Annotated in this window: 62 protein-coding genes and 1 tRNA gene (1 of these 63 running past the window's edge); 15 read left to right on the top strand and 48 right to left on the bottom strand. The window is 34.9% G+C overall.

What is annotated here, in order from left to right; genetic code table 11:
• A protein-coding gene (locus tag AB6B24_RS00315) for a DUF1831 domain-containing protein (protein ID WP_015427022.1) crosses the window boundary here: on the top strand, nt 1-136 show its 3' portion. The gene continues 209 nt to the left of window position 1, outside the view; 136 of the gene's 345 nt are visible here — the last part of the coding sequence; its start codon lies off the left edge, out of view; it ends in the stop codon at nt 134-136.
• An 89-nt stretch (nt 137-225) separates the two neighbouring features.
• Here the strand turns inward: AB6B24_RS00315 and tuf are convergent, their stop codons facing one another.
• Complete coding sequence (gene tuf / locus AB6B24_RS00310; RefSeq protein WP_003132374.1) at nt 226-1413, bottom strand: elongation factor Tu; 1188 nt, start codon at nt 1411-1413, stop codon at nt 226-228.
• Between the two features lie 242 nt (nt 1414-1655).
• Here tuf and AB6B24_RS00305 point away from each other — a divergent pair, with 242 nt between their 5' ends.
• Together AB6B24_RS00305 and AB6B24_RS00300 are read left to right on the top strand one after the other, a co-directional pair.
• Complete coding sequence (locus AB6B24_RS00305; RefSeq protein ID WP_058205229.1) at nt 1656-1838, top strand: SPJ_0845 family protein; 183 nt, start codon at nt 1656-1658, stop codon at nt 1836-1838.
• 58 nt (nt 1839-1896) lie between these two features.
• The gene (locus AB6B24_RS00300; protein ID WP_014570713.1) at nt 1897-2013 is read left to right on the top strand and encodes a DUF4044 domain-containing protein; all 117 of its coding nucleotides are present in this window, start codon (nt 1897-1899) and stop codon (nt 2011-2013) included.
• Nucleotides 2014-2070: 57 nt separating this feature from the next.
• On the opposite strand, the gene ileS is transcribed toward AB6B24_RS00300, so the two are convergent.
• The 21 genes from ileS to glmU all read right to left on the bottom strand — a co-directional run bounded on the left by ileS (nt 2071) and on the right by glmU (nt 23329).
• The gene (ileS, locus tag AB6B24_RS00295; RefSeq protein WP_311804377.1) at nt 2071-4869 is read right to left on the bottom strand and encodes an isoleucine--tRNA ligase; all 2799 of its coding nucleotides are present in this window, start codon (nt 4867-4869) and stop codon (nt 2071-2073) included.
• Between the two features lie 314 nt (nt 4870-5183).
• Complete coding sequence (locus AB6B24_RS00290; protein WP_311804376.1) at nt 5184-6116, bottom strand: DivIVA domain-containing protein; 933 nt, start codon at nt 6114-6116, stop codon at nt 5184-5186.
• A gap of 56 nt (nt 6117-6172) precedes the next feature.
• Entirely contained in the window at nt 6173-6964 is a 792-nt protein-coding gene (locus tag AB6B24_RS00285) for an RNA-binding protein (RefSeq protein ID WP_311804375.1), read from the bottom strand.
• The gene (locus tag AB6B24_RS00280; protein WP_010906174.1) at nt 6961-7236 is read right to left on the bottom strand and encodes a YggT family protein; all 276 of its coding nucleotides are present in this window, start codon (nt 7234-7236) and stop codon (nt 6961-6963) included. The genes AB6B24_RS00285 and AB6B24_RS00280 overlap by 4 nt, the downstream gene beginning before the upstream one ends.
• Nucleotides 7236-7826 carry a cell division protein SepF gene (locus AB6B24_RS00275; protein ID WP_311804374.1) on the bottom strand — a complete coding sequence of 197 codons (591 nt, stop codon included), beginning with the start codon at nt 7824-7826 and terminating at the stop codon, nt 7236-7238. Before AB6B24_RS00275 ends, AB6B24_RS00280 begins: the two co-directional genes overlap by 1 nt.
• 33 nt (nt 7827-7859) lie before the next feature.
• Entirely contained in the window at nt 7860-8537 is a 678-nt protein-coding gene (locus AB6B24_RS00270) for a YggS family pyridoxal phosphate-dependent enzyme (RefSeq protein ID WP_311804373.1), read from the bottom strand.
• A gap of 3 nt (nt 8538-8540) precedes the next feature.
• Complete coding sequence (ftsZ, locus tag AB6B24_RS00265; protein WP_003132392.1) at nt 8541-9794, bottom strand: cell division protein FtsZ; 1254 nt, start codon at nt 9792-9794, stop codon at nt 8541-8543.
• A 30-nt stretch (nt 9795-9824) separates the two neighbouring features.
• On the bottom strand, nt 9825-11195 hold the full coding sequence (ftsA, locus tag AB6B24_RS00260) for a cell division protein FtsA (protein WP_003132393.1): 1371 nt from the start codon (nt 11193-11195) through the stop codon (nt 9825-9827).
• Nucleotides 11196-11355: 160 nt separating this feature from the next.
• Nucleotides 11356-12225, bottom strand: a complete 870-nt coding sequence (locus AB6B24_RS00255) for a DegV family protein (protein WP_311804393.1) — start codon at nt 12223-12225, stop codon at nt 11356-11358.
• A 112-nt stretch (nt 12226-12337) separates the two neighbouring features.
• Entirely contained in the window at nt 12338-13066 is a 729-nt protein-coding gene (rlmB, locus tag AB6B24_RS00250; RefSeq protein WP_012898430.1) for a 23S rRNA (guanosine(2251)-2'-O)-methyltransferase RlmB, read from the bottom strand.
• A 145-nt stretch (nt 13067-13211) separates the two neighbouring features.
• Entirely contained in the window at nt 13212-14330 is a 1119-nt protein-coding gene (locus AB6B24_RS00245) for an FAD-dependent oxidoreductase (RefSeq protein WP_311804371.1), read from the bottom strand.
• 130 nt (nt 14331-14460) lie between these two features.
• Nucleotides 14461-15306 carry an aldo/keto reductase gene (locus AB6B24_RS00240; RefSeq protein ID WP_311804370.1) on the bottom strand — a complete coding sequence of 282 codons (846 nt, stop codon included), beginning with the start codon at nt 15304-15306 and terminating at the stop codon, nt 14461-14463.
• 11 nt (nt 15307-15317) lie between these two features.
• On the bottom strand, nt 15318-16646 hold the full coding sequence (locus tag AB6B24_RS00235; protein WP_311804368.1) for an MFS transporter: 1329 nt from the start codon (nt 16644-16646) through the stop codon (nt 15318-15320).
• A gap of 165 nt (nt 16647-16811) precedes the next feature.
• On the bottom strand, nt 16812-17690 hold the full coding sequence (locus tag AB6B24_RS00230) for a LysR family transcriptional regulator (protein WP_012898434.1): 879 nt from the start codon (nt 17688-17690) through the stop codon (nt 16812-16814).
• Between the two features lie 15 nt (nt 17691-17705).
• Nucleotides 17706-18110: a MerR family transcriptional regulator gene (locus tag AB6B24_RS00225; protein WP_311804366.1), complete on the bottom strand. Its 405-nt coding sequence runs from the start codon at nt 18108-18110 to the stop codon at nt 17706-17708.
• Between the two features lie 81 nt (nt 18111-18191).
• Nucleotides 18192-19502: an aminopeptidase C gene (gene pepC / locus AB6B24_RS00220; protein ID WP_311804363.1), complete on the bottom strand. Its 1311-nt coding sequence runs from the start codon at nt 19500-19502 to the stop codon at nt 18192-18194.
• 128 nt (nt 19503-19630) lie between these two features.
• A complete protein-coding gene (yqeK, locus tag AB6B24_RS00215; RefSeq protein WP_369163983.1) occupies nt 19631-20224 on the bottom strand; it encodes a bis(5'-nucleosyl)-tetraphosphatase (symmetrical) YqeK in 594 nt (197 codons plus the stop codon).
• 57 nt (nt 20225-20281) lie between these two features.
• On the bottom strand, nt 20282-20962 hold the full coding sequence (locus AB6B24_RS00210) for a 5'-methylthioadenosine/adenosylhomocysteine nucleosidase (protein WP_012898438.1): 681 nt from the start codon (nt 20960-20962) through the stop codon (nt 20282-20284).
• A 30-nt stretch (nt 20963-20992) separates the two neighbouring features.
• On the bottom strand, nt 20993-21271 hold the full coding sequence (macP, locus tag AB6B24_RS00205) for a cell wall synthase accessory phosphoprotein MacP (protein ID WP_003130796.1): 279 nt from the start codon (nt 21269-21271) through the stop codon (nt 20993-20995).
• On the bottom strand, nt 21264-21848 hold the full coding sequence (locus tag AB6B24_RS00200) for an NUDIX hydrolase (protein ID WP_012898439.1): 585 nt from the start codon (nt 21846-21848) through the stop codon (nt 21264-21266). The genes macP and AB6B24_RS00200 overlap by 8 nt, the downstream gene beginning before the upstream one ends.
• Nucleotides 21849-21952: 104 nt before the next feature.
• The gene (gene glmU / locus AB6B24_RS00195) at nt 21953-23329 is read right to left on the bottom strand and encodes a bifunctional UDP-N-acetylglucosamine diphosphorylase/glucosamine-1-phosphate N-acetyltransferase GlmU (protein WP_003130798.1); all 1377 of its coding nucleotides are present in this window, start codon (nt 23327-23329) and stop codon (nt 21953-21955) included.
• A gap of 226 nt (nt 23330-23555) precedes the next feature.
• On the opposite strand from glmU, the gene proC reads away from it, so the two are divergent.
• On the top strand, nt 23556-24344 hold the full coding sequence (gene proC, locus AB6B24_RS00190; RefSeq protein ID WP_033899830.1) for a pyrroline-5-carboxylate reductase: 789 nt from the start codon (nt 23556-23558) through the stop codon (nt 24342-24344).
• Between the two features lie 78 nt (nt 24345-24422).
• Here the strand turns inward: proC and rpsO are convergent, their stop codons facing one another.
• From rpsO to AB6B24_RS00095, 19 genes are all read right to left on the bottom strand, one after another.
• Nucleotides 24423-24692 (bottom strand): 30S ribosomal protein S15, encoded by a 270-nt coding sequence (gene rpsO / locus AB6B24_RS00185; RefSeq protein WP_015427039.1) that lies wholly within the window; start codon nt 24690-24692, stop codon nt 24423-24425.
• Between the two features lie 178 nt (nt 24693-24870).
• Nucleotides 24871-26742, bottom strand: a complete 1872-nt coding sequence (gene pknB / locus AB6B24_RS00180; RefSeq protein WP_311804361.1) for a Stk1 family PASTA domain-containing Ser/Thr kinase — start codon at nt 26740-26742, stop codon at nt 24871-24873.
• Nucleotides 26742-27518, bottom strand: coding sequence for a Stp1/IreP family PP2C-type Ser/Thr phosphatase (locus AB6B24_RS00175; RefSeq protein ID WP_058203446.1), 777 nt, complete (start codon nt 27516-27518; stop codon nt 26742-26744). The genes pknB and AB6B24_RS00175 overlap by 1 nt, the downstream gene beginning before the upstream one ends.
• 80 nt (nt 27519-27598) lie before the next feature.
• The gene (gene rsmB, locus AB6B24_RS00170; RefSeq protein WP_311805589.1) at nt 27599-28873 is read right to left on the bottom strand and encodes a 16S rRNA (cytosine(967)-C(5))-methyltransferase RsmB; all 1275 of its coding nucleotides are present in this window, start codon (nt 28871-28873) and stop codon (nt 27599-27601) included.
• A 198-nt stretch (nt 28874-29071) separates the two neighbouring features.
• Nucleotides 29072-29578, bottom strand: coding sequence for an Asp23/Gls24 family envelope stress response protein (locus AB6B24_RS00165; RefSeq protein WP_311804359.1), 507 nt, complete (start codon nt 29576-29578; stop codon nt 29072-29074).
• 20 nt (nt 29579-29598) lie between these two features.
• The gene (locus AB6B24_RS00160; RefSeq protein ID WP_012898445.1) at nt 29599-29787 is read right to left on the bottom strand and encodes a DUF2273 domain-containing protein; all 189 of its coding nucleotides are present in this window, start codon (nt 29785-29787) and stop codon (nt 29599-29601) included.
• Nucleotides 29788-29797: 10 nt separating this feature from the next.
• Complete coding sequence (gene amaP, locus AB6B24_RS00155) at nt 29798-30358, bottom strand: alkaline shock response membrane anchor protein AmaP (RefSeq protein ID WP_047206829.1); 561 nt, start codon at nt 30356-30358, stop codon at nt 29798-29800.
• Between the two features lie 27 nt (nt 30359-30385).
• Nucleotides 30386-30628, bottom strand: coding sequence for a GlsB/YeaQ/YmgE family stress response membrane protein (locus tag AB6B24_RS00150; RefSeq protein ID WP_003131476.1), 243 nt, complete (start codon nt 30626-30628; stop codon nt 30386-30388).
• 174 nt (nt 30629-30802) lie between these two features.
• Entirely contained in the window at nt 30803-31762 is a 960-nt protein-coding gene (gene fmt, locus AB6B24_RS00145) for a methionyl-tRNA formyltransferase (protein ID WP_311804358.1), read from the bottom strand.
• A complete protein-coding gene (locus tag AB6B24_RS00140; protein ID WP_003131474.1) occupies nt 31759-32223 on the bottom strand; it encodes a VOC family protein in 465 nt (154 codons plus the stop codon). Before AB6B24_RS00140 ends, fmt begins: the two co-directional genes overlap by 4 nt.
• Nucleotides 32189-32710: an NUDIX hydrolase gene (locus AB6B24_RS00135; RefSeq protein WP_369163976.1), complete on the bottom strand. Its 522-nt coding sequence runs from the start codon at nt 32708-32710 to the stop codon at nt 32189-32191. The genes AB6B24_RS00140 and AB6B24_RS00135 overlap by 35 nt, the downstream gene beginning before the upstream one ends.
• A 12-nt stretch (nt 32711-32722) precedes the next feature.
• On the bottom strand, nt 32723-33097 hold the full coding sequence (locus AB6B24_RS00130) for a nuclear transport factor 2 family protein (RefSeq protein WP_311804356.1): 375 nt from the start codon (nt 33095-33097) through the stop codon (nt 32723-32725).
• A gap of 58 nt (nt 33098-33155) precedes the next feature.
• Nucleotides 33156-35495, bottom strand: coding sequence for a primosomal protein N' (locus tag AB6B24_RS00125; RefSeq protein ID WP_311804355.1), 2340 nt, complete (start codon nt 35493-35495; stop codon nt 33156-33158).
• A gap of 138 nt (nt 35496-35633) precedes the next feature.
• A complete protein-coding gene (gene rpoZ, locus AB6B24_RS00120) occupies nt 35634-35987 on the bottom strand; it encodes a DNA-directed RNA polymerase subunit omega (RefSeq protein ID WP_010906189.1) in 354 nt (117 codons plus the stop codon).
• Nucleotides 35988-36166: 179 nt separating this feature from the next.
• Nucleotides 36167-36784: a guanylate kinase gene (gene gmk / locus AB6B24_RS00115; RefSeq protein WP_003131468.1), complete on the bottom strand. Its 618-nt coding sequence runs from the start codon at nt 36782-36784 to the stop codon at nt 36167-36169.
• A 147-nt stretch (nt 36785-36931) separates the two neighbouring features.
• Complete coding sequence (gene rny / locus AB6B24_RS00110; RefSeq protein WP_003131467.1) at nt 36932-38527, bottom strand: ribonuclease Y; 1596 nt, start codon at nt 38525-38527, stop codon at nt 36932-36934.
• Nucleotides 38528-38757: 230 nt separating this feature from the next.
• Nucleotides 38758-39471 carry a glucosamine-6-phosphate deaminase gene (locus tag AB6B24_RS00105; RefSeq protein ID WP_003131466.1) on the bottom strand — a complete coding sequence of 238 codons (714 nt, stop codon included), beginning with the start codon at nt 39469-39471 and terminating at the stop codon, nt 38758-38760.
• 275 nt (nt 39472-39746) lie between these two features.
• A complete protein-coding gene (metK, locus tag AB6B24_RS00100) occupies nt 39747-40946 on the bottom strand; it encodes a methionine adenosyltransferase (protein ID WP_017865032.1) in 1200 nt (399 codons plus the stop codon).
• Between the two features lie 324 nt (nt 40947-41270).
• A complete protein-coding gene (locus AB6B24_RS00095; RefSeq protein ID WP_012898453.1) occupies nt 41271-42464 on the bottom strand; it encodes a cyclopropane-fatty-acyl-phospholipid synthase family protein in 1194 nt (397 codons plus the stop codon).
• A 252-nt stretch (nt 42465-42716) separates the two neighbouring features.
• Between AB6B24_RS00095 and AB6B24_RS00090 the strand changes: the two genes are divergently transcribed.
• Nucleotides 42717-43469 carry a biotin--[acetyl-CoA-carboxylase] ligase gene (locus AB6B24_RS00090; protein ID WP_058209630.1) on the top strand — a complete coding sequence of 251 codons (753 nt, stop codon included), beginning with the start codon at nt 42717-42719 and terminating at the stop codon, nt 43467-43469.
• Between the two features lie 106 nt (nt 43470-43575).
• Here the strand turns inward: AB6B24_RS00090 and AB6B24_RS00085 are convergent, their stop codons facing one another.
• The 4 genes from AB6B24_RS00085 to AB6B24_RS00070 all read right to left on the bottom strand — a co-directional run bounded on the left by AB6B24_RS00085 (nt 43576) and on the right by AB6B24_RS00070 (nt 47246).
• Nucleotides 43576-44040 carry a PspC domain-containing protein gene (locus tag AB6B24_RS00085; protein ID WP_003131461.1) on the bottom strand — a complete coding sequence of 155 codons (465 nt, stop codon included), beginning with the start codon at nt 44038-44040 and terminating at the stop codon, nt 43576-43578.
• Between the two features lie 28 nt (nt 44041-44068).
• Entirely contained in the window at nt 44069-44272 is a 204-nt protein-coding gene (locus AB6B24_RS00080; RefSeq protein ID WP_003131460.1) for a PspC domain-containing protein, read from the bottom strand.
• Nucleotides 44273-44333: 61 nt separating this feature from the next.
• Nucleotides 44334-45449, bottom strand: a complete 1116-nt coding sequence (locus AB6B24_RS00075) for a DUF4097 domain-containing protein (RefSeq protein WP_003131459.1) — start codon at nt 45447-45449, stop codon at nt 44334-44336.
• Nucleotides 45450-45662: 213 nt separating this feature from the next.
• A complete protein-coding gene (locus AB6B24_RS00070) occupies nt 45663-47246 on the bottom strand; it encodes an amidase domain-containing protein (RefSeq protein ID WP_311805585.1) in 1584 nt (527 codons plus the stop codon).
• Nucleotides 47247-48439: 1193 nt separating this feature from the next.
• Here AB6B24_RS00070 and AB6B24_RS00065 point away from each other — a divergent pair.
• From AB6B24_RS00065 to AB6B24_RS00020, 10 genes are all read left to right on the top strand, one after another.
• Nucleotides 48440-48640, top strand: a complete 201-nt coding sequence (locus AB6B24_RS00065; RefSeq protein WP_311806815.1) for a hypothetical protein — start codon at nt 48440-48442, stop codon at nt 48638-48640.
• A gap of 201 nt (nt 48641-48841) precedes the next feature.
• Nucleotides 48842-49165, top strand: coding sequence for a hypothetical protein (locus tag AB6B24_RS00060; RefSeq protein WP_311806816.1), 324 nt, complete (start codon nt 48842-48844; stop codon nt 49163-49165).
• A gap of 58 nt (nt 49166-49223) precedes the next feature.
• Nucleotides 49224-49433: a hypothetical protein gene (locus tag AB6B24_RS00055; RefSeq protein WP_311806817.1), complete on the top strand. Its 210-nt coding sequence runs from the start codon at nt 49224-49226 to the stop codon at nt 49431-49433.
• Nucleotides 49433-49624, top strand: a complete 192-nt coding sequence (locus tag AB6B24_RS00050; RefSeq protein WP_311806818.1) for a hypothetical protein — start codon at nt 49433-49435, stop codon at nt 49622-49624. Before AB6B24_RS00055 ends, AB6B24_RS00050 begins: the two co-directional genes overlap by 1 nt.
• Nucleotides 49621-50952, top strand: coding sequence for an FtsK/SpoIIIE domain-containing protein (locus AB6B24_RS00045; protein WP_311806819.1), 1332 nt, complete (start codon nt 49621-49623; stop codon nt 50950-50952). The genes AB6B24_RS00050 and AB6B24_RS00045 overlap by 4 nt, the downstream gene beginning before the upstream one ends.
• A 7-nt stretch (nt 50953-50959) precedes the next feature.
• Entirely contained in the window at nt 50960-51274 is a 315-nt protein-coding gene (locus AB6B24_RS00040; protein ID WP_225512799.1) for a hypothetical protein, read from the top strand.
• A 190-nt stretch (nt 51275-51464) separates the two neighbouring features.
• Nucleotides 51465-51779, top strand: a complete 315-nt coding sequence (locus tag AB6B24_RS00035) for a hypothetical protein (RefSeq protein WP_002398939.1) — start codon at nt 51465-51467, stop codon at nt 51777-51779.
• Between the two features lie 194 nt (nt 51780-51973).
• On the top strand, nt 51974-52774 hold the full coding sequence (locus tag AB6B24_RS00030) for a Rep protein (RefSeq protein ID WP_311806820.1): 801 nt from the start codon (nt 51974-51976) through the stop codon (nt 52772-52774).
• Between the two features lie 120 nt (nt 52775-52894).
• On the top strand, nt 52895-53140 hold the full coding sequence (locus AB6B24_RS00025) for a DNA-binding protein (RefSeq protein ID WP_311806821.1): 246 nt from the start codon (nt 52895-52897) through the stop codon (nt 53138-53140).
• Nucleotides 53140-54492 carry a site-specific integrase gene (locus AB6B24_RS00020; protein ID WP_311806822.1) on the top strand — a complete coding sequence of 451 codons (1353 nt, stop codon included), beginning with the start codon at nt 53140-53142 and terminating at the stop codon, nt 54490-54492. Before AB6B24_RS00025 ends, AB6B24_RS00020 begins: the two co-directional genes overlap by 1 nt.
• Before the next feature lie 360 nt (nt 54493-54852).
• Here AB6B24_RS00020 and AB6B24_RS00015 read toward each other — a convergent pair whose 3' ends face one another.
• From AB6B24_RS00015 to AB6B24_RS00005, 3 genes are all read right to left on the bottom strand, one after another.
• Nucleotides 54853-56058 carry an FRG domain-containing protein gene (locus AB6B24_RS00015; protein WP_311806823.1) on the bottom strand — a complete coding sequence of 402 codons (1206 nt, stop codon included), beginning with the start codon at nt 56056-56058 and terminating at the stop codon, nt 54853-54855.
• A gap of 434 nt (nt 56059-56492) precedes the next feature.
• Nucleotides 56493-57389, bottom strand: a complete 897-nt coding sequence (locus tag AB6B24_RS00010) for a class II fructose-bisphosphate aldolase (RefSeq protein ID WP_003131457.1) — start codon at nt 57387-57389, stop codon at nt 56493-56495.
• A 162-nt stretch (nt 57390-57551) separates the two neighbouring features.
• Nucleotides 57552-57637 (bottom strand) — tRNA-Leu (locus tag AB6B24_RS00005).
• Nucleotides 57638-57671: the final 34 nt, after the last annotated feature.

The following is a 57671-nucleotide window of genomic DNA, read 5'->3' as shown; positions in this document are numbered from 1 at the left end:
ACTTTCAGTTACTGATAAATCCGGTTTACGAAATGTTGATATTTTTAAAAATGCGAGTGAAATGATTCAAAATAAATTTTACTTCCAAATGGATGCACTTGTTGACCGCGGTGTATTTACAAAATCAGAAATTTAAAAAACTCCCCTTTTGGGGGTTTTTATTTTAAGAAAATTAAAAAAAAAGAACTGTCATAAATGACAGCTCCAATTTGCTTAGATTTATAATTAAGCTTTGATTTCAGCAACGATACCTGAACCAACAGTACGTCCACCTTCACGGATAGAGAAAGTAGTACCTTGTTCGATCGCAACTGGGTGGATCAATTCAACGTCGATATGCACGTTGTCACCAGGCATTACCATTTCAGTTCCTTCTGGAAGTTTAACTGAACCAGTAACGTCAGTTGTGTGGAAGTAGAATTGAGGACGGTAGTTGTCGAAGAATGGAGTGTGACGTCCGCCTTCTTCTTTGCTCAATACGTAAACTTCACCTTCGAAAAGTTTGTGTGGAGTGATTGAACCTGGTTTAGCAATAACTTGACCACGTTCGATTTCGTCACGTTGGATACCACGGAGAAGTGCACCGACGTTATCACCAGCAAGACCTTCAGTAAGTGTTTTACGGAACATTTCGATACCAGTAACAACAGCTTTTTTAGTTTCTTCTTTGATACCAACGATTTCAACTTCGTCACCAACTTTAACAGTACCACGTTCGATACGTCCTGAAGCAACTGTACCACGACCAGTGATAGAGAATACGTCTTCGACTGGAAGAAGGAGTGGTTTGTCAGTGTCGCGTTCTGGAGTTGGGATGTATTCATCAACGATGTCCATCAATTCTTCAACTTTAGCAACCCATTGTGGTTCACCGTTCAAAGCACCAAGTGCTGAACCAGCGATTACAGGAATATCGTCACCTGGGAAGTCGTATTCGCTCAAGAGGTCACGAACTTCCATTTCAACGAGTTCCATCAATTCTTCATCATCAACAAGGTCAGCCTTGTTAAGGAAGACGATAAGGTATTTAACACCAACTTGACGTGAAAGCAAGATGTGTTCACGAGTTTGTGGCATTGGTCCATCAGTTGCAGCAACAACGAGGATTGCACCGTCCATTTGGGCAGCACCAGTGATCATATTTTTAACGTAGTCCGCGTGACCTGGAGCGTCGATGTGGGCATAGTGACGTTTTTCAGTTTCGTACTCGATGTGAGCAGTGTTGATTGTGATACCACGTTCGCGTTCTTCTGGAGCAGCATCGATAGATGCGAAATCAGTCGCTTTAGAGTAACCTTTGTCAGACAATACTTTAGAGATTGCAGCTGAGAGGGTAGTTTTACCATGGTCAACGTGTCCGATAGTACCAATATTAACGTGTGGTTTGCTACGGTCGTATACTTCTTTAGCCATTTTAAAAATGTCTCCTTTGGGGAATTTGTTTTATTATAGGTAGTCTGCATAAAGCAAACTACCGTTCTTTATCATTATACTTAAAATAGTTTTGAAATGCAAGTCTTATCAGCTTTTAATCGCATTTTTTCAAGAAGTTTTTTCATATATCTAGCTTTTTCATCTATGAAGTAGTAAAATAGTTCTAGTATTGCTCTTCTCTTTTTGAGCACTGTTAAATATTTTATTTCAAGGAGACCACAATGGGCTTAACTTTTAGAAAACGTGATGATTTTGATAAAATGATGGACGATTTAGGCGTCTCAACTGTTGATTTAGTGACTGATGATGATAAAAAAAACATTCCTTCTCCTGAAAAAAAGGAAGATCCATTTGCTAAATTTTTAACTCCAAAAGAAAATAATAAGGAGAAAGACCCCAACTAATTGAAAAGTCTTCTTTTTCTTGTTACAATTAATTAAAAATATTTTTATTGAGGAACTTATGGCATATAAAAAACCACAAAAAAGTACTTTCCAAAAAGTAACCATGGTCGTTGTGATTATCATGGTTGTTCTTACGCTTTTCAGCGTACTTGCATCAATGCTTGCGGTATTGTAATTATTAATTTTAAAATAAAAAGTTACTGACAAAACTGTCAGTAACTTTTTTTATTTATTAATCTTCAAAACCTTCTTCAAGGATTTCAGGGAATTCTGTTTCAACGATATGTGCACAATGTTCACAAAGCATTTTGAGATGTTCATTAGCATTGTGTCCAACTGTTTCATCTGTTCTACGGCAACGATCACAAACTTCTCCAGCCGCATGTTCAACAAGAACTGCAAGATCATCAAATTTCATTGCAGACTCTGGGGCATTATTTACTGGTTCGTTGGCTACTACAAAGTTTGATACAATCAAAAGTTGAGCAACATTTTCATCAATTGCCGTCAATAAAGTACGCACAACTTCATTTGGATAAATAGTTACTGTTGCTTCCAATGATTTACCAATCAATTTTGCTTCACGAGCACTTTCCAAAGCTTTCAAAATCTTATCACGGAAATCAAGAAATTCTTGCCAGTTTCCTAACAATTCTTCACTTCCAGGAATTTCTGCCGCTTCTGGCATTTCTGCAAGATAAGCAAAATTTTCTGGTTCATGTTCCAAGTAAGTCCATGTTTCTTCTGCCGTGTGTGGCAAAATTGGTACAAGAATTTTCACTAAATCTTTCAAAATATCATACATAACTGTTTGCATTGAGCGGCGTTCTGGTGAATTTGCTGCTTCAATATAAACAACATCTTTAGCAAAATCAAGATAGAAAGATGACAAATCATTTGTGATGAAATTAATGATTGATTTGTAAACAGTCATAAAGCTATAGTTATCATAAGCTGTACGAATTTGTTTTACAAGTTCATTAAATTTCACAAGCATATATTTGTCTACTGGACGAAGTTCTGCAAAATCAATTGCATCTTCTTTTGGATTAAAATCAGATGTATTAGCGATTAAGAAACGCAATGTATTCCGGATTTTACGGTAAACTTCAGAAACTTGACTGAGAATATCCATTGACACACGAACATCTGATTCAGTATCAATTGATGCCACCCAAAGACGGAGAATGTCAGCACCAAATTTCTTAGTGACATCTTTTGGCACGATTGTATTTCCAATTGATTTAGACATCTTACGTCCTTTACCGTCTAATACAAATCCTTGTGAAAGAACTGCTTTATATGGTGCAACGCCATTTACCGCAACTGAGGTTGTAATTGATGAATTAAACCAACCACGGTATTGGTCTGAACCTTCAAGGTAAAGATCCGCTGGGAAGCTAAGGTAGTCACGTTCGTTAAGGACACCATTCCAAGAAGAACCTGAATCAAACCAAACGTCCATGATATCTTTTTCTTTTGTAAATTCACCATTTGGTGAAGCTGGATGAGTGAATCCTTCTGGTAAAAGGTCTTTTGCTTCACGTTCAAACCAAACTTTTGAACCAAATTCAGCAAAAAGTTTGGCTACATGTTCAGTTGTTTCTGGTGTGATAATTGGTTCTCCATTTTCACCATAGAAAATTGGTAATGGAACTCCCCAAGCACGTTGACGTGAGATGACCCAATCGCCACGGTCACGAACCATATTGAATAAACGAGTTTTACCCCATGGAATTACCCAATCTACTCTTTCAACTTCATCTAAAATATTTTGACGGAAGTCATCGATTGAAGCAAACCATTGTGGTGTTGCACGGAAAATTACTGGTTTTTTAGTACGCCAGTCATGTGGATATGAGTGAGTGAAGAATTCGAGTTTCAATAAAGCATCTTTTTCTTCAAGCCATTTACTGACAACTTTATTTCCTTCATCGTAGAAAAGTCCTTCAAGTCCAGGAGCTTCATCAGTATAATAACCACGGTTATCAATTGGTGAAAGAACAGGCAATTTATACTTACGACTTGCAAAGTAGTCATCTTCACCATGTCCTGGGGCAACGTGGACAAGGCCAGTCCCAGAATCAAGAGTAACATAATCTGCATTCATGATTAAAGTTTCACGGTCATAGAATGGATGTTTTGCGACCATATATTCTAATTCAGAACCTTTAATCGTTTGAAGGACTTCTGGATTTTCCCATTCTAATTTTTCAGCAACAGCTTCAAGCATTTCTGAGGCAATTACAAATTTACGACCATTAACTGCTACAACTGAATAATCATAGTCAGGATGAGCAAAGATTCCCAAATTTGATGGAATTGTCCATGGTGTTGTTGTCCAGATTACAAATTCCACATCTTCTGGTAATTTACCTTTAGTATCTTTAGCTTTAAATGCCACAAAAATTGATGCTGAACGAACATCTTGATATTCGATTTCAGCTTCAGCCAGTGAACTTTCTGATGAAGGTGACCAATAAATTGGTTTTTGTCCTTTATAGATATATCCTTTTTCAGCCATTTTACCAAAAACGCGAATTTGAGCTGCCTCGTATTCTGGCAATAGTGTCAAATATGGACGGTCCCAATCAGCAAGAACACCAAGGGATTTAAAATCTGAACGTTGCATATCTACTTGTTTCATCGCGTATTTACGACATTCCTCAAGATAATCAAGCAAATCCATTTCTTTACGTTTCATGCCTGCTTTAGCAAGTTGTTGCTCAATTGGCAAACCATGAGTATCCCAACCTGGAACATAAGGAGCACGGAAACCTGCCATTGATTTATAACGAACAATAATATCTTTTGAAATTTTGTTCAAAGAGTGTCCGAGGTGAATATTTCCGTTCGCATAAGGAGGCCCATCATGAAGCATAAATGAGGGTTTTCCTTCATTTAATTCTTGACGTTTTTCATAAAGTGTCGCGTCTGCCCAGTCTTTTTGCCAGTTTGGTTCTTTATTTGGCAAGCCTGCACGCATTGGGAAAGCTGTTTTCCCCAAATTCAAAGTATCTTTGATTTTCATATTTTCTTCTTTCTTTCGATTTTGTTTTTATTGAATAAAAAAAACGATTTTTCGCAAAGGACGAAAAACCGTGGTACCACCTTCATTTTTTCTGTCAGTAAAATTTACTGACAGAAACTCTTTTGCGTAACGTGCAAGACGCTTGAACTTACTTTTAGTTCAGTCCAAGATTTTTCTAAAAATTCTTTGAGAAAATAAATTCTGTCAGTAACTTTAGAAGTCCAATCAGCTGATAATAAGAAAAACAGGGAATACGAGTCTTCCATCATCACTCGCTTGCTTGAATTATATTTTTTCTTATCTTGGTCTGATTTTTAATTTTTTAATTCGCTTAAATCAATTGTTTCTTGATTATCTTTTTCAACAACCTCAGCTGTTTCAGCTGGTGCTTTTGAATCCAATTCTGGGAAAATTTCTGAATCATCTGCTTTTGGAGCTTCAACTTCTGATTCTTCGTTAGAATCATTAGTAGTATTAGCTTCGTCAGTAATTTCTACTTCTTCTTTTACTTCGTCAGGTACTTCGGTTTCAACAACAATTTCCTCTGAAACAATTGTTTCTGTTTCAGACTCATCAGATGTTTCATTTGCTTGTGCAATATCTTCATCTGTTAAAGGTTTAATTGCTTGGGTTTTTGCCAAAGTAGATTCAGCATTTTCCAAATGTTCTTCAATGATTGATTGCAATTTTTCTTCAGGATTGATTGCATAATCTTGAGTAGGTCTAAAGATTTCAGCCCAGTCATCCGATTGAATAGACGCAAGTTGATTTTCAATAATTGAAGTCATTCGTTGGTGATAGAGACGCATTTTACGTTTCAAATCATCAGTATCACGTACTAATTTACGCGCATCATCAGAAGCAGCATTCAAAATAAATCCAGCTTCTTTTTTAGCCGCTTCAATAATTAAAGAACTCTTTTGTCCTGCATTTGCAATAATATCAGCAGATTCTTTTTCAGAATTAATTCTAAGCGTATCAGCTTCACTTTTGGCTTGTTCACGAAGATTATCAGCAGCATCTTGAGCAACAACAATCGACTTGTTCAGTGAATCTTTCATGTCATCAAAATATTTCACGCGTTCGCGTAATGCCTTTAATTCACGTTCTTGATCTTTAATTGTTTGAGCGAATTCATCATAATCTCGAACAACGATATCCAAAAATTCATCAACTTCATGTTTACTGAAGCCGCGAAATTGTGGATTAAAAGTTTTGTTTTGAACATCTAAACTATTTAATGTCATCAATCACTCCTCTTTATCCTTAGAAAATCTTATAAATCTGATTTTCATCTTAGAATCTATTTTTTTCGATTTCTTATAAGTTCTATTTCAACTCTCTGTTTTCCTTTTTTAGTAAAATCTAAAATCCTTAATATTTTGATACGCCCAAAACCTCGAACGCTAATCAAATCATCAAGACCAACAGAGAAATCTTTTTTATCAATTTCTAGGTAATTAACCTTAACCTTCTTTGATTCTAACATATTTGTAGCAATATTGCGAGAAATTTTGAAAGCGACTGCAATCATTTTATCAACTCTTAAGTTATCCACAAGAACAACTTCTCTGACAGCTTTAGTTGTTTCTTCAACTAAGTTTTCCAAAGAAATTTCTTGAATTTTGACTGCTGCTCGCCCAATTTTTTCTATTGCTTTAAAACTCTCAACAAGATGTTTACTGACAAAAACTTGAATTTTATTGTCACTAACAATAATATCACCCAATTCTTGCCGTTTAACACCAGCCTGTCCCAAAAAAGTTCCAAGGACTTGGGCATGTGAAAGTTCTACAAATTTTGAAGCATAATTAATTTTAAGCAAAGAAATATCAAAGTCTTCTCTGTCAAGAACATAAAAATCTGGCGCCAAAATTATTTTGACTAACTCCGTTCTTGCTAGTTCCTCACTAGAAAAAATCTGAACATTTCTCTTATTTGCCAGTGTTTTTAAAATATCCACTTCTCGGGGATTAAGAAAAAATGTACTTATCACCGAATAAGATTCTTCTACTCGACTTATCCATTCTAAACAACGATCAATAAAATGCCGTTCCTTTTCTTGAAAGTGTTGATAGACATTTTCAGTAATCAATAGAATACTCCGTTAAATACAATAACAATAAATCTTTGAATAAATTTCAAAACAATAAAAGCAATAACGATTGAAAAATCTAATCCCCAAAATTGTAGAGGTAAATTTTCAAATAAACTTAAGTAAGGACGAGAAACTTTAACAATTATACGTCCAAACCAAGTTCCATAAAGGGTTGGTATCCAACTCATTAAGGCGTAAATAACTAGAATAATTGAATAAACATCAAGTAAGCGTAAAAGCCAATTTATTATTGTAAGTGTAATAAGCATTAGTAAATATCGTAACTTTCAAAATTTTGACCAGCTAAGATAGACATTTCTTTCGCTGCATCGACTGTGATATTTGCTGGAGTCATCAAGAAAATTTGACCACCAACATTTTGAATATCACCATCAAGAGTAAAGACCACCCCAGTCATGAAGTCAATTGAACGACGCGCTTGGGCGTCACCCATAAATTTAAAATTGACAAGGACACATTCACCGTTTTTCACGATGCGTGCTGATTCCATGATGTCTGCATAGGCACGTGGTTCTTTAATTGCAATAGTAGAAACCGTTGCAGCCACTGATTGAGATTGTGAAACGGTTTGTTGTTGTACGATTTTTTCAGGCATAGGTTTTGTGAATGTTGAACCAGCGCGTTTTGGCGCTGCTGTTTGTGTTTGTGCTTTTGAAGTTGATTGTGCAGGACGACGATTCTGATATTCCGGCTGTGCTTTGCGTTCCTCAACCTTTGGTTTTGGCGTAGATGCCACCGTTGGCCTAGATTCTTGCACAGGACGTGCAGGTTCATTGAACTCTTCATCATCCTCTACAAAATAATCACGTAGATTATTCATCCAATCTTTAAATGCCATATTTTCCTCCGTTGTTTACGTTAATCTTAAGACTTATAGATTTTTAAAAAATTCTGTACCGATTCGAACAAAAGTTGCACCATTTTTAATGGCAATCTCATAATCTCTGCTCATTCCCATACTTAATTCAGTACAAGGAATTCTGGAAAGATTCATTTCGGATATTTCAACTTGTAATTTTTTCATTCGTCCAAAAATGTCATTATATTCACTTTCAGTCGCATCAAACGGAGCCATTGTCATCAAACCAACAATCTCAATATTTTCCAATTCAGAAAACTCAGGTAATATTTCCATAAGTTCATTGACAGAAAATCCATGTTTACTTTTCTCACCAGAAATATTAAGTTCAATAAAACATTTAATGGTGTGTTCAGCACGTTTATTTATTTCCTGAGCTAATTTCAGAGAATCTAAAGCGTGGAAATAATCAACATAATTAATAACTTGTTTAACCTTACGTCTTTGTAAATTACCAATCAAATGCCAAGTAATTTCTAAATCCTTAAGAGCTTCGTATTTTTCCAAAAAAAGTTCTGTTCGATTTTCCGCTATATGTGAAACTCCATTTTCAAAAACTTCACGTGCAAGATTAGCATCAACAGATTTGGTCACAGCGACGACTGAAACTGACTGATTAGAATAAGAAGACGCAGCCTTTGCCGCATCTACATTACTCAGTATTCTTTTAACATTCTCTTTAATCGTCATTGGTTAGTTTTTACGGAAGAATGGTGGTGTGTCAAGATCTTCATCTGTTGTTGGAACTCCGCCGAAACTTGTTACTGAAGAAGTATCACGTGTGTTACTTACGTTTTGACGTGTTGAAGTTTCACGACGAATATCCCAATCTCCAAATGCAGAAGATTGATTTTGCCCTTGTGGAGCCGCTTGCGTTTGTTGTTGACTTTGCATTGGACGGCTTGTTTGAGCATGTTGCATATTAGAATTGTGAGTCAAGTTAGGTTGACGACGTGGTTCAGGTTGCAAACCCAAAGCTTCGTCAGCATCTTCCTTAGCAACACCAGTTGCAACAACTGTTACACGGATTTCGTCTTTAAGGTTAGGGTCAATCGCTGTACCCAACATAATATTAACATCATTACCAGCTGCTTGGATAACAATTTCTGAAGCATCTTGTGCTTCAATCAAACTCATATCCATACCACCAGTAACATTCAAAAGAACATTTTCTGCGCCTTCGATTGTAGTTTCAAGAAGTGGTGAGTAAATTGCTTTACGAGTTGCTTCAATAACGCGTTCTTCACCAGTCGCAACACCGATACCCATAAGGGCATCACCTTTGTTTTCCATTACTGTTTTAACATCGGCAAAGTCAAGGTTAATCATTCCTGGGTTAGTAATCAAGTCAGTTACCCCTTGAACACCTTGACGTAAAACATTATCAGCTTCACGCAAAGCTTCAGTTAAAGGAGTTTTCTTATCAACAATTTCAAGCAAGTTATTGTTTGAAATAATGAGAAGTGTATCAACATTTGCACGAAGAGCTTCAATTCCTTCAGTTGCAAAGTATGAACGTTTTGATCCTTCAAAACCAAATGGACGAGTAACGACACCCACAGTCAAAGCACCAAGTTCTTTAGCAATTTGTGCGATAACTGGTGCAGCACCTGTACCAGTTCCACCACCCATACCAGCAGTGATGAAAATCATATCTGAGCCTTCAAGGGCTTGTGATACTGTTTCAGCTGATTCTTCAGCTGCGCGTTTACCAACTTCAGGTTGTGCACCAGCACCCAAACCACGAGTCAATTTTGGGCCAAGTTGAATAACTGTATCTGCTTTTGAGCTACGCAATGCTTGTACGTCAGTATTAGCGGCGATAAATTCAACGCCAGAAACACCTTCTTCAATCATACGGTTGATGGCATTACCACCACCGCCACCAACACCGATAACTTTAATTACAGCACCAGAAGTTAAGTCTGTATCAAATGAAAATTCCATGTTTTTATTTCTCCGTTTTTTACTTTCAGATTAATCAAAGAGATTGCCAAAGAAATTCTTGGCACGGTCAACGAGACCTTCTTTTTCTTCTTCAGGCTCAGAAGCTTTTTGAGCTACTACTGGACGTGCCTGAGGTTCAACGTAGAAATCATTTTCTACGTCAGCAACTGTTGTTGCTTGTGGTGTAATTGTTGGAACAGGAGCAACATAAGTTTCTTCTGTTGTCGTATAAGCATAATCACCAGAAAATGCTTGAGATACTAAAATATCAATATCACTACGATTTCCAATGTAATTAACAACACTAATCACTTGAGCAAATGCTGGATTACGTAATCCCATTTCGCCTGGAACAAAAAGTCGAGCATTTATTCCTAAGATTTTTGTTGCTAAATCAACAACACCAGGCATTGCAGCCGTTCCACCGACCAAAATCAAACCTCCAGGAGTTTCTGAAGTATGTCCGTGTTCCAAATCTTGACGTACACGATTAAAAACTTGAGTCATACGTGCTTCAATAATTTGTGAAAGATAATATTCTGTAATTTGTTCTGGTTCTTCTTTACCTACAACATCAACAAGGAAGTACTCATCTTGGCTAGCACGTTCTGTACTTGCTTCACCATAGTTGACTTTCAAGTCTTCCGCTGCAGAAACAGAGGTGTTAAGAACTGTTGAAATATCTTTAGTTACATAATCGCCACCTTCGGGGCTAGTATGTGTAAATCTTAATGATTGTTCTTTAACGATGCTAACTGTTGTTTGTCCAGCACCCAAATCAACCATGATTGTTCCAAACTCACGTTCACCTTCTGTAAGCACGTATTGTGCCATTGCCAAAGGAGCAATTACAATATTGTCAACGAGCAATCCTGCGCGTTCAACAACTTTGCGAACATTATGAACAAGAGTTTTAGGTCCAGTGTAAACAACCCCACGAATCTCAAGACGTACACCAAACATTCCACGAGGGTCTGAAATACCTGTAAATCCGTCAACTGTAAACTCTTTCGTTTCAACAGCGATAATTTCTCTTTCAGGAACAATCCCACGCATCAAAGCATTTTGAACAACTTGAATAACATCGTTATCCGTGATTTCTTTAGTATCACTGACAATAGGAACCATTCCTTGGCAAGGTTCCATTTCGAGGGAATTCGCTGGGATGCTCACGTTAATTCTATCAATCGTGATTCCTGCGCGTTCTTCGGCAGCATTTACAGCTTTACGCAATGCTTGTGCCACCTTCTCAATATCTACAATAATTCCATTTTTAAGGCCATCGGATTTTGCATTTCCGACACCGATTATATTCATTTCACCTGAGACGTATTCAGCAACAAGCACCTTTATTGTGTTTGTCCCGATATCTACGCCTGTATAAAGTCCACTTTTGGCCATAAAAGCGACTCCTTTCCCTCACACATCACGATTCATATTTTTTTAATAAATTAGGTAAGTGTACAGATAATTTTGTATACAATTACACTCATTAATTATTTTAACATAAAATCACAGTAAAACAAGAGTTTAGCTGTGATTTTTTTCGTTTTTTATTGAATTATTCTCTACTTTTTCTACTTATTGAAAAAATTGCGATTGTCCCGTCACCTGTATGAGTTACAATTGTTGGACTAAGTGGACGAACATCGACATCACTAATCCCTTTTTTTTGCATGGCTTGTTTTTTAATTTCTTGTGCTATTTCATCTGTTCCAGAATAAGAGATAAGTAGGCGGGGATAGGCTGTATCCATCTCTTCAAGACTCTTTTCAAGGAGTTGATTAATTGCTTTTTTCTTTCCTCGAACTTTGGTCACTTGCCGAAGTTTTCCCTCAGGGTCAACATCAAGAAGAGGTTTGATATTTGCCATTGTTCCAACGAGAGCAACAGCTTTAGGAATTCTTCCACCTCTTGCCAAATGGTTTAAGTCGTCAACCATGAAGCGACTTTGTAAACGTGGAATAATATCTGACAAAACTTCAAGCGTTTCTGTCAGTGTTTTTCCAGAGTCACGCAACTTTACAGTCTCTTCAACAAGGAAACCTTCTCCAGAAGCTGCTGCCAGTGTATCAACAACAGTGATTTTTGCAGAAGGGAATTCTTCTAAAACCATATCTTGAGCAATCAGAGCTGATTGATAAGTCCCAGAAAGTCCTGACGAAAAAGCAAGGTAAAGGAGTTCTTCATCTGCAGATGCAAATTTTTTAAAAACTTCTAAAAATTGTCCTGAGTTAATTTGGGATGTGTGGACAGTAGCTCCTTTTTTTATTGCTGCAAGAAGCGTGGAATTATCTAATGCGGCTTCACCTATTGTTTCATAAGTTTCTTCTCCAACAGTTACAGTCATTCCCAAAACTGTAAGATGATGTTTTTTAATATAATACGGACTCAGGTCTGCTGTTGAGTCTGTCATGATTTGAAAAGTCATAATAATCCTTTCTGCTGTTTCAACTTGCTGATAATTTCTTGAATTTACTGACAAATTAGTCACACGTTTGGGCTTTGATGATTCCAAGCGCTAAAGCTTTCATCAGTAATTTTTATAGTCGATTTCTAAAAATTTCGTACATCAAAATACTTGCTGCTACTGATGCATTTAAACTTTGAACGTGTCCTGTCATTGGAATTGTAATCATTTCGTCAACTTGTTTTTTGAGATTTTGACCAATTCCATGCCCTTCGTTCCCAATAATCAAGGCAACTTTGCCTTTGGTATTCCACTTACTGTAAACTGTGCCATCCATGTCCGTTCCAAAAACCCAGAAATTAGCTGCTTTAAGTTTATCCAAGGTCTGAGAAAGATTAGTAACACGGACAATAGGGACGTGTTGTAAAGCACCCGTTGAAGCTTTGACAGCCGTTGGAGTAATTCCAACGGCTCGGTGTTTAGGAATAATAATTGCATCGACTCCTGTAGCATCAGCTGTCCGAGCAATTGACCCTAAATTATGAGGATCTGTTAACTCATCTAAAATTAAAATTGTGGCATCAGATTTCTCGGCTAATGCTGGGAGAATCTTTTCTAAATCTGCATAAGCAAATTCGGACACTCTTGCCATAAAGCCTTGGTGAACACCGTTTTCTGTTAATTTATTTAATTCTGTTTTGGGCGTCCATGAAATATTAACTTTTTTAAGTCGTGCTAATTCTTTTATTTTTTCAACATTTTTACCACGTAAATCTTCTTGAACGTAAAGTTTGTTGACAAGGTCTCCATTTAAAGCTTCCGTGACCGCATGTAGTCCGTAAATCAAATCTGTATTTTCCATGAAATCATTATATCATTTTTAGACAAAAAAACCTGACTCAATTCGTTACTTTGGCTCATTATGTATCTGACAAAAAAATTATGTAAAACACGAAAAGTTCCTCTTCTGATGATTTACATAATTTTTTAGTGTGATAATAAGCCTTTTAATTGCCCGTTTTTTCTATATTAATATAATTTTTTATGTCTTTTTGATAATTTGAACTATCCCAAGAAATTTCTGGATGATTAAAATATTGGGCAAGTAAATAGGCGATATAAGGACCAGTAGTTAATCCAGACGACCCCAAAGCGCTAGCAAAAGCTAATGAAGAAAAGTCAGGGTGCGGACCAAAAAAAGGAGAAAAATCAGAAGAATAAGCACGTGTTCCCACACGATAATGATATGGAAAATCAATTAGTTTTGTATCCGATAAGTAAGATTTGACCCCCTCTGTCAAACTTTCAAAAGCTTCCTGACTCTCTGACAAATCCCAACCCTCTTCATTTTCATGAGTTGCTCCCAAAAGAATTTGACCATGTTGAAAGGGAATGATATCTGCAGCTCCTTCTAAAAATAAAACTGGCCATTTTTTTGTGTCAAAATCCGTTTGAAACGAAAGTAATTGTCCTTTTTGTGGTTTGACATCCACTTGTGTGCCAATTGATTCCAAAAGTTCTTTTAAAGCTGGCCCCGGGCATAAAACTAAATCATCTACCACTTCCGTCACACCTTCATGAATGACTTGCCATTTATCTAACGCTCGAGCAATCGTTGCCCGCTCTGAATAAAATTGGACCCCTCTTTTTTGAGCTCGCTTTTTTAATGACGATAAGTAAGCTTTTCCATCTAATCTTGCACCTCCTGAAAGATACAAACTTTCTCTTGGTTTTAATAATGGAAATAAAGCAACAGTTTCTTCCTCCGAGAGTCTCTTAATCTCACCCATCTCGGGAGCTTCTTTTTTTCTTTCAATTGCCAACTTTTCTAACTCAATTAAGTCTGATTTTTGTCGCAAAAAAAGAGTGCCACATTTTTCATAAACATCCTCAGTTAACTCAAAATCATTTTTCATTTTTTCAAAAAAAGCTGCACCATCTTTTGCCAATTGATACCATTTTTTATTTCTTCTTTTAGAAAGCCAAGGAGAAATAATCCCAGCACTTGCTTTAGTTGCCTGATTTTTCTCATCATCAAAAAGACTAATATCAAATTTATCAGTATCTAAATAATTGGCTAAGGTCATACCGATTATTCCGCCACCAATAATTGCAATTTTTTTCATCACATTCTCCTTTTTTCAATGAAATATAGAAAAAATCAAGACTATCTAGGCTTGATTTTATTTTTTGTTTTAAAAGTTCTAACTCTCAAAAGTATATCACTTTTTGCATAAAAGCATGAGAATCTGTGCTTTAGTCTTCTAGTTTCCATGACAAAAAGTTTTTTTCTTGCTCCTCATAGGTCATCGTAAAATAAGGTTGTTTTTTATTTAATTTACGAATTTCTTTTATTTCGGAGCAGGATAATTCAAAATCAAAAATATTTATATTTTCTGCTAAATGTTCTTTTTGCGTTGAGCGTGGAAAAACAATAATTCCCTCTTGAATATGCCAACGCAAAATGATTTGTGCGACTGTTTTATTATATTTTTTAGCCATTTTTTTAAATATTTTTTCTTCAAGTAAGTTTTTATCGCCATGTCCCAGAGGATACCAACTTTCAATTTTTGTACCATAAGGTTTCAAAAATTCCCGTAATTCTACTTGTTGATGATAAGGATGAGTTTCTACTTGAATGACACTCGGTTTGATATCAGCAAAATTAAATAAATCAACTAATCTTTCTCCATCAAAATTTGAAATTCCAATTGATTTCACCTTTCCCTCTTTTACAGCATTTTCTAAAGCAATCCATGCTTTTCGATAATTTCCAACCTGTTGATGCAATAAGAGTAAATCAATTTGTTCAACTTTTAGGCGTTTTAGCATTCGCTCAATTGCTTCTGGCGCTTGCTCATAATCAGAAGGCCAAAGCTTGCTTGTAATCCAGATTTCAGAATTTGAAATTTCTGAGTCTTGAATTGCTTGACCGACAGAAGTTTCATTTTGATAAGCGTGTGCCGTATCCAGATGACGATAACCTAATTCCAAGGCAGTTTTTACAATATTTTGCGTTTCTGTTCCTTCTGGAAGCTGATAAAGTCCCAAACCGAATTGGGGAATGACATTGCCATCATTTAATGTTAATTTTGTTTGCATTTTTTCTCCTTTTATTTTTTATTATTGTCTGTTCTAGTAAAAATTAAGACAAGAAGGCCTACTGACAGAAAAGCGGTGATGAATCCCATGACCAAATGATAATAAGCACTTAAGTCAACAATATTTGAGCTAAATAACACAACAATAGATAAACCAACAGGTCCTCCAAGTTGATGCATCATATTTGTCAAACCTGATGCAGCTCCTGATAATTCTGGACTGACCTCTTCTACTCCCGCTGCCGTCAGCGGAGCAAGAAGCCAACCTTGCCCTAATCCAATAATCATCATTTGAAAAATCATCGCATAGAAGTATCCCCATTCTGGTTGCGAAACTAATGACAAAATCATTCCTGTCAGTAAAATCACTTGTCCTAGGATCATTACTTTACTATTTCCTAATGCTCTAGTTAATCTAGGAAGAAAAAGAGCCGCGATAAAATTTACAATTGTTAAAGGAAGAAAAGCAAGTCCAGATTGCAATGGTGAAAAATGATACATTTTTTGCATAATCTGCGGCAGAATAAACCAGTAAGTCAACATTGCCATCATAAAGGCAAAGCGTGCAACATATGAACCCGTCCGTACTTTATTTTTAAATAATTCTAAAGGAATTAATGCATAAGTTAACTTTTTTTCCCAAAGTATAAATAAGATAATTAAAACGAATGAGAGGATAATGAGAAACAAATTACTTACCGTAATTCCGAAAACAAATAGGACTGAGATAAGGACTGACAGAAAACTTCCCCAAAAGTCAATTTTGCTAGCTTTGATATCGCTTTGATGAACATTAATAAGAGTTAGAATAATTAATAATAAACTAAAAGGAACATTTAATAAAAAGCCAACACGCCATGAAAGAGCCGAAGTGAGCCAGCCGCCTAGAATAAGTCCAAAACTTGAGCCAATTCCCGCGGTTGCTCCATAATATGAGATAGCTCTAAGTCTTAAATCCCCTTTATATGTATCCATTAATAAAGCTAAACTTGTTGGAGCAAGAATAGCCGAACCAATCCCTTGAACTGCTCTGGCAATAATCATCATTTCTGAAGAAGTTGACAAACCGACAACTAAACTAGAAAATCCAAAAATGAAAAGTCCAAGAAGGAAAATTATTTTTCGCCCTAATAAATCACCCAGGCGTCCTGCTAATAAAAGAAAACCACCAAACGTAATCGTATAAGCATTAGAAACCCAAGATAAAGTTGATTCATTCATTTTTAAATCTTGAGAAATTTTTAAGCTACTTGTAAATATTATCGAGTTATCCATTAAAATAAGAAAATAGGAAAACAAAATAATAAAAAGGATAAGACCAAATGTTTTTTTATTTTTCATAGATTTATTTTAAAATAAAAATTCACTGATTAGAAATGCTTATTTTAGTTCTTATTATGCTTTGTAAGCATAATTCTGACAAAAAAGTTACTGACAGAGCTGTCTGAGAATAGCTGTTGACACTTTAGTCTTTACAAATATGCTCTAATTTCTGTCAGTAACTTTTTATTCATTATCTTGAAGATATTGCTTAATAAATGCTCTTGTAAGAGGAGTCAGTGGAATATTTTTCTTCCAAGCAAGCACACTTAAAGTTTTCACTTCTGGACTCAATGGAATAGCTTTTAAATCAGGATAATCTCGAATAAGTGCCCCTTCTGTAACAACTGCTTCGCCAATTCCTGCACGAGCAATTTCAAAAAGATGAAAACCGAGATTAAAGCCGCCAATAATTTCTAAATCACTCACTTGGCAGCCTGCCCAATCGGCTATAAATTGACGAACTTCTGGTCGTTCTGAAATTAATATTCTTTGCTTTCTAAATATTTCTGGACTTACTTCATCTAATTCTGCAAGTTCTGAATCGGATTGAGTGAGCATCATCCAACGTTCAGGAAAACCAATTTTTTCAACATTATATTTTTCAGTTGATGTTGGCTCTAACAAAAAACCAACATCAACTAGTCCGTTGTCAATCTTCCATTTGATATCATCTGCATTCCCTGACAAAATTGTAAAAGTAATTGACGGATATTTATTTGTCAGTCTTTGGAGCGTTTTAGCGATACTGGAAGTTGTCCAGCCTTCTAAAGCACCAATCGTCAGATGGCCAGATAATTCTGCATTTTTTCGGTCTTCAAAAACTTGTACTGTTTTACTGGTCAGCTGTAAAATTTCCTCAGCCTTAATTTTAAGAAATTGTCCATCTTCAGTTAAGATCAGTTTTTTCCCATCACGCATAAAAAGCTGTGTATCTAGTTCGCGTTCGAGTTCTTTAATTTGTCTAGATAATGTTGGCTGCGTAATATATAACTGTTCAGCAGCTTTGGATACTGTTCCAGCAGTTGCAACTGTCCAAAAATATTTTAATAATCGAAGTTCCATTTATTCTTTTCCCATTTAAATCTTGATTGTTTCTTTTGAACTTTGGTTCAAATTAATTTCATTTGGCAACATCACTTCATCATAATTTTCAATTTTGAAAGTCAAATAATCCAAGGCAGATTGCTTTTCAATAATTTCTGTTCTCAATTGTTCAACCTGGTTCTTCAAAATTTCAATTCTTTCTTCTTTCGTTTCGGGATTTCCCTCATTCACTAATGCCATATAACGGGTCAAAGGTTCAACTTGCACACCTGCATCTCGCATGTGTTTGACAAATTTCAAAGTTCTAATATTAGCTTCTGTAAAATTTCTTATTCCAGATTCTGTCCGTGTAATTTTAGGAATCAGCCCAATTCTTTCATAATACCTTATATTATCTGTTTTTATCCCTGATAATTCAGCAGCTCTCTTTATATTCATTCTTTTATTTTAACACTTGAAGTGAACTTTAAGTCAATAAAAAAACATTTAACCTAAAGTTAAATGTTCTTTGTTTGCAAATTAAGCTAAAGCACCCATTGGGTCCCATGGTAGAAGTACTTGAGGTTTCTCTTCGTAAGCAGCCAATTCTTCTTCAGTTAAAAGATCTTTACGGACAACAATTTGATAAGTATATTCATCCATCCATTCATCAGAGGCAACAAAATATCCTTTTTGACCCGCATCTTTACCCCATGAATTTTCAACTTTCCATTTAGTTGAATTTCCGTCAGCATCTAAATCAACACCCGCTAAAACCATGGCATGAGTCATCAACGACTCACCATATTCAAGACGTCCTGCTTTGCTTTGAGTAAATTCAATATCCAATGAAGATTTGAAATCATAAGAATCCATTGTCAAAAGTCCTGCTGAACGATTTGATTCTTGACCCACGTCACAACCAAACCAAACTGTTTCACCAGCTTGCATTTGGGCAATGGCCAATTTTTTAAAGCGGTCCATTTCAACATTCAAATGTTTCACTTCTTTACCACCGACAACATTTCCAAGAAATTCAACTGTGTAGCTCTTATTATAAGGTTTGTCAGCAGTTGGAGCATTGATTACTGACACATAATTATTCAAATCAATTCCAACATACTCATTGTAAAATTCTTTTGGACTACCAACAAATTTTTTGTATTCATTATCTTTATTACGGAAAGCAAATTCAAAATTTTGTGGTGGCAAACCTAAAGTTACCGCAAGGAAATTAAAGACTTCTTGTAAAAGTTCTTCTTTAACTGCTTTAACATCTCCACCTTGCTCAATTGTATAACGCAAAATTTCGGCATCTTGACGGAGTAGTTTATTCAAGTATTGATTCAATTCACGTGAGCTACTTGAAGCTTGTGATTCAGGATAAACAGCTTTGGGAACAATTCCATATTTTTCAAAAATTGCAACCATCATATCCCATTGGCCGCCATCTTGTTGTGGTGTTTGTAAAAGGAATTTCAAACGACGATCGTCCATTTCAATATCACCAATAATTTGTTCCATGAACCAGTTTGATTTTTCATATTTATCCCAGAAGAAAGTGTAAGCTTGTGAAAACTCAAAATCCTCTGTTTTAAATTCATTGATAAATTTATGACGGAAAGTGTTCAAAGCAGCAAACATCCAGCAACGACCAGATTGTTTTTGATTCGTTACAGGGTCTTTTGTCAAGTCAATTGAAAACTCAGGCAAATTTGCTGCATGTGAACCACGGACTTCGAGTGATGAAAGCAAACCATTTTTAGTCACGGCATTTTCCACCGCACGCAATTTTGTATTTTCTGCAAAATTTTCGTAGAGTTTTTGTGTGAAATCTGATGTTACTGTCATAATACCTCCCAATAAATCGAAACTTCTGACAAAAGTTTCGATAAAAATAATCATTATCAATTTTGAATAATGATATTCTATTATTTTTTACATTCTTCTATTATAATCTAAATTATCAAAAAAATCAGCTAGGAAAGCTGATTTTCTAAATCTTTCTTTGCTTCTAAAAGCCATGGGTGGGCAACTTTCAATCCATCATCAATAATGAAATTAATATAATAAAGTGCCGCACTTTGCAAATTTACTGACAGAGCTGTCAGTAACCCCTGCCTAAATGGCGCACTATCTCCACCATCCCAGCTAATTTTGTCAGCAAGAAAAACAATCAAGTCCAATTCTGTAAAATTTTTTCTTAGGGTAGTATGACATTCAATTGCTGACAGAACTTGTTCGTCAGTAATTTTAAAATGTTGGCTCGCCAGATACTTAGAAAGTTTCTGATGAATAATTAATGGAAATTCACGCTCTTCTGTCAGCAATTCGATATTAAAAATTTCTGCTTTTTCTACTCTTTGATCATTTGGATAAATTCCACCAATATCATGTAAAAGTCCTGCAATAAAAGCTTGCGAACGTCTTTCATTAGAATCAGTTAATTCTTCTGTCAGTGCCTCAGCCGTCCTTGCCACTGCCAAACAGTGCTCAAACAATTGGTCATTATTCAAAAAAAAATTAACTTCCTCAATTAGAAGTTCTAATCTTTTATCCTTGATTTCTCCCATTTCACTTCCCCTTAGTTCTCATAAAAAGAAAAATCTATCAAAAGATAGATTCCAATTTTATACCATTTCTTCGAGTAAACGAATCAAGCCCTCAGCTGATTTTTTTCCTGCTTCAATAATAAATTTATCAAAATTAACATTAGCATCATGGTCAGCAGTATCAGACATCGCACGAATAATTACAAATGGTTTTCCAAGTGCTGTTGCAGCTTGAGCAATAGAAGCCCCTTCCATTTCAACGGCTAAAACATCTGGAAAATGCTCTTTAATCTCAGCAATTTTACTAGAGCTACTGATAAAACTATCCGAACTAGTAATCAATCCAACATGCACATTTTCTAAAACTTTTTTCAATTCAGAAACAAAATATTTACTTGATTCAAAATATAAAGGTTGTTGAGCCATTTGCCCATAAGCATAACCAAAAGCAGTAACATCAACATCATGATAAGCAAGTTTATCAGCGACTACAACATCACCAATTGCTAAACCTTGAGCAACTGCTCCTGCTGAGCCAGTATTAATAATGGCGTCAACATCAAAAATGTCAACCAAAAAACCAACTGCCAAGGCAGACATCACTTTACCAATTCCAGATTGGACAAGGACTACTTCATGCCGGCCAATTGAACCTGTATGAAAAACTAAACCATGACGAGTATGTTTTTCTGCATTTTCTAAGTTTTCAACAAGTATGCGAATTTCTTCATCCATCGCACAAATAATTCCTATTTTCATTTTTTACCTTTTTTCTAATCTTTTTACTCTCTAAAAGTAGTACAAAAAGAAAGCTACTGCCAATAGAACAACAATTAATGTAACGATGAAAAGCCATTTATTAATTGCTTTCCCACGTTTTTGAGCCTTGGCATTTTCAATTCTTCGACTTTTATAAACAGCATTTTTGCTTAAATTTTTCTCAATACTATCGTATTTTTCAGCGATTTCAGTATCTTCTTCAAGCTCTCTTTGCAATCTGCGTTCAAGATTTTTCTTATCCTGTTTTGCTTGTTCAATTACTTCGTCTGTTAAAAGAGGTTTAGGCATTATTTTCAAGCTCCTTTTTCAAATATTGCATTTCCCAATACCAAATAGCCATAATTGTTTTTGCATCCGCAATTTGTTCAAGTTCAATCATTTTTTTTGCTTCGCTTAAAGTAACTTCAATTTGTTCCAAAAACTCACCGTCATCAGCGGGTTTTGGATGTTCCACTTTTGTTAAATTTGATGAGAAATAGACATATGTTTTCTCTGATGAAAAACCGGGTGTCCCATAAAAAGCTGTAATTTCTGTCAAATCTTGCGCCAGATATCCAGTCTCTTCTTCGAGCTCTCTTAAGGCCGCAGCTTTGGGATCTTTTTCTTCACCTTTTTCAAGTTTTCCTGCTGGAATTTCAAAAATAAATTTTTCCAATGCTTTACGATATTGACCAACTAAAATCATCTTATTGTTGTGAACAGGCGCAATCGCTGTTCCTCCATTATGAAAAACAAGTTCTCTAAAACTCTCTTGTCCATCATGCAAGGAAACTACATCTTTTACAACATGAAAAATCTTCCCACTAAAAATTTCTTCTCTAGCTAAAGTTTTTTCTTCAAATTTTTTATCATCAAAATTTAACATTGTGTCCTTTCTTCCGAAAACTTCTCTAAAGAATTTAAAGAATAGTTTTCTCATCAAAATCGAAGGAAAGAGCTTCAGGAGAAACTCTTTCTTTTATTTGTTAATTATTGACCACGATAATGTGGCATTTTTTTAGCACGTCCAAGTTTATTCACTTGTTTTCCACGTCCAATTTCAACTGCTTCATCTGGTACATCTTCTGTTACAACAGAGCCTGCTGCTGTTAAGGCATTTTTACCGATATGCAATGGAGCAATAATTGTTGAATTCGAACCAATAAAGGCAAAGTCATCAATTTCAGTATTGAATTTATTTTTACCATCAAAGTTTGCTGTAATTGTTCCAGCACCAAAGTTCACTTTCTCACCAACCGTTGCATTTCCAATATAAGTCAAGTGACCAGCTTTTGTACCTTTACCAAGCGTTGAACCTTTAATTTCGACAAAGTTTCCAACATGAACTTCTTCGCTCAAAACAGTTCCGGGACGCAAATGAGCATAGGGTCCTACATTACTTCCAACACTCATTCTGCTTTCTTCAACCGTTGAATTACGAACTTCACAATTTGAATGAATTTCTGAATTTTCAATACGGCTACCATTTGTAATCAAAACATTTTTACCAATAAAGGTATTTCCTTTTATTGTTACATTTGCTTCAATCACAGTTTCTTCACCAATCGTTACTTCACTGTCAATATAAGTTGTCGCAGGGTCAATAAGAGTTACACCATTCACCATATGTTGATGATTGATTCGTTTGCGCATCGTCAACTCAGCTTGTGAAAGGGCAACACGGTCATTAACTCCTAAACTTTCATCAAAATCATCAAGAATATGAGCCGCTACCGTTTGACCAGCTTTTTTGAAAATTTCAATGACATCTGTTAAATAATACTCTCCTTGGGCATTATCAGTTGTGATTTCATTCAAGGCTTTGAAAAGTGACTTATTATCAAAAATGTAAGTCCCAGTATTAATTTCGGTAATTGATTTTTCAAAATCATTCGCATCTTTTTGCTCAACAATCTTTTCTACTGAGCCATTTTCATCACGAATAATTCGTCCATATCCTGTTGGATTTGGTGCAATTGCTGTCAAGATAGTTGCTGTTGCATTTTGTGCAAAGTGATAGTCAAAAAGTGCTTCTAACGTTTGTCCAGTAATTAATGGTGTATCACCAGCAATAACAAGAGTTGCTCCATCTTCATTTGCCAATAAATCCGCAGCAATCCGAACGGCATGCCCCGTTCCCAATTGCTCAACTTGTTTCACAAATTGAGTCCCTTTAGGTAAAGTTGCAATCACACGATCCGCTTCATGACCAACAATCACCACATTTTTAGCAATTTCTACTTCAGAAACACTTGTAAGAACATGAGCAAGCATTGATTTTCCAGCCACTTGATGTAAGACCTTCGGAAGTGCTGATTTCATACGAGTTCCTTTACCAGCCGCTAGGACAATTGCGAATTTATTCATAGATTTCTCCTTTATTATTACAAATAAAATAAAATGTTTACCTAATTATACCATAATCAAGGGGCATTTTCGTTATCTTTTTAATTCAAATCCTCTCAATATGCGCTAAATATGCGAGCTAGTACTCAGACTTAGAAAAAATCTGATTTATTTTACGATGCTACTAAAGTGATTTATTATTACTTTTTATGATAAAATGGACGAAAAGAAAGAAGGGATTTTATTTATGAAAACAATAGGTTTTATTGGAGTTGGAAAAATGGCAACAGCTATTATTTCTGGACTTGACAAAAATAAATTCAAAATCATTATTTCCGGACACAATTTAACAAAAACTCAAAATCAAGCGGAAACTCTTAATGTTACGGCTGCAAGTAATCATGAAGAACTCGTTCAAGAATCTGATTTTATCATTCTATCAGTTAAACCTCAAGTACTTCCCTCTGTTTTAAGTAAATTAATCAATCATTTAACTAAAGATAAAACATTAATTTCAATTGCAGCGGGACTCACTTTATCTGATTTGAAACATCTGGCTGATTCAGAAAATCAACCGATCATCCGAGTGATGCCAAATATCAATGCACAAATTGGTCAGTCAACATCAGCCATTGTCAAAAATGAATTTGTTGATGATTCTGCTTATGCTACAGTTCAAGAAATTTTTAAATCAACTGGTTCTGTCCATGAAATTGCTGAAAAAGATTTTTCAACATTTGCAGCAATTGCCGGTTCAAGCCCTGCTTTTATTTATATGTTCATTGATGCCATGGCACGTGCCGGTGTATTGCATGGTATTCCTAAAGATCAAGCCACAGCAATTGTTGCCGAAACGGTTCGCGCTTCAGCTGAAATGATTCTCCAAAGTGGTGAAAATCCTTGGTCATTAGTCGATAAAGTCTCAAGTCCTGGTGGAACTACTGTCGCTGGTGTAGTAAGTTTAGAACAAAACCATTTTATCGGAACAGTTATTGATGCTATTAGTGCTACTATTGAAAAAGAAAAAAATCTTTAAAAAGAAAAAAACTAGAAGGAAAATGCTCCTTTTAGTTTTTATTTTATAAAATAAAAAATGCCATATGGCATTTTTTTATTAACGACGAAGTCCCAATGAAGCGATAAGTTCACGGTAACGTTGAACGTCTTTTTCACGAAGGTATCCAAGAAGATTACGACGGTGACCAATTTTTTTCATCAATCCACGTTGAGTTGCGTGGTCTTTTTTATGAGATTTGATGTGGTCGTTAAGGTGGTTAATTTCCCAAGTCAATACAGCGATTTGTACTTCAGGTGAACCAGTATCGCCTTCTTTACGAGCGTATTGAGCGATGATTTCTTGTTTTTTTTCTTTTGAAATTGCCATGAGTTTTTCTCCTTTATTTGTATTGCCCAGTCCGAGTGACAGCTTGGCAAGCATGAAACCAAGAACGGGTTGTAAAAAACTACTCTACCATGATACACTTTTTTGCCCAATTTTACAAGCTTCTTGTAAATTAACTTATTTATCAAAAAACTAGGAATACGAGATTCCTAGTTTTTTCTCAACTACTTGATGACGTTGTTGAAGATTCTTTAGTACTACTATTAGCATTCTCTGGTGATGACTGAGTTGTTGTTGTAGAGCTTGAGCTGCTTGACGAAGTTTCAGGCGTCGTTGTTGACTCAGAAGTTGTTGAACTTGGAGCAGTATAGACGCTATAAGTAACTACAATTTCTTGAGTTGGATCAACAGATGTTCCTACATTTGGATACACTGAGTAAACATAACCATCAGCTTGTTGATTTGTTGTTGCTTGAGGGTCTAGTGTAATATTAGTGAATCCTGCAGCTTTTAAGGCAGCTTGATACTGTGAATAAGTCATATATTGGCCGTTCGGTTTATAATCCGGGACTTCAACTTGTTTACCACTTGAAACTTCAAATGTAATTTTTTCACTGCCTTTGGTATCAAAACTAGAACCTTTTTTAGGGCTTTGTTTAATGATTGTACCTGCTGGGTAAGAATCACTAGGAACAGAAGTTTGAGTGACTTGGCTTTCATCAATACCATAATCCTTAAGTAAGGTTGCCATCGCCTCATCAATCTTTTCACCGATGAAGTCCTTCATTTTAATGACATTTTCATTTCCTGTGGAAATATAAATATCGACTGAACTGTTGGATCTTACGGTTGACCCTTTATCTGGATCAGTCTTAATAACCTTTCCTTCATCAATTGTTGAACTTTGCTGTTTATGAACTGTCCCCACTTTAAGGTTTGCAGCTTTAATTTTAATTTCAGCTTGACTAAGTGTGGAATTTGTCACATTGGGTACCTTAACATTAGTTGGTGTTGAGACAACCCAAGCCAAAGTAGCACCGCCAACAACTAAAAGAAGGATAATAAGACCAATAATCAAGCCTTTTTTAGATTTTTTGTTTTTATTTCCTACTTCTGAGCTTGCAGCTTTTTCATCTGTTTGTGAATCATTATCTTCTTTTTTATCAATCAGAGGCTTGGTGTCATAAGGATTAATTAGATTGGCAGGCATAATTTTTGTTTCATCATGATCCTTATTGAAAACTAATTTTTCTTCCCCACGACGGTCAAGACTCGTTGAAGTTGCCACATCAGTCATCATTTCTTCTACATCAGTATAGCGATTTTTAATATCTTTCGCTGTAGCTTTAATGACAACATTTTCCAAAGCTTGCGGAACTTCTGGATTGAGATTGATGATGCTTGGAATACTCTCTTGGAAATGTTTTAGAGCAATAGCAACTGCAGAATCTCCATCAAATGGGATTTGACCTGTTAAAAGCTCAAATAAAATAATTCCAATCGCATAAATATCTGATTGAACAGTTGCATTTGAACCACGCGCTTGCTCTGGTGATAAATAATGAACCGAACCAAACATTGTATTTGTTTGAGTAAGTGAAGTTTCAGAGAGTGCTTTCGCAATTCCAAAATCCGTTACTTTTACAGTTCCACTACTGGAAACTAAAACATTTTGTGGTTTTAAATCCCGGTGAATAATACCATGCGAATGGGCCATGTCCATTGCTGATAAAATTTCCGTAATAATTTCAATAGCTTCATCATTGGCTAAAGGTGCATTTTGATTGATGTATTGTTTAAGTGTCATGCCGTCAACAAATTCCATGACAATGTATTGTTGACTTTCAAACTCACCAACATCAGAAATACCTACGATATTTGGATGTGAAAGTTCTGCCATGGCGAATGCTTCTCGCTGAAAACGAGCAATCGCGATATCATCGTTTTCAAAATTTGAACGTAGCACTTTTATTGCAACTAAGCGGTCACCAAGAAAAGTATCTTCACCTTGATAAACGTTCGCCATTCCGCCGCGTCCGATTTCTTTGATAATCCGATAACGATCGGCAAAGATTTTACCGATTTGAATCATCAACTAACCTCCTGCGTTGGTGTTTCGCTTTCTGACGTTTCATCATACTTAATCAAAACGACGGTAATATTATCCAAACCTCCATGTTCATTGGCTAAACGAACTAAAGCTTCAGATTTATTATCTAAAGTTAAATCTTCACGCTCTAAAACTTCCATAATTTCGGTAGTTGAAACCATGTTTGTTAATCCGTCGGAGTTCATCAAAATAATGTCCCCAACTTGAAGTTCTAAAACTTGAATATCTGCTTGAACTTCACTAGTTTGCCCAAGTGAACGAGTAATGATATTTTTATTCGGATGAACTTCAGCTTCCTCTTCGGTAATTTGTCCTGCATCTACAAGCTCTTGAACTAAAGAATGGTCTGTGGTTATTTTATTTAATTCACCATCGCGCATTAAATAAGTTCGGCTATCACCTACATGGGCAGAAATGAGCATTCCTGCTTTAATAACCAAGGCTTCAAGAGTTGTTCCCATTCCTTGGTATTCATCAAGTTTTCCAAGGCTAGCAATATTTTCATTTTCATTACGAACTTGATTTTTTAGCCAAATCTCAAGAGTTGCTTCTGGTGTTCCCGCATCAAAAAATGTCTCTGACCAAAGTTTGCCGAGATCTTCTACGGTAAGTTTACTTGCGACATTACCTGCTTTGTGTCCTCCCATGCCATCAGCTAATAAAAAAAGCTGATAACCTGCACGGTTGACATAAGTACCGGCATAGTCTTGATTAGTACTACGTTTTGAACCGATATCTGATAAAATACTGTATTCCACTTTTTCTCCTTAACAAGAATAAAGTTTTATTTTTAGGTCTAAAAATTACTGACAGAATTAAAAAAAATATTTGTCAGCAGTTATTCGCCTATTTTCTTAAATTTCGCGATGAAAAAGCCATCTGTATGATACATTTCTGGAGTAATAAAAACACATCCTTCTTTAATCATATCTGCCTTATCGCTAGAAATTTCAACTTGTTCAAAATTAGGATGACTTTCTAGAAATTGACGAACAACGTCAAAGTTCTCTTCATCAAAAATTGTACAAGTACTGTATACCATTATACCACTTTTTTTCAGGCTTTTCGAGGCGCTGTTCAGAATTTCTAGCTGAATTTTTTGTAAATCGACAAAATCCGAACTTTCTTTTCTATAGCGAATATCTGGTTTGCGTCGAATTAATCCAATACCTGAACATGGAGCGTCCACAAGAATTCGGTCAAATTTATCTGAACCAAATTCTTCAAAAATCATTGTCGCATCGGCTTTTTGAGTAGTAATTTTATCCGCAACATGTTGACGCTCTGCATTTTGATTAATTAAATCAAGTTTATGATCATATAAATCTAGTGCTGTGATATGGCCACTTGTTAAATATTGAGCCATATGAGTACTTTTACCACCAGGAGCTGCACAAGCGTCAAGAACTTCTTCTGTTCCTTCTAACTCAAGTTGAGGGGCAACTAATTGACTTGTTTCATCTTGAATCGTAATTCTGCCAGAGTGAAATTCTTCTGTCATTGCAAAATTTCCACTGTCAGCAATTAGAGCACTTTCTGTCAGCAGAGAAGCACGCGTTCCTGCAATTTCTACGGTTGGGTCAATTTTTCGTAAGCTAACGTGGCTTGGTTTTTCAAGACTTTCTAGAATTTCTCCTGTTCTTTTTCCACCAAATTGACGAACCATTTTATCCAATAAAAGTTTGGGTATTGAATATTTTGTTTCCCAATCCTTTGGTTCTTCATTTCGATGTTCAGAACGCATGAAATTACGTAACACAGCATTGATAAAGTTAGCCGTCGCTTGACCATCACGACGTTTAGCGATTTTGACTGCTTCATCTACTGCTGCCGAAGTTGGGACCTTATCCATAAATAAGATTTGATAAACTGTAAGCAATAGGAGCATTTTTGCCCAAGGTTTTGGTTCTTTTTTCAAGAAGGGAGTAATATGCCACTCCAATAAATCCTTTTTAGAAACCACTCCATATACAAGGGCAGTCACAAAAGCTTTATCAACTGTGGATAGTTCAGAATCTCGCAGATTTCGATCCAATGAAATATTGGCATAAGCATCATTGCCAAAAATGTCATTCAATACATCGAGTGCGGTTTGTCTTGCATTTTTTGTCATAGAGCTATTATACCCTTAGTAGTCAATGACTGTCAATGACTTTCGTCAGATGATTTTCCTTAAATTTCTTAAAAATACTCTCTTTTCATGATTCGTTTGTACTATATATAATACTTAACCGTTTTCTACTTAAAGTAAAATTTTCTTGAAAGTAACAAAAAAACTGACATCTTGTCAGTTTTTTTGTTAAATTGATTCTTATTTTACACGAGCATTATCACCCATGTCATCAACTTTTTCTTTTACTTTATCTACTTGATCAGATGTAAATTTCCCTGTTGTTTGAGCTGCGCCAACCACACGATCTTGTAAACTTTTTTCATCATCTTTTTGTTGTTCTTTTGTTTTAATATCAACAACTGTAACATTAACTTCAACAACTTCTAAATCAGTCATATCAGAAACTTCTTTACGAATGACATCCTTAATTTTTTGATAAATATCAGGAACGTTCTTCTTGTATTCTGTGACTACTTTTAGGTCCACTGCAACTTGTTTTTTACCAACTTCTACACCGACACCTGCTGTAACATCATCTGTATTTACTAGTTTTCCTGTCAGATTTGAGAAAAATCCTCCATCAACAGACAATAGTCCATTGACAGATTCAAGGGCAAGTCCAACAATTTTTTGAATCACTTTATCTTCGTAAGTCAAGCTACCTTTAACTTCAGTTACTTCTGTTTTTGTGTTTTCTTGTACCATAATTTCCTCCTAGTATTTTCTTATTTTTTCTTTAATAGTTGTTCAATGATTCCCGTACGTTGAAGATAAAGGCCAACGAAAATTCCTAAGCCAATAAGTAAGAAGAGAAGAATCATTTTCCAAAATCCGATTGTGAAGATACAAATAGCTATAATTAAACCTACTATTCCTCCAATTATCGGATAGCGATATCTTTCTAAAAGATTCATTTCCACCTCCTTATTCTACACGACGACTTGTCGAACTTTTATTTTCAGCAAGTGAGCTAACTTTTATTTTTAATTTTAAGTCATAATTTATACCAAAGAAATTTTGGATACTTTCTTTAATTTCTTGCTCAATTTCTTTTGTTTTTTCGACAATCTCAACTCTGGGAATAATTTCTCCTTTAACATCAATTTTTATTTTGGCTTGATATAAAGTCACATTGATTTTTGGATTTCTGATATAACCGTTGTTACTAACAATTTCTCTGACCAATCCTTCGATTGCTGAAACTTTTAAAGTTAGATTTCCTGTTTTATCATCTAGTCGAACTTCCTGATAAGTTTTTGGATAAAAAATAAGAATCAGCAAACAAATTAACAATAATGCTCCTAAAATTGAAGAGCTGATAAATATATATTGGGAAAGATGATTCCCAATGTAAGGAATTTCTGATGAGGGCATAAGCTCCCAACGAAAATTCATATAATTAAAGTAATCCCATAATATGGGGATAAGAATGGTGAGAAAGAATAAATCAGCCAAAATAAAAATAAATTTTTTTCCTTTTGACACGATACCTCCTCTCTTTTGCTGCTTTATCTAGTTGTTAGCTCTACCTAAGAAGAATGAAACAACAGCAACAACGATGACAGCACCAACAATAGAAGGGATAAGTGCCATACCAGCTAAACTTGGACCCCAAGAGCCTAAAAGTGCTTGCCCTACGAAAGACCCAACAAGACCAGCTAAAATATTAGCAATCCATCCCATTGATTTGCCCTTATTTGTAATTGCTCCTGCAATTACACCAATAATAGCTCCGACGATTAATGACCAAATCATAAATACCTCTTTCTAGTACAGTTCCTGTACATTTTTAATATATCAAAGTTCAAGCAACTTTTAAAGTAATTCGCTTTCTTTTTATTACACCCTAACTTGCTTGCTAAATTTTGAGGTAAAAAAAGTTCTATCATTAAAATTGATAGAACTTTTAATTTATTATTGTGGACAAATTTATTCGCCAAACTTATCCCCAACTTGTATTTTTTGACCTAGGCCATTAAGAAAGCTAACGATATCCATCTTGGGTTTACCGGCTGGTTGAACGAAAAGAAGTTCAAGGAGTCCCTCACCTGTGGCAACTTTTAATGATTTCTTCGTTTTTTCCACAATTTCACCAGCTTGTAAGTTACTGACAGAATCATCAGCAACTTTTGTTTCATAAATCTTGAAACGCTCGCCATTCCATGTGGTATGTGCCACTGGGAATGGATTCATTCCACGAACTTTATTGAAAATTTCACGTGCAGATTTATTCCAGTCGATTTTTTCTTCTTCTGGCGAAATATTAGGACTAAAAGTCACTTCATCTTCGTTTTGAGCTTGAGTTTTTAATTGGCCACTCAGGTATTTTGGCAATGTTTCAAGTAACAAATCACGTCCAACAAGGGCTAACTTTTCAAACATAGTGCCAACATTATCTTCTTCGAGAATTGGAGTAGAATCTTGAGCAATCATGTCACCGGCATCCATTTTACGAATCATTTCCATGATGGTTACACCAGCTTCTTTTTCGCCATTCATAATAGCATAATGAATAGGTGCCCCACCGCGATATTTTGGTAGTAAAGAAGCATGAGTATTGACTGCAAATTGAGCAACATCTAATAATTTACCTGGCAAAAATTGTCCAAAGGCGGCAGTCACAATTCCAACTTCTCCTGATTCAAGGAGCGTCATGATTTGAGTCATTTCTACTGAGCCAGAAAGTTTTTCTGGTTGAAGCACAGGCAAGTTAACCGTTAAGGCAAGTTCTTTAACTGGTGTCATTCTTAATTCCTGTTTCCGACCAACCTTACGGTCTGGTTGAGTCACTACTGCTAGAATTTCATATTGATTAGAATCAATCAAACCTTTTAAAACGGTCGCAGCAAATTGTGGTGTCCCCATAAAGATAATTTTTGTTTTTGTCATAAGTTTTCAAACTCCTCGATAATAATTTTCTTTTGTTTCATTAATACTTGAACAGCCTTATCGCCTTTTGCCATTAACTGTCCAAGATTTTCTGGAATAATTTGCCAAGAAATACCAAATTTATCTTTGCACCAACCGCATTGTTCGGCTTCTTTAACATGAGAAAGTTTTGACCAATAATCATCAATTTCGGCTTGATTTTTACAAGTCACAGTAAAACTAACTGCTTCATTAAATTTGAAAATTGGACCGCCATCAAGGCAGATAAAGTCAAGACCATTCAGACTAAATTCACCATTTAATACTTTTCCAGACATTCCTACGAAATGCTCATCCAGCTTTTCATCAGGATAATATTCGATGTTTTTGATTTTTGAATTTGGAAATACAGATACATAATAGTTCATTGCTTCTTTGGCATTGTTATCAAACCAAAGGCTTGGGATAATTTTTGCTTCCATAGTTGACCTTCCAATCTCTGTAAATTTCGGCTTTATCCACATGGGGATAATTATTGATTTTGGCAATTACTTTTAGGACAAGTGGAGATGAATTTTCTACTGACAAGTTTTTAATCAATTTCCAGACTGCTCTGTCAGAGTCATTTTTTCCGTCAGCAACAATTTTTGGTAATTTTTTGGCTACACTATTTAATTTTACATCAAAAAGGTTGAAAATGTGGTGCCCAACGACTCGACGGTCATTTTCATAAATCCAAGCCGAATACAGGCGATTATTAGTACTTGCAAGAACCGTAAACCCTGTTTCTTCAAGAACTTCTCGCTCTAATGTGTCAACCATTGATTCACCAACTTCTTGCGAACCGCCAGGTAAATCATAGCGATTTTGATAGGGACCTGAATTTTTTTCAATGACAAGTAATTTATCATTATCAATTGCCACACCATAGACTCCAAAATGCTTCAATAAATCAAATTTCTCAACCATATTTACCTCATTTCATTTTAAAAATAGCCGAAATTTTTCATGTTTTTGTTCAAATTCTTGAATTTCACAAATTTTATTTCCGGAAAATTTAACAAGAGAAATTCCGTCAAGAATGCCTTCTTTACCTTCATAAAAACACCGGAAAGTCCATGTGAATAAAGCAGTCTCATTATCCACATAATATTTATCCACAGTCCATGACTTAACTTTGTTTTCCACAGGATTATTCCACTGACAGAACCATTTTTCAATTTCAGCTTTTCCTTGATACTGAGCGCCGAAACACTCAGTATAAATAACATCTTCTGATAGAACTGTCAGTAACTTTTTGACGTCTTTGGTCAGCCATGCGTCAATTGTTTGTTGAAAAAGTTCGATTTTCTGCATTTTCCACACCAACTTTCTTTTGTTTTCAATTTCTTAACTTTTCCACCTGTGGAAATTTTTATACAAAATTTTGTGGCTCACTATCAATCAATACTCGTAAATTTTTGTTATCCCGAAGTTGGGTTAATTCAAGCACTTGATTTAAAGCTGATTCTAATTTTTCTTCAAAACGATATTTAACTAAGATTTGATAATGATAAAGGTTATGTGTTCTGGCAATTGGTCTGGCGGTTGGCCCTAAAATTTTAGCTTTTTCTGTCAAATTTTGCTTGAGTAATTGAGCGATCTCATAAGATTTTTGAATGGCAACTTCTTCATCTTGATGAGAAACAAGCACTTGAACGGTGAAATAATAAGGTGGATAGGAAAGTTCACGACGAAATCTCATTTCCATTTCATAAAATTTTTCGTAATCTTGAGCCTTGGTCATTTCAATAGCATAATGATGTGGATTGAAAGTTTGAATTAATACTTCACCTTTTTTATCTGCTCGTCCAGCTCGTCCAGCCACCTGCATCAACAATTCAAAGGAACGCTCACTCGCTCTAAAATCAGGTAGATTTAGGCCAGTATCTGCGTTAATGACACCCACTAAGGTTACGTTTGGAAAATCTAAACCTTTGGCAATCATCTGAGTTCCTAAGAGGATATCAGCTTCATGATTACCAAACTTTTCAAGAATTTTTTCGTGAGCATTTTTTGTCCGAGTTGTATCTACATCCATTCGCAAAACTCGTGCTTCAGGCATAATTTCTCGAAGTTCTTCTTCGACTTTTTGCGTTCCTGAACCGTAATAACGAATTTTTCGTGAATGACAATTAGGACAAGTTTGCGGAATTCCTTCGACATGACCACAATAATGACAATTCAAAGTTCGGGTATCCATGTGAAGGGTCAAGGAAATATCGCAATTGGGACAATCAACAACAAAACCACATTCGCGGCACATGACAAATGAAGAATAACCCCTTCGATTCAACATCAAAATGACTTGTTCATCTTTGTCAATTTTTTCTTTTATTTTTGTCAGTAAAGATTGTGAGAAATTAGCAGATTGGTCAGAAATTTCACTGCGCATATCAATGATTTTTATTTCTGGCAGGATTGCTGCTTCATTTGCCCTTTTTGTCAGTAATAAAAGTTCATAAACTCCGCGCATGGCACGTGCTCGCGTTTCTAAACTTGGCGTTGCAGAACCTAAAACCAGTCTTGCACCATGCCATTTTGCACGCAAAAGCGCAATATCTCTTGCATGATAACGGGGACTTGAATCTTGCTTATATGAAGTTTCATGTTCTTCATCAATGATGATAATTCCCAAATTTTCAACAGGTGCAAAAATAGCTGAACGTGCACCGACAACTACCTGAGCTTTACCGGATTTAATTTTTCGCCATTCATCATATTTTTCACCATCAGATAAACCAGAATGCATAATCGCCACTTTATCTCCAAAACGGGCAATAAATCGATTAGTAATCTGTGGCGTCAAAGAAATTTCTGGCACAAGCATAATTGCTGTTTTACCGAGTTTGAGAAAATGGTCAATGGTCTGTAAGTAAACTTCTGTTTTACCTGAACCAGTAATTCCTTCCAACAAAAATGGTTTGTCAGAAGATGCAATTATTTTTTCGTAAGCTGCATTTTGTTCGGAGTTGAGAATTTTGGCACTGTCATTTTCCACATCTTCAAATTTTTCTTTCGTCCTAGAAATTTCAACCTCTTCAATTTTGACTAGGTCATGCTCAACGAAAAATTTAATGATTTGTGAAGAAAAATTTAATGATTTGACAGCAATTTTTTCTTCTTGAAGTCGTAATAGAAAATATTTCAACTCTAAGCGTTTTTTAGCTCTCTTTTCAATTTCAAATTCAGCTAGTTTTTCGATATCTGGAATAGATAAGAATTTTTCTGTTTTTCTATTTTCTTTAGATTTTGCTAAGTATTCTACTGACAGCTGACCCAAACGTACAGCCTTTGCTGACGAGATTTTTTCTGCTTCTGTCAGTTGTGACCATTTGACAGAAGTTCCATCAGTCGATTTTAGGAGCTTGTCATAATTAGAATTCAAAAGATTAGGTAACATGGCTTTTAGACATGAAATTTTATAAGAAAATACTGAATGACGCATTTCATCTGCCAACCAAAGCTGTTCATCCGTTAGGACTGGCTCAACGTCGAGTAGTTCAGAAATTTCTTTCAAATTTACTGACGGCTCAAGCTCTTCATCTTCAAATCCAATGACAATTCCTTGAACAAGCCGGTTTCCACTTCCAAAAGGAACATGGACCCGCATGCCCACTTCAAGCAAATTTTCAAATTCAGCTGAAAGGCTGTAAGAAAAGGGTTTATCCGTCTGCATCAGAGGCACATCAACGATGACTTTAGCAATTTTCATTTATTTTTGACCTCCGTTTTCTTATCTTTAATTATAACAGAAAAGCATTTTTCCTGCTTTTGACTTATCCGCTTCTTACTGACAAAGCTGTCAGTAACTTTTAGAAATAAAAAAAGCGCCAATTGACGCTTAAAAAATTTATTCTGCGGCAGCTGCTTTAGCGGCGCGGCTATTTTTTTGTTTTGCTTCTTCTTCAGCTTCTTCTTTAGCAATTTGCTCTTTGATGAGTTGTTCTTTCATCTTAGCTTGCAAACGTTCCAATTCGCGTTTTTCAACTAAAGTTTCACGTTTCAATTCAGGTGATGGGTGAATTTTAACTGTTCCATCAGCAATTTCTTCCAAAGCACGCAAAGTATTTTTTACAGCTTTAAATTCTTTTGTTGGGCGTTCTTTATCACGCAATTCATGCGCACGTTTTGCTTCCAAAACTACTAAAGAATATTTTGAATCAACTTGGTCCAATAACTTGTCAATTGAAGGTTCTAACATCATAATTCATTACCTCATTTTCTAAACTTTTCATTCTATTTTTACTAACAGACTTGTTATCATCAAAATAAAATTCTGTCAGTAAAATTTATCAACTTTATCATTTCTGTCAGGACTATCAGTAGAACTGATAACTCCTTCGCATTAAACTGACAAATCTGTCAGTAATTTTTCCAATTAAATCAAACTTTCACATCATCAATCATATGAACGTAGCGTTCAATCACGCGGTCCACACGGTAATGTTCAGCTTCAATAATTTTCTTAACACGTTCGGCAGCAAGTTCAACTTTGTCATTAACGACGGCATAATCATATTCACTCATCAAGCGAATTTCTTCTTTTGCTTTTTCAAGTCGTGAAGCAATGACTTCAGCCGAATCTGTCCCACGTCCAACTAAACGTCCACGTAATTCTTCCAAATCTGGTGGAGTCAAGAAGACAAAAACACCATCTGGAACTTTTTCCTTCACTTGAAGCGCACCTTGCACTTCAATTTCTAGAAAAACATCTTTTCCTTCGTCCAATGTCTGATTGACATAAGTTAAAGGTGTGCCATAATAATTTCCAACATATTCAGCATATTCCAGCATCTGACCATTGCGAATCATTTCTTCAAATTCATCACGTGTCCGGAAATAATAATCTTTTCCATCTACTTCGCCAGGACGTTGCTTACGCGTTGTCATTGACACTGAATATTCAAAGTTGTTTTCACTCTCAAAAATTTTAGCACGAACTGTTCCTTTTCCAACACCAGAAGGTCCAGAAAAAACAATTAATAAACCACGCTCACGCATTTTTTCCTCCGATATATCTCTAATTCCATCTCTTAATCAACGATTAAATTCATTCTATCAAAAGCTAGCTCTTAAAACTAGCTTTTGTAACAAAAAAGAAATATAATTTCGTAATAAGACACAAAAAAACTGTCAAAAGACAGTTTTTTATTTTGCATAGTCAATCGCTCGAGTTTCACGGATAACAGTAATCTTGATATTACCAGGATAATCCATTTCATCCTCAATTCGATTTTTCACATCACGCGCCAAAATCACAATTTGGTCATCCGTTAATTTCTCTGGTTTAACCATTACACGAATTTCACGTCCAGCTTGTAAGGCAAAGGCTGTTTCCACACCTTCAAAGCTTGTTGAAATTGCTTCAAGGTCTTTCAAACGTTTGATGTAATTTTCAATTGATTCACGACGAGCTCCAGGACGTGCTGCTGACAAAGCATCAGCCGCTGCAACAAGTACCGCAATGTTACTCAAAGGTTCTGTATCACCGTGGTGGCTCGCAATTGTATTGATGACAATTGGATTTTCCTTGTACTTACGTGCAAGTTCTGTACCAATTTCAACGTGGCTTCCCTCAACTTCATGGTCAAGTGCTTTACCAATATCATGCAAGAAACCTGCACGTTTAGCAAGTGCCACATTTTCTCCCATTTCGCCAGCCAAATTACCAGCAATATGAGCAACTTCAACTGAGTGATCAAGTACGTTTTGTCCATATGAAGTACGGAAATGCAAACGTCCCATAATCTTCATCAAGTCAGGATGCAAGTTATGCGCCCCAACTTCAAAGGCTGCTTGTTCACCATATTCACGCATTTTATGATCAAGTGCTTTGCGGTTTTTCTCAACCAACTCTTCAATTCGCGCTGGATGAATTCGACCATCTTGAACTAATTGTTCAAGAGTCATACGAGCAATTTCACGACGAATTGGGTCAAATCCTGAAAGTACAACTGCTTCTGGCGTATCATCAATGATGACATCAATCCCAGTCAATGCTTCAAAAGTACGAATATTACGACCTTCACGACCGATAATCCGACCTTTCATACCATCGTCTGGTAAATTGACAACCGAAACAGTTTGTTCAGCTACAGAATCAGATGAAACGCGTTGAATAGCAAGTGAGATAATATTTTTAGCTCGCTTATCTGCTTCAACTTGAGCTTTTTCTTCGCTTTGACGAATAATTTGAGCCATTTCTTTTGTCAAACCATCTCGAGTTTCACTCAAAATAATTTCACGAGCATCATCTGTGCTCAAATTTGAAATACGCTCCAATTCTAGTCGTTTCTTTTCTTCAATATGCGCTAATTGTTCTTCTCGCTTACTGAGCGTATCAGTTTTTCTAACGAGGTTCTCCTCTTTAGAATCTAAGTTTTCTTCTTTTTTCGTTAAGGTATCATCCTTACGGTCTAAGATTTCTTCACGTTGTTTTAGGCGCTTTTCAGTCTCCTTTAACTCCTGACGTTCTTGCTTAAATTCATCTTCGATTTCACGACGTTGCTTTTGTTCTTCTTCACGAAGGGTGTAACGGGCTTCTTTTTTGAAGGCTTCAGCCTCCATTTTCAAAGACTCCGCCTCACGTTTAGCATTCGCCATCACCTCATTTGCTTTATTTTCAGCTTCATTAAAAAGAGATTCAGCATCCTGCTTATTTTTCTTTATATTTTGAGCGTAAAAAATAAATGCGACAACTAATACAACCAATAAGACCAAGAGAACGATAGAAATAATGTCCATTAGTCTCCTCTAAAGTCAGTAGTAATTCCAATAAATTCTACTCACAGTTTGATTATAAATTAATGTATTTTACATAGTAAAACACTCATTTATTATATCATTTTAAGGCTCATTATTCAATGAAAGATAGTGTAACGCTTTCAGAATAATTTAGAGTCAATTATGTCATCATAAATTGACATCCTTCACGAATAAATAAAGACAGTTATTTTACTAACTGTCTTCATCAACTAATTTTCAAGTAAAGCAGCGGCTTCTTCATCCAAAATAAAAGTAACATTTGGATGCGTCCGTAAAATAGAAGCTGGAATTTCTTCTGTGATTGGGCCCTCAAGAACTTTTTTCATAATCTCTGCTTTCTTTTTTCCGTCAGCAAAAACTAAAAGTTGCTTGCTTGCTAGAACTGTTCGTGGACCAAAAGTGACATAAGGAGAAGCCGGTTCTTTATCTGTCAAATTTTTGATTGACTGATAAATCTCATCCCCTTCTTCAAATGGAACAGCAAAAATTTCTCGCTCAAAGCTTGTATGTCCTGGCATATTTGCACAAAAATGGCCATCTTCTCCTATCCCCATAACAATCAAATCAATCCCACCGTCCTGTAAGATTTTTTGGTCAAAAACTTGATTATTTTGAGCATTTAATTCATGAAGATTACCGTCATCAATATGTACTCGATCATAGAAAGCTGTCTTTAAAGCACTCATTGTTAATCCATAGCGTTCACCAGCAAGTGGCACTTCATCAAAATTGTAATAATGGATATTTGAGCGATCAAAATTCATTTTTTGGAGTTTATCAATAAGAATTTCATACATTCCAAGAGGGGTATTTCCCGCTGTAAGCGAAAGATTTACCCTTTTTGAAAGCATCATCTTATCAAGAACAATCGCTGCAGCAAGTTCACTCATTGTGGCGTAATCTTTAGTGATTATTTTTTTCATAGAAGCTCCTTTTTTCTTGTTACTTCTATTTTACAGGATTGAGTATTCTATTTAAAGCAATTCTACTCGTTGAAAATAAAAAAAGCGGAAATCCGCTTTTTTTATTATTTTTTAAGAGCTGTTTTAAGTTCTTCAACCTTATCTGTTTGTTCCCATGGTAATTCTACATCTGTACGGCCGAAGTGCCTTTCGACTTTGGGCTTTAGCCCATTAGCGAGAAAGGACAGCGGAGGAGACAATGGTGACGTAGACCGAACGAAGGTCGGCGAGGCCGATTATTTACCTAAAACGGATTTAAGCTCTTCAACCTTGTCTGTTTGTTCCCATGGCAATTCTACATCTGTACGGCCGAAGTGCCCGTAAGCTGCTGTTTGTCCGTAAATAGGACGGAGTAAGTCAAGCATTTGAATAATTCCTGCTGGGCGAAGATCAAATACTTTACGAATTGCTGCTAAAAGTTCATCATCTGAGACTTTACCTGTACCAAAAGTATCAACATTGATTGATGTTGGTGTCGCAACACCAATAGCGTATGAAAGTTGAATTTGCGCTTTTTCTGCAAGTCCAGCTGCCACAATATTTTTGGCTACATAACGTGCTGCGTAAGAAGCTGAACGGTCAACTTTTGTTGCATCCTTACCAGAGAAAGCTCCACCACCGTGGGGAGCATATCCACCATAAGTATCAACAATAATTTTACGTCCAGTCAAGCCTGAATCCCCTTGAGGACCACCAATAACAAAACGTCCTGTTGGATTGATGAAGTATTTAGTTTCATCATCTAAAAGTTCAGCTGGAATAACAGCCTTGATGACTTTATTAATCACATCATCGTGAATTTCTTCGTTTGTTGCTGACGCAGCATGTTGAGTAGAAATAACGACTGTGTCAATGCGTTTTGCTTTGCCATTATCATCATATTCTACAGTTACTTGTGATTTTGCATCAGGACGCAAGTATGAAATTTCACCTGATTTACGTAAATCAGCTAATTTTTTAACTAATTTATGTGAAAGTGAGATGGCGAGTGGCATATATTCGGCAGTTTCGTTAGTCGCAAAACCGAACATCATTCCTTGGTCACCAGCACCAATCAAATCAAGCGGGTCAACTAATTGGCCATTTTTATCGCGAACTTCTTCGGCTTCATTTACCCCTTGTGCAATATCGCTTGATTGCTCAACAAGTGAGACGTGAACGCCCACTGATTTATAATCAAATCCATTTTCGCTATCTGTATAGCCAATTTTTTTGATTGTTTCACGAACGACATGAGCAATATCAACATAAGCTGATGTTGATATTTCACCAAAGACATTGACCGTCCCTGTATATACGACCGTTTCACAAGCAACGTGTGCATGTGGGTCTTGTGCGAGAATGGCATCAAGAATGGCATCTGAGATTTGGTCTGCAACCTTATCTGGATGACCTTCTGATACTGATTCTGATGTAAATAAATGTTTTTCTGACATTAAAAATGTCCCCCAATCTAAATTTTGGTTACAAGGCGTCTTTAAACTTATCTAATATTTACTGACGAAAAACCTTCATAGGATAGCCGTTGGGCTTCAGCGCTTACGGATATGCTAGTATTTTCATCAGTAATTTTTAAAATAAATCAAATCCTTTCGGGACTCGTAACTCTCTTATTTTACCTCTTTTTCGGAAAAAATGCACTCTTTCCTTTACATGATTCTAAAATAAATCTACTGATAAATTTTAAATAAGTTGTCCTTATGATAATTCAAACCCGAAATGCTGAATGGTCTTGTTTTTCAACTTATCAATTGTCAAACTTAATGTTTTTTAAACATGTATTCGCGGGTCATTGGCAAACCTTGACCTGAAGCACCTTTAGTCAAAAGATATTGAACAACATCAATATTTCCAGCTTCAAAACTTGCAGCGCAGGCTTGAAGATAAAGTGTCCACATTCTTGCAAATGGTCTACCCATTTCTTTTTCTACTTCATCAAAAACTTCGAGATAATTTTCATTCCAAATTTCAAGCGTTTTTTGATAATGACGACGAAGGGGTTCAAGATCATCCATTTGCAAACCAGCAGTCATAATATGTTCAACATTTTCAGCGATATTTGGAATATAACCTCCAGGGAAAATGTATTTTTCAATAAATGGATCCACACCAGCACCGCGATGTTGTCCAGTAATACCATGAATCAATGCGCGACCATTTGGTTTGAGATAATCAGAAACTTTTTGGAAATACATTTCCAAATTTTCTTTCCCAACATGTTCAAACATTCCGACAGATGTAATGTAATCAAAAGGTTCTTCTTTGAGGTCACGATAATCGACCAGATAAACTTTCACTTTATCAGAAAGTCCCAAATCATCCGCTTTTTTGCGAACATAATAATATTGTTCTTCTGAGAGTGTCACTCCGACTGCTGAAAGGCCATATTCTTGAACAGCCTTAAACATCAAAGTTCCCCAGCCACAACCAATATCAAGCAAACGTCCCCCAGGTTTACTATCGAGTTTGTCCAAAATATGATGAACTTTAGCAATTTGTGCTTCTTCCAAAGTCATATCTTCATGTTCAAAATAAGCACATGAATAAGTCATCGTTGGGTCAAGCCATTTGTTATAAAAGTCATTCCCAATATCATAATGACTATGAATATCTTCACGAGATTGTTTTTGAGAATGATTTCCCAAAAGTTTTATCATTGATTTCCCAAAACCAGATTGGTCTGTTAAAAAGCTACCGGCCTTACGATATGCTGATGTAACAAGCTCTTGAATGCTCCCCTCAATTTCAATTTCTTCATTCATGTAAGCTTCAGCCAATACTAAGGTTGGCATTGAGCTCAATTCACTAAATGAGAATTTTTTATTAAAAGTAATGTGAACTTGCGTTTCTCCTTCACCATACTTTTCTGTTTTTCCATCCCAATAAGTTACTGCAATGGGGATATCGAAAGCAACTGCAAGTGCTTTGTTCAAAACTGTTTTTTCAAATACCAAGTTATTCTTCCCTTTCCTAACATTGTTCTAATAAAACTATACTCCGTAGATTATTGAAAGTCAAATACTTACTATCGTTAGATTTTTCTGAAAATTTTCATTGTCAGTAAATTAATAAAGATTTTGCCTATAAGTGAGGTCAGCCTCCTAGATTCTAGAAAATAGATAACTTTGAACTTGCGCAAGTGCAGAAACGTAATTTCCTAATTTTCCCTCTCGCTTGCAGTCGACTTCACATGGTATAATAAAAAAATGAACGACAAACTTGAAAAATCTATTATTTTACAAAAAAATCCTTGGCTGACTGATGTAAAAATTGTCGCTGAATCCGAATCAACTCAAAAAGATGCTAAATTAGACGGACAAGAAAATTGTCTTTATTTAACTGAAAGACAAAATAAAACTTATGGTCGTTTTGGCCGTCAGTATTTTGCTGCGCCGTCTGGCGGAATTTATATGAGTTTGTCACTCAAGCCTAAAGTTGAACTAGAAAAACTTCCAGAGTTCACTCTGCTGACAGGAGCTGCCATTGTGTCAGCAATCGAAAAATTAACTGACAAAAAGCCTCAAATTAAATGGGTTAACGATATTTATCTAGATGATAAAAAATTTGTTGGTATTCTTGCCGAAACATCACTTAATCCAACTCAAGAAGCTCAAGTTATCATTGGTGTCGGAATTAATTTTTCTATTTCCCAATTTCCAACTGAAATCGAAGAGCGAGCCACTTCTTTATTTTATAATGAACAAGCAAGCATCAGTCGTTCGGAATTAATTGCCGAAATCTGGTCTGAATTTCATCGTTTATCAGAGGGTTCATTTTTTGAAATTTATAAATCTCACTCATTTATTCTTGGCAAACAAGTTGAATTTGTTCAATCTGGACAAACTTTTTCCGGAAGAGCCACAGATTTAACCTCTAAAGGTGAGCTTATCGTAAATTTAGATAATGGTCAGCAAAAAATACTTTCCAGTGGCGAGATCTCACTAAAAAAATGGACTTAATCAGTCCATTTTTTCAGTTATTATTATTATATTATATAGGAGGCCAGTTTTAGGTCATGGTGGACCAGAATTATTTTACTGACAGAACTTTCTGTCAGTAACTTTTTTAGAAATCTGACCAGTCATCTTCTTTTTCTTTTTCAACTGGTTGTGCTTCCTTAGTCTTACGACTTTTTGGTTCATCCCATGGATTTCCCCATTGGTTTGAATCTTGTTGATTTTGACGTCCTTTATCTTCATAACGACGTGCCCAATTATTCATTTTATCTGAATAACGTTCTGACCAACGATCCATTTTTTCATCAAAATGTTGCGCTTTACGATTCCATTTTTCTTGATAATCATCTTCTGAATCATCATAGTAATTTCGTGGTCTAGCACTTGGAATAATCCAACTTGCTACGAAATACAATGGAATCAATCCGCCCCAGCTTCCAAAAGCTAGAACAACAAATAGGATACGTAGAATCGTCACAACATCACGACCCAGACCAAAATATTCTGCAATCCCTGCAATGACACCACTGACTCTACGATTTGTCACTGATTTTGTTAATTGTCTTTGAGACATAATTTATCCTTTCTTCATAATCGTTGAATTAACCTTGTGACGGTGTCATCAATAGACTCGCAATCACATAAACAATGAGTAATGTTCCCCAACTTCCGAAAGTACCAAGCACAATCAGAACCCGAATTACATTAATTACTGTACGGCTCAAGCCAAAGTATTCACCAAGTCCCCCGACGGTTCCTGCGATGACTCGATTGCTACTTGATCTTTTCAGAGTTTTCTTAGCCATTTCTCACCTTTCTTTTCAAATTTACTGACAGAACTCTTATAAAATTTCTGTCAGTAAAATTTTATTCAGTTTCTTCTTTGTCAGTAGTTTCAGTATCTTTAAGCCAAATCGTTCCTGATTTTGTTTCAAATTCAAAGGTTAATGATTCAGCACCTTGACGGACAATCGCTGCTCCATTACGGCCAGCTTCAAAAGGACTATCAAGATTTAAACGTGTCTTATATCCGCCAAAGATTGTGCGAACATGACCAACCAAGCCCAAACTTTCTGGTACAGAAACTTTGATATCGCCATTCACATTTTTAAGATTTAATTTGTGAGCCGTTCCTGTTTTTTCGGTCAGCAAAATATTTCCGTTTACGAGTGAAACATCACCAGATTCAAAAGCAGTTGTAATTCTGATATTACCATTAACTCCAGTTAATTCTAAATCTGAATTCGTGCCATCAATTACTTTGATTTCACCATTCTTATTGTTAATCTTCAACTCATCGCTGTTTACTTCAAGCACTTCAGCATTTCCGTTCATAAGATTAATATTCATTTTTTGACTGGAAATTTTTTCAACTTTAAGTTCTGCATGAGGTGTATTAATCTCAATATTTTCATATTCTTTTACTGGTAAGTAAAGTTCAATATCCGCAGAAATTCGACCATTTGCTTCAATTTCAAGCACATCATCTTCAACTTCAAGTTTAGTTTTTTCAGCAATGTAAGCTTCTACATTACCATCTTCAACTGCCCCGTAAATTTTATATTCTACTTTTACATGGGCATTTTCACCCGGTAAAATATTTACTTTTCCACTCTTAAGATTAAGATTAACATTTTTGAAATCTTCGTTGATATCTTTTTCTACAGTGTGAGAAATTGATTTAACCTTAGGAAATCCTTTTGAAAAATCAATATTATCATCAACAGATTTTGCAACCCCTTGGAAAATTTCTTTACCTCTAGCAAACAAACTTTCTGCAACATTTTTCATTGCATCAGGAAAATCTACATCGTGATTAACATATCCTTCTTTATCTGTATATGTGAATTCTTTGTTCTCGGTTTTATCATCAGAAGCTTCTCCATTCACTGAACCATTTTTTTCAAGTAATTCTAAAGCTTCATCTTCCGTGATAATTCCACGACGCATCAAATCCATAATTCTATCTTTTTTATTAGCCATTTTTTTAGATCCTTTCTCTGCTCATTCAAGCATTCAATATCTTAAAAACTTTTTTTATTGAGATTATCTTTATCTCGTACACTTATTATCTCAAACTTTTACCAAATAAAAATCAGCCTTTGGGCTGATTTTTAACATCTTCTTTTTTTAACTAAATAAAAGATTCAATACTCCTATTTTACTGACAGAACTACTAATTAATTTTGTCAGTAATTATTTAGGTTGAATATAAGTTGCCAAAGCAGCTACACCAGCAGAAATATGGCGTTCGCTGACAATATTATTACCTTTAACATTCATCTCTGAAACGAGAATAGAGTTATCTGAATAAACCTTTTCAACAAAAGCTACGTGACCATATTCAGAACTTGAACCAGCTACTCCTGGTGGGAAGCTAACAGCATAACCCTCAGTTGGAACAGTTGTTGTGAAATAACCTTGAGCTTGGGCATTAATTCCCCATTCGCCACCATTTCCCATATGTGTTCCAACGAGCCCACCTAATTGAATGATACGGTTATAAACATACTGTGTACAATTACCAAAAGCATAACTATCAGCACCTGGATATTCTACCCCATTATATTCTGGATAAGCTGAATTATCTAATTTTGATGCCACCAATGGACTTTCAGGAATTTTACTATCTATAACTTGTGTTGTACTATCAACATTATCATAAGCATCTAATTTATATTCTTGAATAATTTCAATTAATTTTTGTGCATATGCCGGGTCAGTAGCAAAAATTCCTTGCAATGCTTGAGCCGCCTCTTGGTAAGTCTTAGCATGTGATTTCCATGCGCCAGCATAAATTTCTGAGTTCCAAGTTGTCCCTTTAATCATTAAATTAATATAATCATCCAAGGCTTGGTCATAATTACTATAAACTCTAAAACTTTGCTCAATATAATAAAGATTATTTCCCGAAAATTCTTCCGTCTTAAATGAAATTGATTTTCCTAAATAAGCACCTGTAATATTGAAAATATTAAAATACTGCTGACTCATATTACTTTGACCAGAACCAGATTCTAAAATCGCCTGTGCCAAGATAATTGACGCATACAAATTATTCTTACCAGCTAAAATTCTCACGCGGTCCGCAATACTTTTAATAAAGGCTTCTGTACTAGAAGTATCAATTTTATCAATTGACTTAGCTGCTTCAATTGTTTTCAAAACAGGGCCAGCGTAAATAGAAGGAGCTGAATCTGCTGATGAATTAGGAATTTGTGCTGCAGTTGATGTCTGATAGTAGGCATTATCCTGTGAATAATTAGAGGGTGCAGCTGTAGAAGTTGATGCTGAAGGAGCTGTGGTAGAAACTGAAGTTGATGGTGCTTGAGTTGTTGTAGAGGAATTACTAGTTGAATTATTATTTGTTGATGAACTTGGATTACTTGGTTTTGATGATGAACTTGAATTACCTGTACTTGACGATGAACTTGAACCATTTGAATTTGATGATGAGCTTGAGCTACCTGTACCTGATGATGAACTTGAACTACCCGTACTTGACGATGAACTTGAACCACCTGTGCTTGATGAAGCATCTGAACTACTTGTAGTTGCTGACGAAGCCTCTGAACTGCCTGCGTTTGATGATAATATTGCAGCTGATCTACTCACAACTGTTAATGCTTCTGAGCTTATCCCTGATGCATCTGAACTATTTCCAACAGTTACTCGATCAGCATGAACGGTCACACCAAAAGTCGTCATTCCTAAAAACAGCGCTGTTCCCGCAATAAATTTTTCCTTTTTTAAGCGCTTAGTTTTATCATTATTAGTCAATTCTAGTTAATCCTCCATGGTATGTATTATAATTTCAACATCATTTCTTTCAAGACATTTACTTTTACGCAATTGTAACATTTAAAAACAAGCAAGTCAAATTAATCACTTTTATTTATTGAATAGATTCTCATTTTTATTTGAAAAAATTATTATACGATATAGCTAGTAGCAAAATCATATAAAAAATGTCCATCATAAGTGACAAAGCCATATTTAATCATATTTTATAATAAGTTGCTTATGACTTAGTTGAAATAACCCATACTCTCTAAAACAAAGGACTACTATTTTCCCAAAATAGTAGTCTGTTCTCTTGATCTTATATCTCTAAGTGAAATTACTAAAATGTAATGTTTTTATTACGAATTTAATAATATAGAAAAAATCAAATTCAGTCAAAAAACCTTATTCATCGTTGGCTCCTATTTCAACACTCTTCTTATCCTCAGTTTGGTAATCTTTTAAAAAGATAGTATCCGCATAAAATAGATTCTTATATTCATTTTTTTAGTCCCTCTCAAATGTCTTTTAAGGGAGAAATTTCAAATATACTAAGAACAATTAATGAAGGAATTACTAGAGTACCCCCTTTTGCTGTATAATAGTTCAAATCAATAAAGCTTATACCAGATTCTTCGTAAATTAGACAAAATTTTTTTTGCAAGACAAGCATTCTTCTGACGCAATCAGGAATTCAATGTTCCAATTCGTTAAAGTCAAATTTTCTTTCTTTCATCATTCTATAAACAATGATTGATTTCCAACAACCAGATAAACTATTTTAATAGCACCCAATGGATAAAATCGAAAATACTTGATAAATTTATATACTAAGATAGAACCTTATGCTATATCAAAGCAAATTTAAAAATAAAAAAACGTCCATCATAAATGACAAACGTTTATTTAATCATGTTTTAAAAGTTGATTAAGCTTTGTTTGCTGAATTTACCACTTCAAGAAATAAAGATACTTATTATTTCTTAAACTGTAAAAAAAGAGCTACTTCATTGAAGAATTTTATTTTATAAAATTTTAATGCTTCTCAATGTTACTCACAATAGTGTGGCAAACTTGTGGCAATATTTTTTTGTGGCAAGTTTTAGTACAATTGATCATCTATTAGGCACAACAAAAAGATATCGTTTAGATATCAATGTATGGTATAATATATTCTAGGAGGTGATTCAATGGCAGAACGATTTGTATTTACTTTATCAGCAGTAAATAGAGAACGATTAGAATGTATGCAGGAATATCTAAAAGAACAAGGAACACCAGCAAAATTTGTGGGATTGATAAATTTAAGTATTGCTGAATATGAAAAAAAATTTATTCATGATAATAAAGATTATGAGCAATTCAAAAATAATTGGAATCAAAAAAAGTAAAATCATTCTATGGTTTTATTTTTTTATTTGCTTTTTTGATATCAAACTGCTATACTTTTATCAGATAGCTACTTGATATCAAATAGCCATCAATAGTATTTTGGAGGAAAAGGAAAAATGAGACCACATGCAAGAGCACCAGCAATTTTTATAAAACTCACTATTAAAAATCAAAAATAGAAATATGGAGAAAAATTTAAAATGAAAACATTTAAAGAGATTTTTATCGACGAAAATATGGAAATGCCTAATAAATACGGTATTACCCGAGTACAAAGAATTAACCTAGATAGCTCCGTAGAATTCGAATTTAATGATGAATCTAAAGCTTTTTTACGGGGTGAGTTAGCTAAGTTACCACACAAAGCCGAAACTATATATGAACCTACCCTAAAAAAATTTGCTGAGAATATTATTCTTCTCAATATTCAAAAACATCGTAAAGACGATAGATCTAGAATTTCTTTAATGAATGATGAAATTTACCACGGTTATAGAAATATATCATTTTATACAACTAAATAGAGTAATTAAATTGTTTAGAGGGATTCCCCTAAACTTTTAAAAAGAACGGAGAATAACAATGAAAAACACATCTAAAAATATTACTTATTTCTTTGCTTTAATATTATCGGTTTCCCTTGGATTTGTAAATGGTAGTAGTTTCGATTTATATACTACTTTAATTGCTTTACAAACTATTTTTGTAGTTCTTTTCTTCACACTGATTTTGCCAGACTTGGTCGAAAGTGATAAGGAAAAATCAAAAGAACATGGAGACCGAGAACATTAATGAGTGATAAATTTAAAAGTAACGTTACATTTGCTGCAGCAATCATTGCTTTATTGATTGCTATTCCCTTTACTGGTTCTATACAAGTGATTGCTTCTTTAATAGGAGTGGTGCTAATTGTCATCTCCTTTTACTACATGATAAAGCAGAAAATAAAGAGTATTATTTCTTTTTTTAGAGGAAAGAGATGATTATGGAATTTTTCTTATTTTGGATTGAATTATATAGGAAACAACATCAAAATAATCCTGTAGGAAAAGTAAGTTTGAATAATAAAAATTTGTTTCTGAATTTCCCAAAATACATTGACTTCCTAAGGGATTTGCTAATATTAGTCAGTTTGATGATATTCATATTATCTTGGTTTGCTAATGCAAAATTAATAAGCTTAGTACTCGGTTTTTCCTTTATATTTCTTCTGTTAAAGCAATTTGAATGGTTTAACTTTTTAAAACAAACAATTCAATATATTTATCGCTTTGATTATTTATTATTGAATTTTTTAGTCGACAATGAACTATTAAAAGATAAATATAATTTAGAAAGTGCTGAATTATCATATGAAATAACAGATAAGGAATTAATAATTTATGCATACAAAGCTGGGGGGCTATCATCTAAACTTGAGAACCTCGACTTGGAGCTCTCAGCGCTCTTTAATTTACCGTTGGAAGAAAAGATAATCAGACCTGCGATTGTTGAATATAAATTTATTATTGAGCGCCCAGAACGCTTAGTTTTAAAATCTAGTTCAAAAGAAAGTCTAGATGATTTGGAAATTGATTTAGGCTATGGTGTAAAGTACAACCCAGTAACGTGCCCGCATATCCTTGTTGCGGGTGGTACAGGCTCAGGTAAGTCAGTATTTATTAGCTTTCTGCTTTTAGAGTTATTGAAGCGAGATTCTACGATTTATATAGCTGACCCTAAAAATTCTGATTTGGGCTCTCTATCGTATTACTTAGGAGATGAGCGAGTGGCTACAAATCCTAATAATATTGCGAGAATTGTTCGATTAGCTGTCACAGAAATGCAGGAACGCTACGACATCATGAGAGAAAATTTCGTATACGGCAGCAACTTTAGAGATCATAATTTTCGGCCAGTGTTTTTAATCTTTGATGAGATGGGCTCTTTTAAGGCAAGTAGCACGGATAAAAATTCTAAAGCAGTGGTCAACGAAGTTATGGATGGTATTAAACAAATCATTTTACTTGGTAGGGCTGCGGGAGTATTTGTGCTTGTTGCAGCACAGCAGGTCAGCTCTGACACGCTAAGTACTGATTTACGAGATAATCTTGGTTTAAGAATAGCGTTAGGTGCCAATTCTTCGGAAGGCTATCGCATGGTGTTCGGTTCTGCAACACCTGAGCCACAACCGATTGAAGTTAAAGGGGCAGGGTTTCTATATAAACAAGGAGCAGGGAAAGAAAAAGCCCAGTATTGGGAAAGTCCCTTTCTAGATACTCAGCAATTTGACTTTATAAGTCAATTAAAATTGTATCTAAATAAGGAGTAAAAGTTATATGTATGAAATTTCGTTTAATGTTAAGCTCTCTGATGGTAGCTTTATGAGTGATATTGAGTATAATGATAATCCTTACAAATGTATCCTCGAAATATTAGAAGATGTGCAGTTATTTTTCTCAGGGTTTACTAATTATTTTTATCCTGATAAAGATAAAGAAATAGATTTTTCGACACATGCTGATATCAAGCTAGAAATCACTCTGCCAGATAAAAGAATTATCGCATTGATAGAAAAAAATACCGCTTATATTGCTTTATTACGCATTATAACTAGAGCTTATCAATGTTTGGTAGACAATGAATTAGAATAACCTTAGCCAGATAACAATAAAAATTTATAACTAAAAGTAATTGTTTGTACAGTTTGTTCAGTGATTTTCTGAATAAACTGTACAAACAATTCGCACGGGGCTGCCGAGTGTGGGCAGTCAGCTTGAAAAGCTGAAAAATAGAAAAAGTCCAAAACTGAAGACAATAAAAGCTGATGAAAGGAATTTTGATATGAAATTAAATGATTTTTTGAAACCTGAGTTACTTGGAAATAAATTCTTAGCAGTAAAAGGATATTCAGAAGTATTAGACCGTGAAACACAGAAGTTATCTGCTTACCGTTTAAATGTGTCTATTCAAGATGAGAGTTCAGACTTCTTCATGGAAATGATTCAAGTTAAAGTTAATAATGTAGCTCCTAGCTTAAGTGTTCAAGATTTAAAAAATAATAAAACTACTCCTGTTCTCCTTCAAGATCTAAATGTTGGTCAATTTAATGGAAATCTGTGGTTTTCTTGTGCTGACGTCCTACCAGCTAATAAATAATTTCTAGCCTCTGTATCTCTTATTTTGGTTCAAGAATGGAACTGCCCAACTCGTTGGGCAAGCGGAGCGTGTTAGTGGAACGACATTCTTGATCCAAAATTTAGAGGTACGGAAGCGAATTTTATTCGCTTCCTAGTTTATTTATTATATAAACAATCTTAAGGCGATAAATCGCTATATAGGGACTGATTTTTATGACGAGTTATAATAAAAAAATAGTCCGAACAAGCTCATACATTGAAATTTGGGAATATGAAAAACCTATTTTCATTAGTGATAAAATTGCTATGATAGATGAAACTGTTGAACAGTTAGAAAGTAAAAAAGAAAAATCAAAGCGAAGGAAATTTGATGAACTCACTGACGATGAACAAAAGAATAGATTAGAAAGAATGGGAAAGACTAGACTAGAAGCAAAATGGAAATTATTACGAATTGTAGATTGCAATTTTGATAATAAAACTTCATTCCTAACTTTAACCACTAAAAAGAATGTTCAAGACAGAGACGAGTTTAACTCCCTACTAAAAACATTTATAAAGAGATTTAACTATCATATTTTTAATACAAAAAAGAGTAAACTTAAATATTGTGCAACTTTAGAGCGTCAAAAGAGGGGGGCTTATCATGCACACATTCTATTATTTGAGGTTCCATACGTTCCACATGACAAGCTTTTAACCCTATGGAAACATGGTGCTGTTCGGATAAATAAGGTAGATGTGGATTCTAAAGAAAACCGCGGGCGATACTGTGCAAAATATTTTGAAAAAGGTATAGGCCAAGAACTCTTAGAAAGTTTTGGTAAAAAGGCTTTTTATTCTTCTAGAAATTTAAAAAAACCTGAAGTCCTAAAATTATTTACGTTTGAGGAAACCGAAGATATCATCAAACATAATGAAGTTCTATACGAAACAGAGTATTCAGGTAAGATTTTCAAAAATGGAGAACTCTTAGAGAACCGTATCAAATATAAAAAAATAAAAATTGATTAAATGCGAAGAAATAGAAAAAAGTCATCAATCAAATACTTTGGTGAGCAATGATTGATGACTATATTTGTGAGTAGCCAAACTGGTTACTTCTCAAGTTTAGCATAAAATGAGGAATAAGCTATGAAAATAAAATATGTTCCAGTAGAGAACTGTGAAGCAGAATGGGGGAATAAACAAGCCATATGTAAAAGATTTGAAGGCTTAAAACTAAAATCTCTAAATGCACTATTAACTGAAATGAGAAATACTTCTGAGTACCAAAAATTCGTTATCAATCCAACACAAAAAATTGTGATGATAAATTTTGAGGGTTTCCTCCTATTCTTACGTTATCGCCAAGAACACCGTTATAAAAGGAGTGCTTGATGAATAATGTTAAAATCAGCAATATCACACAAAAATCTATTCGCGATAGTTTAAAAAAAGGTAGTAAAGAAGTCAAATTTCGTTCTTCCTTCAAAAATCCGTTAACAACCAAACGCAGAGAATTTCTTTCAGAATGGTACACCATAAACGAAAATTATGATGATAAAGGAAATATAAAAATTTCCTCACAGCTTCAAAGTATTATTCAACGTGATATGCAAAATCTTGCAAACTCAATCTATCAAGATATTTCAAAAGTTCAAATCACATTGTCAAATGATAATATAACTATTGAAAAAATTTGGTCTGAGTGGCACAATGATAGAGTTCTTAAGAAAAAAGTATCTCCCAAAACTCTTGCAGGAGAAACTGGAAGATTTAACAATCACATTACTCGTTTAATCCCTCGTGATAGTCTTCTCAAAAATATCCGTTCGGAATTAATTCAAAGTCTTCTTGATGATTTATATCCTCTAGGAAATCATAAACGAGTAGCCCAGTCAATCAAATCTGATTTAAGTTCAATCTACTTTTTTGCAGTTAAGAAAAATTATATCTTACCCGAACAAAATCCAATGCTTTATGTGGCAGTTGAAGAAAAAGGATTGAGTGAGCAACTTGAACAGCTTGAAAATAAAAGTATTGAAAATCACTACTTAGAAAAAGATGAACTAAATGAAGTTCTAACCATTATCAGAAAGTATAATCAACAATACGCTAGAATTTTAGAGTTTCAAGTTTTGACTGGTATGCGTATCGGGGAGGTTCTTGGTTTAAAAACCTCTGAGATTTCCTTTGATACCCATTTGGCAGCAATCAAAAGAACTCGTGCGACACATGCAGGAGCCTCTAAAGAAGATTACGAAGGGGACGTTAAAAATAAGCAAAGTTATCGTACAATCAGGCTATCAGCTAAAGCTCTGCTTCTTCTCCAAGAAGAACTAGAAATTAACCAATATCATATTATAGGCAATCCTGACTATAAAGATAAAGGTTGGATATTTACTTCTAAGAGTTCCAATAAAAGTGATTATAATGGTACTCCTCTTCATTACTCAGTAATCAATAATTTTCTTAATTCATCTGAAACGGGAAAAATCACTAAAACGGGGCATGTTAAAAAAGTTGGCATAAATATTGATAATCGACTTAGCTTTAACAAGCATATAAGCACTCATATTTTCCGTCATACATTTGTCAGTCACATGGCAGAACAAGGAGTTCCCTTGATTGCTGTTCAACGTTATATAGGTCACAAATCAGGAAGTAAAATCACAGAAGAAATATATACACATATCACAAAGAAAATGAGTGATACAATAACAGAATCAATAGACACACTTATTGATTAACGATTATTTAGGATTTACCAAATTTGGTAAATTCTTTTTTTGTGCCAAAGGTGTGGCAAAAACTAAAAAATTGTACTAAAAAACACTTATCACAAGTGACAAGCGTTGATTTAATCATGTTTATAAAGTTGATTAAGCTTTGTTTGATAAATTTAATAAAAATTATTCGTATTTTGCTATTTTCTCCTATAATTACTGATTTTATTGGCTTTGTGCATCAATATCAATAAATAGTATTTGCGTATAATTATCATATTGTCTAAATAAATAGTGACCATTTCATGGTTAACAATGTAAGGTCGATTTTGGTGGGAAATCATATAGTTCTCCGCCAGTTTAATTAACTGTGGATACCTCAAATTATATGTTATACTTTTCTCTTATATACTGAGCTATATTATCTGAGTCAGGATATATAAATTTTTTATTTATACCAATAATATCTAATTCTTTCAATATTTGTTTTTTATTCTTTATAACAACTTCATATTCAAAATCAATTTTTTGAATAACATTTTTCACAACCTTTCTATAAAAAGGCTTACTAGATGGAGTCAAAGGAGAGGATTTATAAGTGCTCATCTGGTATATGAATGCACCTTGCTGATTTTTTAACCTGTCAAAGATTATTGATGGTTTATAAATTATCTTTGGAAACGGGGGAAACTTGTCATCTCGTATTTCATAAGCCATCACAAAAAGTAACATCAAGGGTTTGCAATCAAGTTCATTTATTCTTGCTTGATATGGATTACCTGTATTCACATCAGGAGATATTTCAACATCTTTAACAAATTTTAAAATCTTAAATTCAGAATAGAAATTTTCTAGCTCCTCCTTTCCAGACACATCACTATATTTATCTAATAAGTTCATTAATTCAACTATATTTTCTTTATTTTTATGAATATTAGACGAATCATGAATTATTGTTTCCATAACCCCTTTATAATGAGCTTCTAAAATATACCTGCATATTTTTAACTTTGAATTTAAGTGTGGATTCTCTCTATTTATATTTTCAAGCGTTAATATGCTATAAAAAGTACTGTACATCTCTTTATAAAATGATGTATCTTGAAATTTAATACTTTTTCCACCACTTTCTTGAAAAAATGCTCCCGCTTGTTCCATCTGTTCTTGTATTGATTCGATGTCCATTTCCTTATCATACAATTTGGAAGTAAGGGGATCTGCAATAAATCCATCATTTTCAATTGCATATAACATTCCATCAGAGTCAAAATTAGCCTCACATGCAAAGTATAATGCTACTATGGGATTTTCTGTTACATCTAATAATTCCGTAGGTAATCCATGATGTTGACTATACGCCATGAAATTTTCTCTGCTATCCTTGTCTAATGAATATCCAACTTCCCTAAAATAATCTTTTCTAATTATTCTTAATTCCTTTGGAAACTGTGTATTTCTATATCCACTAGCTAATAAAGGTTTTTCATGTTTTAAACTTTCTCCTCTAAAGTAAAATCTTCTGTTATCTAGAGATATTTCTTGAAGTATAGTCATAAAATCAACTAAATTTGATATTTCAAATTTTTTCATATTTTTATTATAACACAAAAAAAGAATCATTATAAAGCTTACTATAGCGGTAATCCACTCCATTATTCAGTATTAAATAATTTTCTAAATCCTCCTGAAACTTGAAAATTTAGTAAGCGTACTAGTAGACCAAAGAAGGTGGAAATTAACATTGATGAACGGTTGAGCTCCAATAAGCACATTTCAACTCACTCATATTGGTTCCTTAGCTAAACAAGGTATCCTACGTATAGGATAAAACTCAGGCTCAAGAATGATATCAATTTATCTGCACGTTACAAAAAGCATGAAAAAGGACATTCCACAATTAATTGAATATTTAGCCAAATAACTTATTAAAAGTGTGGCAAAAGTGTGGCAAACCCTAAAAAATTGTGCTAAAAAACGCTTGTCATTCCTGACAAACGTTAATTTAATCTCATTCTATAAGCTGATTAAGCTTTGTTTGCTGAACCGAATACGTCGATACGTTCTTCAACAGACGCAGTAATTGCATCGAAACCAGGTTTCAAGAATTTACGTGGGTCGAAAAGTTTTTTCTTCATGTATTCTGCTTCATTAGCATCAAATTCATTAACGAATTTACGAGTAGCAGCTGCGAAAGCAAGTTGGCATTCAGTATTAACGTTAACTTTAGCTACACCATTAGCGATAGCTTCTCTTATTTGATCATCAGGGATACCAGAACCACCGTGAAGTACGATTGGCACATTGTGTCCCATAGCTTCAACGAGTGCTTTGTTCAATTTTTCAAGGTGATCGATGTGAAGACCTTTCCAGTTTTCTGGGTAAGGACCGTGAATGTTACCGATACCTGCTGCAAGGAAGTCAACACCAAGTTTAGCCATTGCAACTGCATCATCGATAGGAGCAAGTTCACCTTCACCAACGATACCGTCTTCTTCACCACCAATTGAACCAACTTCACATTCAACTGAGATGCCTTTAGCATGAGCTTTAGCGATTACTTCTTCAGCAAGTTTAAGGTTTTCTTCGATTGGAAGATGTGAACCGTCAAACATCAATGATGAGTAACCAACTTCGATACATTCCAAAGCATCATCAAAATGACCATGGTCAAGGTGAATAGCAACTGGAACTGTGATTCCCATTGATTCTACAAGAGTTTCAATGAGGAGTTTACACATTTTGTAACCACCCATGTATTTAGCCGCACCCATAGAAGTTTGAATCAATACTGGAGTCTTTTTAGCTTCTGCTGCACGCAAGATAGCTTGAGTCCATTCAAGGTTGTTTGTGTTGAAACCACCGATAGCGTATCCGTTATCACGAGCGGCTTGTACGAATTTTTCTGCTGAAACGATTGCCATTTCAAAATTCCTCCGAATATTTTATTACTTACCTAGTATAGCATTTTGTGAAGTATTTTTCTAGTCCAAGCTCGCAAAAATCCAAAGTAAACGCTTTATTAAGCCATTCTTAAAGAAAGATAAAAAAAGATTAATAGTTTAATAACTATTAATCTTAGCATATCCCGAGGACCGGTTTCGAACCGGTACGAAGGTTACCCCTCGCAGGATTTTAAGTCCTGTGCGTCTGCCAGTTCCGCCACCCCGGGTATTATACAAAAACTCCCACTTGGGAGAATTATC

The organism is Lactococcus sp. AK05, assembly GCF_041026685.1.
Taxonomy (GTDB): Bacteria; Bacillota; Bacilli; order Lactobacillales; family Streptococcaceae; genus Lactococcus; species Lactococcus lactis.
This window is presented reverse-complemented; position numbering and strand designations above follow the sequence as displayed.

Excerpts from the sequence above, each read along its gene's own strand:
- AB6B24_RS00240 (WP_311804370.1), bottom strand. The coding sequence starts at position 15,306 with ATGCAAACAAAATTAACATTAAATGATGGCAATGTCATTCCCCAATTC.
- AB6B24_RS00010 (WP_003131457.1), bottom strand. The coding sequence starts at position 57,389 with ATGGCAATCGTTTCAGCAGAAAAATTCGTACAAGCCGCTCGTGATAAC.
- AB6B24_RS00280 (WP_010906174.1), bottom strand. The coding sequence starts at position 7,236 with ATGCTTATTACACTTACAATAATAAATTGGCTTTTACGCTTACTTGAT.
- proC (WP_033899830.1), top strand. The coding sequence starts at position 23,556 with ATGAAAACAATAGGTTTTATTGGAGTTGGAAAAATGGCAACAGCTATT.
- fmt (WP_311804358.1), bottom strand. The coding sequence starts at position 31,762 with ATGACAAAAACAAAAATTATCTTTATGGGGACACCACAATTTGCTGCG.
- AB6B24_RS00210 (WP_012898438.1), bottom strand. The coding sequence starts at position 20,962 with ATGAAAATAGGAATTATTTGTGCGATGGATGAAGAAATTCGCATACTT.
- AB6B24_RS00050 (WP_311806818.1), top strand. The coding sequence starts at position 49,433 with ATGAGTGATAAATTTAAAAGTAACGTTACATTTGCTGCAGCAATCATT.
- metK (WP_017865032.1), bottom strand. The coding sequence starts at position 40,946 with ATGTCAGAAAAACATTTATTTACATCAGAATCAGTATCAGAAGGTCAT.
- macP (WP_003130796.1), bottom strand. The coding sequence starts at position 21,271 with ATGCCTAAACCTCTTTTAACAGACGAAGTAATTGAACAAGCAAAACAG.
- tuf (WP_003132374.1), bottom strand. The coding sequence starts at position 1,413 with ATGGCTAAAGAAGTATACGACCGTAGCAAACCACACGTTAATATTGGT.
- AB6B24_RS00060 (WP_311806816.1), top strand. The coding sequence starts at position 48,842 with ATGAAAACATTTAAAGAGATTTTTATCGACGAAAATATGGAAATGCCT.
- AB6B24_RS00275 (WP_311804374.1), bottom strand. The coding sequence starts at position 7,826 with ATGGCATTTAAAGATTGGATGAATAATCTACGTGATTATTTTGTAGAG.
- AB6B24_RS00140 (WP_003131474.1), bottom strand. The coding sequence starts at position 32,223 with ATGGAAGCAAAAATTATCCCAAGCCTTTGGTTTGATAACAATGCCAAA.
- AB6B24_RS00090 (WP_058209630.1), top strand. The coding sequence starts at position 42,717 with ATGAACGACAAACTTGAAAAATCTATTATTTTACAAAAAAATCCTTGG.
- ftsA (WP_003132393.1), bottom strand. The coding sequence starts at position 11,195 with ATGGCCAAAAGTGGACTTTATACAGGCGTAGATATCGGGACAAACACA.
- AB6B24_RS00035 (WP_002398939.1), top strand. The coding sequence starts at position 51,465 with ATGAAATTAAATGATTTTTTGAAACCTGAGTTACTTGGAAATAAATTC.
- AB6B24_RS00055 (WP_311806817.1), top strand. The coding sequence starts at position 49,224 with ATGAAAAACACATCTAAAAATATTACTTATTTCTTTGCTTTAATATTA.
- AB6B24_RS00040 (WP_225512799.1), top strand. The coding sequence starts at position 50,960 with ATGTATGAAATTTCGTTTAATGTTAAGCTCTCTGATGGTAGCTTTATG.
- rpsO (WP_015427039.1), bottom strand. The coding sequence starts at position 24,692 with ATGGCAATTTCAAAAGAAAAAAAACAAGAAATCATCGCTCAATACGCT.
- rlmB (WP_012898430.1), bottom strand. The coding sequence starts at position 13,066 with ATGGAAAATACAGATTTGATTTACGGACTACATGCGGTCACGGAAGCT.
- AB6B24_RS00125 (WP_311804355.1), bottom strand. The coding sequence starts at position 35,495 with ATGAAAATTGCTAAAGTCATCGTTGATGTGCCTCTGATGCAGACGGAT.
- AB6B24_RS00105 (WP_003131466.1), bottom strand. The coding sequence starts at position 39,471 with ATGAAAAAAATAATCACTAAAGATTACGCCACAATGAGTGAACTTGCT.
- AB6B24_RS00020 (WP_311806822.1), top strand. The coding sequence starts at position 53,140 with ATGAATAATGTTAAAATCAGCAATATCACACAAAAATCTATTCGCGAT.
- rpoZ (WP_010906189.1), bottom strand. The coding sequence starts at position 35,987 with ATGATGTTAGAACCTTCAATTGACAAGTTATTGGACCAAGTTGATTCA.
- pepC (WP_311804363.1), bottom strand. The coding sequence starts at position 19,502 with ATGACAGTAACATCAGATTTCACACAAAAACTCTACGAAAATTTTGCA.
- AB6B24_RS00255 (WP_311804393.1), bottom strand. The coding sequence starts at position 12,225 with ATGACTTTTCAAATCATGACAGACTCAACAGCAGACCTGAGTCCGTAT.
- AB6B24_RS00130 (WP_311804356.1), bottom strand. The coding sequence starts at position 33,097 with ATGCAGAAAATCGAACTTTTTCAACAAACAATTGACGCATGGCTGACC.
- rsmB (WP_311805589.1), bottom strand. The coding sequence starts at position 28,873 with ATGACAAAAAATGCAAGACAAACCGCACTCGATGTATTGAATGACATT.
- AB6B24_RS00135 (WP_369163976.1), bottom strand. The coding sequence starts at position 32,710 with ATGGTTGAGAAATTTGATTTATTGAAGCATTTTGGAGTCTATGGTGTG.
- ftsZ (WP_003132392.1), bottom strand. The coding sequence starts at position 9,794 with ATGGAATTTTCATTTGATACAGACTTAACTTCTGGTGCTGTAATTAAA.
- pknB (WP_311804361.1), bottom strand. The coding sequence starts at position 26,742 with ATGATTCAAATCGGTAAAATCTTTGCCGATCGTTATCGGATTATCAAA.
- AB6B24_RS00015 (WP_311806823.1), bottom strand. The coding sequence starts at position 56,058 with ATGAAAAAATTTGAAATATCAAATTTAGTTGATTTTATGACTATACTT.
- AB6B24_RS00270 (WP_311804373.1), bottom strand. The coding sequence starts at position 8,537 with ATGACGATTAAAGAGAATGTTAAAAGAATACTGAGTAATGTAGATGCG.
- AB6B24_RS00305 (WP_058205229.1), top strand. The coding sequence starts at position 1,656 with ATGGGCTTAACTTTTAGAAAACGTGATGATTTTGATAAAATGATGGAC.
- AB6B24_RS00080 (WP_003131460.1), bottom strand. The coding sequence starts at position 44,272 with ATGGCTAAGAAAACTCTGAAAAGATCAAGTAGCAATCGAGTCATCGCA.
- glmU (WP_003130798.1), bottom strand. The coding sequence starts at position 23,329 with ATGAATAAATTCGCAATTGTCCTAGCGGCTGGTAAAGGAACTCGTATG.
- AB6B24_RS00075 (WP_003131459.1), bottom strand. The coding sequence starts at position 45,449 with ATGGCTAATAAAAAAGATAGAATTATGGATTTGATGCGTCGTGGAATT.
- AB6B24_RS00045 (WP_311806819.1), top strand. The coding sequence starts at position 49,621 with ATGATTATGGAATTTTTCTTATTTTGGATTGAATTATATAGGAAACAA.
- AB6B24_RS00165 (WP_311804359.1), bottom strand. The coding sequence starts at position 29,578 with ATGGTACAAGAAAACACAAAAACAGAAGTAACTGAAGTTAAAGGTAGC.
- AB6B24_RS00245 (WP_311804371.1), bottom strand. The coding sequence starts at position 14,330 with ATGAAAAAAATTGCAATTATTGGTGGCGGAATAATCGGTATGACCTTA.
- ileS (WP_311804377.1), bottom strand. The coding sequence starts at position 4,869 with ATGAAAATCAAAGATACTTTGAATTTGGGGAAAACAGCTTTCCCAATG.
- AB6B24_RS00225 (WP_311804366.1), bottom strand. The coding sequence starts at position 18,110 with ATGAATATAAAGAGAGCTGCTGAATTATCAGGGATAAAAACAGATAAT.
- rny (WP_003131467.1), bottom strand. The coding sequence starts at position 38,527 with ATGGACATTATTTCTATCGTTCTCTTGGTCTTATTGGTTGTATTAGTT.
- AB6B24_RS00235 (WP_311804368.1), bottom strand. The coding sequence starts at position 16,646 with ATGAAAAATAAAAAAACATTTGGTCTTATCCTTTTTATTATTTTGTTT.
- AB6B24_RS00230 (WP_012898434.1), bottom strand. The coding sequence starts at position 17,690 with ATGGAACTTCGATTATTAAAATATTTTTGGACAGTTGCAACTGCTGGA.
- AB6B24_RS00030 (WP_311806820.1), top strand. The coding sequence starts at position 51,974 with ATGACGAGTTATAATAAAAAAATAGTCCGAACAAGCTCATACATTGAA.
- AB6B24_RS00025 (WP_311806821.1), top strand. The coding sequence starts at position 52,895 with ATGAAAATAAAATATGTTCCAGTAGAGAACTGTGAAGCAGAATGGGGG.
- AB6B24_RS00085 (WP_003131461.1), bottom strand. The coding sequence starts at position 44,040 with ATGTCTCAAAGACAATTAACAAAATCAGTGACAAATCGTAGAGTCAGT.
- AB6B24_RS00160 (WP_012898445.1), bottom strand. The coding sequence starts at position 29,787 with ATGAATCTTTTAGAAAGATATCGCTATCCGATAATTGGAGGAATAGTA.
- AB6B24_RS00290 (WP_311804376.1), bottom strand. The coding sequence starts at position 6,116 with ATGACATTAAATAGTTTAGATGTTCAAAACAAAACTTTTAATCCACAA.
- AB6B24_RS00300 (WP_014570713.1), top strand. The coding sequence starts at position 1,897 with ATGGCATATAAAAAACCACAAAAAAGTACTTTCCAAAAAGTAACCATG.
- yqeK (WP_369163983.1), bottom strand. The coding sequence starts at position 20,224 with ATGGGAGAAATCAAGGATAAAAGATTAGAACTTCTAATTGAGGAAGTT.
- AB6B24_RS00150 (WP_003131476.1), bottom strand. The coding sequence starts at position 30,628 with ATGATTTGGTCATTAATCGTCGGAGCTATTATTGGTGTAATTGCAGGA.
- gmk (WP_003131468.1), bottom strand. The coding sequence starts at position 36,784 with ATGCGTGAGCGTGGTTTATTAATTGTTTTTTCTGGACCTTCTGGTGTT.
- AB6B24_RS00065 (WP_311806815.1), top strand. The coding sequence starts at position 48,440 with ATGGCAGAACGATTTGTATTTACTTTATCAGCAGTAAATAGAGAACGA.
- AB6B24_RS00200 (WP_012898439.1), bottom strand. The coding sequence starts at position 21,848 with ATGTTAAATTTTGATGATAAAAAATTTGAAGAAAAAACTTTAGCTAGA.